Below are 56,737 nucleotides of genomic sequence, written 5' to 3' on the forward strand. Positions count from 1 at the left end.
GCCCCGATGGCCGCAGCAAAACTTAGGAGTTCACCCGTCATGGGTCAGTCAGTTGTCGTGCTCGGTGCCCAGTGGGGCGATGAAGGCAAAGGCAAGATCGTCGATCTGCTCACCGAGGAAATCGGTGCGGTGGTCCGCTTCCAGGGCGGCCACAACGCCGGCCACACGCTTGTCATCAACGGCAAGAAGACCGTCTTGCATCTGATTCCGTCCGGCATCCTGCGCGACGACGCGCTGTGCCTGATCGGCAATGGCGTGGTGATCTCCCCGGCTGCCTTGATCAAGGAAATCAGCGAGCTGGAAGACGCCGGCGTGGAAGTGCGTTCGCGCCTGAAGATCTCTCCGGCTGCGCCGTTGATCATGCCGTACCACATCGCCCTGGATCAGGCGCGCGAGAAGGCGGCCGGCGGCAAGGCCATCGGGACCACCGGTCGCGGTATCGGCCCGGCGTACGAAGACAAGGTGGCGCGTCGCGGCATCCGCATCGCCGACCTGCATTACCCGCCGCAGCTGGAAGAACTGCTGCGCACCGCGCTGGATTACCACAACTTCGTGCTGACCAAGTACCTGGGCGTGGAAGCGGTCGATTTCCAGAAGACCTACGACGAGGCGCTGGCCTTCGGCGAGTACGTGCAGCCGATGAAGTCGGACGTGGCCGGCATCCTGCACGACCTGCGCAAGCAGGGTAAGCGCGTGCTGTTCGAGGGCGCGCAGGGTGCGTTGCTGGACATCGACCACGGCACCTATCCGTACGTCACCAGCTCCAACACCACCGTGGGCGGCGCACTGGCCGGTACCGGCGTTGGCGCCGATGCGATCGACTACGTACTCGGCATTGCCAAGGCGTATGCCACGCGCGTCGGCGGCGGCCCGTTCCCGACCGAACTGGACGATGAAGTGGGCCAGGGCATCCGCGACCGCGGTGCCGAATACGGCGCCTCCACCGGTCGCCCGCGTCGTTGCGGCTGGATGGATATCGTGGCGCTCAAGCGTGCCGTGGCCATCAACGGCATTTCCGGCCTGTGCATCACCAAGCTCGACGTGCTCGACGGCATGGAGAAGCTGAAGATCTGCATCGCCTACGAATATCACGGCAAGCGCACCGAGTACGCGCCGCTGGACGCGCAGGGCTGGGAAGAGTGCACCCCCGTGTATCTGGAGTTCCCGGGCTGGAGCGAGAACACCCACGGCATCACCGTGTGGGATGACCTGCCGCCGGCCGCCCGCGCCTACCTGCGCGCGCTGGAGGAACTGGCCGGCTGCCCCATCTCGATCGTTTCCACCGGCCCGGACCGCGACCACACCATGGTGCTGCAGGACCCGTTCGCCTGATCGGCTGATGCGTGATCGAACCGACGAAAGCCCTGCGAAAGCGGGGCTTTTGTTTGCGCAATGCCATTGCGTTGCCTGGCCACGCGCCCGGCACCTGTCTGACGGCCGCTGGTGAGGTGTTGCTGGCCACCCCCGCCTGATCGATGCGGGGCGGGTTCAGCATGGCCGTGTAGCATGCTCGCGCCAGCCGGATTGCCTTGCCCTGGTTTGATGCATGCGTGCCCTGTCGTTGCCGTGGCTTCTCTTTGACGTGTGTGTCTTCGCGTCTGTCAGGCAGGCGCATGACTTTCGGCCGTGTGTGGTCTTGCGGGCCGGCGCCATGATGCTGGCCGCTGTACGACTTCGTTTACTTCATTACTCTTTTTAGGAATGTCATGCGCCAGATCCTGGTGACTGCTATTGCGCTGGCGCTGGCCAGCACCTGCGCCGTTGCGCCGGCTCACGCTGCTGTGGCTGCACCGGAGGTGGTCAGCGCATCGGCCGCGCAGGTCACCAGCCAGTTGCCGCGCACGGCCAAGCCCACCCACTACGCGGTGGAGATCACCCCGCATGCCGACAAGATGACCTTCGACGGCAAGGTGGCCATCGACATCGTGGTGCTACAAGCCACCGACCGCATCGTGTTGCAGGCGGCCAACCTCAGCTTCGCGCGCAGTACGTTGGCGCAGCGCAAGGGAGGCAAGCCGCAGACGGCCAAGGTCAGCACCGATGAGCAGGCGCAGACCGCCACCTTCGCCTTCGACAAACCGCTGGCACCGGGCAACTACGTGTTGTCCATCGACTACAGCGGTGTGATCAATACCCAGGCCAACGGCCTGTTCGCACTGGATTACGCCACCCCGCAAGGCCAGCGCCGCGCGTTGTTCACCCAGTTCGAAAACTCCGATGCACGCCGCTTCATCCCCTCGTGGGACGAGCCTGATTTCAAGGCCACCTTCGACCTGGCAGTCAATGCGCCGGCCGCGCAGATGGCGGTGAGCAACATGCCGGTTGCCTCGTCCAGCAATGCTGCTGGCGGCATGAAGCGCGTGGCGTTCCAGACCACGCCCAAGATGTCCACGTACCTGTTGTTCCTGAGCGTCGGCGACTTCGAGCGGGCGACGCGCAAGGCCGACAACGGCACCGAGATCGGCGTGATCGCGCAGAAGGGCAAGGTGGGCCAGGCGCAGTTCGCACTGGATTCCGGGCGCGACGTGCTGCATGAATACAACGCCTATTTCGGTATTCCGTATCCGTTGCCGAAGCTGGACAACATCGCCGCACCCGGGCAAAGCCAGTTCTTCAGCGCGATGGAAAACTGGGGGGCGATCTTCACCTTCGAGTACTCGCTGCTGCTCGACCCGGCCACGTCCAACATCAACGACAAGCAGGACGTTTTCACCGTTGCCGCGCACGAGATTGCGCACCAGTGGTTCGGCAACCTGGTGACCATGGCGTGGTGGGACGACCTGTGGCTCAACGAAGGGTTCGCCAACTGGATGGAGGCGCGCACCACGCACAAGCTGCACCCGGAGTGGGATATCGACAACACCGGCGCAGCCTTCAAAAGCCGCGCGGCGATGCAGCGCGATGCGTATGTCACCACCCATCCGGTGGTGCAGCACGTCGCCACGGTGGAGCAGGCCAGCCAGGCATTCGACCAGATCACCTACGACAAGGGCGAAGCGGTGATCGCCATGCTCGAAGACTATGTGGGCGCGGACAACTGGCGCAGCGGCGTGCGCAGCTATCTCAAGCAGCACCAGTACGGCAACGCCGTCACCGATGCGCTGTGGCAGCAGATCGATGCAGTGGCACCGGGCAAGCAGTTCACCCAGGTGGCGCACGACTTCACGCTGCAGCCGGGCGTGCCGTTGATTCAGGTCAGCGCCAGCTGCACGGCCGGCACCTCGACCGTGCAGCTGAAACAAGGCGAATACACTGTCGACCGCCCCGACAAACAGCCATTGCGCTGGCATGTGCCCGTCACGGTGCGCGGCGCCAAAGGCACGCCGGTGCGCGTATTGGTGGATGGCAGCGCGCAGGTGCAGTTACCCGGCTGCGATGCGCCTGTCGTGGTCAATGCCGGGCAGAAGGGCTACTTCCGCACGCTGTATGCACCGGCGCAATTCACCGCGCTCACCAAGGGGTTCGACGCCTTGCCGGTGGTCGATCAGTTGGGTGTGCTGATGGATACCGCTGCGCTGGCACCGGTGGGGCTGCAGCCCGAAGCGGACCTGCTTGAGCTCACCGCCAAGGTGCCGGTCGGTGGCTCGCCGGATCTGTGGAAAGTGGTGTCCGAAACGTATTCCAACATCGATCGCCTGTTCGCGGGCGACCTCAAGGCGCAGGCCAGCTGGCGGCGCTTCGCGCGTGCGCGGCTTGCTCCCGAGTTCGCCACGCTCGGCTGGGACGAGCGCAAGGACGACAGTGCACAGACCAAGCAGCTGCGTGCCAGCCTGCTCAACAGCCTGAGCGCGCTGGACGATGCACAGGTGATTGCCGAAGCGCAGCGTCGTTTCGCTGCGTTCCAGGCCGACCCGGGCACGCTGTCGCCGGAGCTGCGTAGCACTGTGCTGCGTATCGTCGCCCGCCACGCCGACTCCGCCACCTGGGACGCATTGCATGCCATGGCGAAGAAGGAAACTTCCTCGATGCTGCGCGACCAGTCGTATGCGTTGCTCGCCTACGCCGAGGACCCGGGGCTGGCGCAGCGCGCCCTTGAACTTGCACTCACCGACGAGCCTGGCGCCACCACTGGCGCCAGCATGATCGGCGATGTCGCCAGCGAGCACCCGGAGCTGGCATTCGACTTCGCACTGGCCCATCGCACCCAGGTGGACACATTGATCGACTCCACCTCGCGCGCCCGCTACTACCCGCACCTGGCTGCAGGCTCGAACAAGCTGGAGACCATCGACAAGATCAAGGCGTATGCCGACACCTACCTGGCCCCCACTTCGCGCCGCGACGCGGAAACCGCCATCAGCACCATCCAGACGCGCGTGACGTTGCGCGAGCGGCGTGTGCCGCAGATTGCGGCCTGGTTGAAAAAGCGCAAAGTCTGACGCGTTGCGTGGAGCAACAAAAAGCCCGGTAGTTTCCGGGCTTTTTGTTTGGTGCAGGGGCCGCCAGTGCAGGTGAAGCGCATTGGCCAGCAACAGTAGCGAAGGGATCCGGCGGCTGGGTGCCTGAAAAATGCACGCGCGCGTGGTGACTACCGATTTCGGTGTCTAGCGATTCCGCGCGGTGCGGCGTGCTGCATCTTTGTGAGCTGTTTCTGGCTCCGGCGCGCTGGCCGACCGGCTGCGGTTGGCTGCGTGCATCACGTCATGCGCATCGACATATTCTCGCGAACCGGATTGTCCATGTCTTGCTGCTGGCTCTGCGCCAGCGCCTGCTGCCGCTCCACGCTGGCGGTTTCCAGTTGTTGCAGCGACTGCTCAACCGGTGTGCGCACCGCCACATCGGTGGACATGGCAGCACGCAAGTGGGCAGGGTTAAGCACCGACCGGATGACATCATGCGCATTGGTCAATCCATTGCTGGGTTCGTCGCGAACGATAGGCAATGCAGGGTCAACAGGGTATGCAAGCTCAAGCCAGCGATTGCATGTGCAATACGGCGCAAGACATGGGAAGACGATCCATCACGGCCAACAGCATCATGCGTGTGGATCACGATGCTGGCGATGCAACAGCAGCTCGCCCTGCACGTCGACGGAGGGCGCTTGCCGCCATGCGTTGCGCTACATGTCGAGCTGCAGTGGCATCAATCCAAGCGACGACGCGTCACGCCCCGAACGCACCATCGATGGTATGCATCGCGCCGGTTACAAAGCTCGCTTCCGGGCCCGCCAGCCAGGCCACCATGCCGGCCACTTCCTCGGCGCGACCGTGGCGCTTGATCGCCATGAAGCTGTGCATCAGGTCTTTCATCGGCCCGTTTTCCGGATTGGCGTCGGTATCGATCGGGCCCGGTTGCACCACGTTGATGGTGATGCCGCGCGGCCCGAAATCGCGCGCCAGGCCGCGCGCCAGCCCTTGCAGCGCGGATTTGCTCAGCGCGTAAGAGGCCATGCCGGGCAGCGGCATGCGGTCGCCGTTGACCGAGCCGATCACGATGATCCGCCCGCCAGGTGGCATCTGCCGCGCGGCCTCCACGGCGGCGTGGTAGGGCGCGTGCACGTTGATGCGGAACAGCCGGTCCACCGCGTCCGGATCCTGGTCCAGCGCATCGCCGAACAAGGCGATGCCGGAGTTGACTACCAGGACATCCAGCGGCCCACTGCGTCGCACCGTGTCGATGACCGCATCGCGATCGGCGCTGTCTGCCAGCACCGCGGTGCTGCCGGTTTCGCCGGCCAGGCGCTGCGCCGCCTCGGCGGAGCCGGCGTAGGTAAACGCCACCCGCGCGCCGTCGGCCACGAAGCGCCGCACGATGGCGGCCCCAATTCCCCGGCTGCCGCCGAGCACCAACACGGACTTGTCCTTGAACGCTGACATGCACCCACCTCGCTATTAATGTAGCGGGTAATACATAATAAATATCGTCTGCCGTCAAGAGTTTTGTAACAATGACTACAGAAATCTCCCGGTCGCGCGGCCGGCCGCGGGCGTTCGACCCGGATCAAGCGGTGGCCACCGCGCAGCAGCTGTTCCATGCGCGTGGCTACGACGCACTGAGCGTGGCCGACCTCACTGCGGCGCTGGGCATCAACCCGCCCAGTTTCTACGCCGCCTTCGGCAGCAAGGCCGGCCTGTATGCGCGCATCCTCGACCGCTACGCGCAGACCGGTGCCATCCCGCTGCCGCAGATTCTGGACGCCAACCGTCCGCTGGCCGACGCCCTGGCCGACCTACTGGAGCAGGCCGCCCGCTGCTACGCCGCAGACCCCGCCGCCACCGGCTGCCTTGTGCTGGAAGGCACGCGCAGCAACGACGCGCAGGCACGCGAGGCGGCCTGCAGCTTTCATGTCGCCGCCCAGGAGTTGATCCGCTCCCACATCGCCAAGCAGTGCCCGCACGAGGCAGACCGGCTGGCGGATTTCGTCAGCACCACCATGGCCGGCCTGTCCGCCAGTGCCCGGCATGGGCAGAGCCTGGAGCGTTTGCTGGCGAGTGCGCGGTTGGCGGGGGAGGGGATTCGGGTGGCGCTGCGCGGATAGGCAGGGCGCGGGTAGGCAAGGTGCGAGCGGGCAGAGGGCTTTCGATGGCGTGCGCGCACCTGCTCGCTAATCGAGGTGCGCTTGCCGCTACCCAGTACGGTCAATGGGCAGGTGGTACGAGATGGTCGTGACCGGCCGTCGCTCAGGCGAAGTCGTTGTCGGATGATCGGTGCGGTAAATCAAGAATGGACGGGGCAGCGCCTATGGGTCATCCATGCTCTAGGCTGGCTTTAACACAGGCCACTTCAACCTCCTTGTGCAATGCTGGCGATCACATGGAGCCGCACGCAGCGTGTTGGTTGAACGTTCCGAACCATCCGAATTGCTGCTCACCCCCGGACAGTCGCGCTGAGTCCATGCCAGATGGCGTCTTTGCGGGATGCAGCGTCTATTTCGGTCCCGAAATGAGAGTGTCGCTGAACCGTTTTCGTCTGCGATCAGTCACTTGACCGAGCCTGCTCATACGGCCACAGTCCGTGGCGTTCGCCCTCTTCGTTCAAGGATGCCCGTGAAGAAGCTGACGCATTGCATCGTGGCGACCGCGCTGGCGCCCATCATGACGCTTGGGTGTGCACGGCTTTCGATGGAACAGGCAGCCGCAAAACCCTCAAGCGGTGCACACGAAGCATCGTCCTTTCCTCAGTCGCCTGCTGCCACGCCTTCACCTTGGGTGTCCTTCAAACTGGAACGGCAGATGGGCGCCGTCTGCGTGGACCGTACGCAATCACAGGGCTCCTCACCTGCGCCTTTGCTAAGGGACGGGTTTTGCAAAGGCCCGGCACCTGCGCATATGGCGGCTGCATTGCTTGCCCTGCCTGCAGATGCGGTCGATGCCTCGCCGCAAGCGCGCGAAGCGCGCCTGCGCGATGCCGTATACGTGGCCGCGCCCGGATTGGGACGGCGCGCGGATTTCACGGTGGTTGCGGGTGATCTGACAATCCGTTCGTTTGAAAGTGCAGATCCCGACAAAACGGTGTACCTGGTCTGGCCGGTGAAATGTGGCGCGGACGAAGCTGGCCTCGCGTGCCAGGCAGGCAAAGGGCGAAAGGCGTATCGCGTCACCAAGGACGGTATCGCACGCGATGTCAGTGCAACGGTGTTTCCGCCAGCGCCTAGCCTGACTGCAGAAGATGTTGCCCGGCAAAACGACCACGGCGGCTCGGAGCTTTTTCTGTTCGATGACAAGCTGCCCTTGGCGCCGACAATGCGATGGTTGATGGAATTCGATCCTGACCAGCCGCTGGCCACCGATGACCCGAAGCGTGTCGGGTCTTATGCCCATTTTGGTTTTCTTCGTTGGACAGGCGAACGCTTCGAGCTGGTAGAACGAGTCGCTAGAGCGCAGTGGCCGTGTCGCCAGCAGCGCACAGGCGAACCGGCATGTGCGGATTATCCAGATGGTGAGGACCGTTTCATCAGCGAGTGACCACTTCTGCAAGGAGCATCGAAATGGCGAGATCCAACGATTTAGACATCCGTGCGACTGCCGACCAGATTTCTGCGTTGTTCAACGCCAATCGACAGGCCGAGGCGCTGCGCATGCTTGATGAGCGCAGACAAGGCCAGGCAGAGGTCGTGCGTGACGCACTGGATCGCTATATCGGCGCAGCGTCCGCCGGTGCAATCGCCAATCATCAACAAGGGCCGGTCGCCGCTGCGGATGCCAGTGTGCTGCAACGCTTGCAACTAGCCGCGTCAAATCAGCCAGCAATTCCGCCGCAAGCGCAAATGGCTGCCTTGAGCGACGCACAGCGCTATGACGTCTACGCCAGCATCGTACAGGTGCGAGGTAACGAAGCCGCGCACGAGGCACTCTCGCGACCCAACGAGCGCGTGGTATTAGGCCTTCGCCAGGAAAACTCAACGCTTGCGGCCATGCAGGATCGCGCGCATGCCGGAAGCTTGCGGAGCGACGATCCGGCAACCCCTGCCATCAACGAAGCCCAGGGCGGCACGGGCGTCTACAACGACCGCCTGGTCGTACTGTGGAAGGATGCCGATGGCACGCGGCATACGCAGGTCGCCCAACAAGCAAACACCGAGCCGACTGCGCAGTACGATCATCATGCAGGCAACACGGGGCGGCGCCCGCGTGCGGAAGGCGGCATGGAGAACAGGACATTTGCACCGTCGCCAGGCTTTGAAAGCATCACCAGGCCCAGGAAGATCGAAGGCGAGGATGTCAATGCCGATGGCATCAGGGATCTCGGTCGCCTGAGCGAAGGCACCATCGAGATGCGGATGGGGCAGCACCCAAATCCCAGCCGGCCAGGCACCCAAGACAACGCATTACGCCCAAGTCAGGCGGCGGTCGATGCAGGGCGGGGCGGGGTACAGCGGGATAGCAATGCGGACGGCTGGTTTGATCAAGCCGATCTCAACGGTGTGCAAAATCTCAACGACACCTTCAAGATTCATCGCGGTTCCAGCGGCAGTACCGATTCGGCTGGCTGCCAGACAATTCATCCAGCCGAGTACGATGGGTTCATCGCGGCGGTGCAAGGCAACCCAGCGCAGACGCGCTGGCAATACGTGTTGACCAGCACCACACCCGAGCCGGTGCGGGAGCAGCATCAGGACCAAGGGCGAGGGCGTGAAGGGGTACAGCCAGGGCAGGAGGAGCGGGGACATCCTCCAGCCCAGCTGCAGCGGCAGAACGGCGGGCCTGCCGCGCCCGTGCCTGGGAGGCCGCGACAGGCAGACTCAGAAGACGCCCAGCCCGCGCCTCACCCGTTGCATGCACAGGCCAGCACCTTGGTTGGCCAGTTGGACGCCAGCATGGGCCGCGCCAGCGATGCGCACAGCGAGCGGATGAGCGCCAGCCTGGCCCATCTGGCAAAAGAGCACGGGCTCGAGCGCATCGACCACGTAATGCTGAGCAATCAAACATCGCGTGCAGCGGCCGGTGCCACCGTGTTCGTGGTGCAGGGCGAACCCAGCAACCCGGCCCATCTGCGTGCCAGCATGCCCACTGACATGGCAGTCAATACTCCGGTGGAGCACTCGCTGGCAAAGCTGCAAGAGCTCGACGCGCGTACGTTGGCGCAAGCGCAGAGTCAGGGGCAGGAAAGATCGATGGCGCAGGAAGAGGTTGTCAGGCCCCGAAGTATTGGGTGAGGTAGTCAGCTTCCACCCTTCGGGCGTAATCAGTACTCGGGTTCGCTTCTGAAAAACCCGCTTGCAAAAATCAGTCGCTAGACGGATATTCCATATTCCGGAATATGGAATATGGGCGGACCTAGCGGTGGAATTGAAGCCCCAAGATCTGGTGGTGCTGTACAAGCAAGTCGCCCAGGCTGGCCAGGCCTGGACGTATGCATCCCTTGGAGAAGCGCTGGGCATGAGCCCTTCTCAGGTGCATCGCAGCGTCAAGCGCGCGGTGGCATCCGGCTTGGCGCTGGAAAAAGGCCGCGGCGAGTGGGAAACGGTGCGCACCGCGCTGCACGAGTTTGCGGTCCACGGCGTGCGTTACGCCTTTCCTGCCGTCATCGGGCCGCTAAGGCGTGGCATTCCTACGGCCTTCGGCGTGCCCCCACTGTCCATTGCCATTTCCAGCTCCCCAGGGGATGCACCGGTGTGGCCAAGCGCGCAGGGCGCGGCTAAAGGCCCCAGCTTGTCGCCGTTGTCGACCGGTGTGCCCAGCGCTGCGCTGGCCGACCCTGCCTTGCACCAACTGCTGGCGCTGCAGGACGCCCTACGCAGCGGGCGTGCCCGCGAGCGCACGCTGGCAGCGAGCTATCTCAAACAATTGCTGAGGCTTGGCGATGCGCTCTGACGATCCTAATTTGCCGCACCTGCTTGTGATTGCGAATGCATTGGGCGAGCTTTGCGAACACGTAGTCTTCCTCGGCGGAGCAGTTGTTGGCCTGCTGGTGTCGGATCCATTGGCGGAAAGCGTCCGCGCCACCTATGACGTCGATGCGGTGGTCGATCTTGATTGGGCACGATTCCGCGGTATCGAGGCGCGTGTGGAGTCGCAGGGCTTTGCGCGCGAGATGCGCAGCGGTGTCGTCTGCCGCTGGGTACACCAAGCGTCGGGCGTCATCTTCGACCTGATGCCGGTGGATGCCGGCGTGCTTGGCTTCTCCAACCGCTGGTACGCCCATGCTGTAGAGACGGCCCAAGTGGTGGCCTTGAGCGATCGCCTTTCCATCCGCTTGGTGACAGCGACTGCATTCGTGGCGACCAAGCTCGAAGCCTTCGTTACCCGAGGCAACAGCGACTTCCTTTCCAGTCACGACCTGGAGGACGTCCTCAATGTCGTCGATGGCCGGGCCGAGTTGGTGGAAGAGTTTGCCGTGGAGCATGCAGACCTTCGGCAGTGGGTTGCCGACGTGTTTGCGGGGCTAGTGTATAACCCGGCGTTTGTGAACGCGTTGCCGGGATTGGTCGCCGACCCGCAGCGCGCAAGCATCGTGCTTCAGCGTCTACGCACCATTGCATCAGCGTAGCTGCGGCATCGTCGGCTTAGGTCTGCAAAGAAAACCTTGAAGCACCGCCGCCCGCTTGCGATGATGCATCGCAATTGCAACGCACTAGGTCCGCCATGAAATCCGCATCTCTTCCATCGCTACGCGTAGATCCGGCGCTGCGCGTAGCGGCCGAAGCCGTGTTGCAGGAGGGCGAGACGCTGTCCAGCTTCGTCGAGCACTCCGTGCGCGCCCAGGTGCAGCAGCGTCAGCAGCAGGAAGCCTTCATTGCGCGCGGGCTGGCCTCGCGTGACAGCGCCAAGGCATCCAACCAGTACATCGACGCGAAGGATGTGTTGGCCGGGCTGCAGTCCCAACTGGACAAGGCGCGCAAGGGCTGAGCCAGCGTGGGATTTTCCGTCCGCTTCACTCATCAAGCGCGCAACGAGCCCGCGCGCCTTTACGACTGGCTGCTACAGCGTGCCGAAGGCGACTTCACCGTGGCCGAGCGTGCGCTGCAGGCCATCGGCGATGGCGTCACCGTGCTTGAACTGGCGCCGTTGAGCTGCCGCAAGGCGAGGGTGGCGGATCCGTTCTTGCGGGAGCTGGTGATCGGCTTCGGTGCCAGCGGCTACGTGCTGCTGTTCGAGGTTGAGAGCGATCAGGTCGTCACCGTTTTGGCAGTCAGGCATCAGCGTGAAGACGACTATCATTAAGCACGGCGTTAGCGCCAACGTCGCGCCACAGGGGAAGTAGATGGCCAATATCAGCAGGCGCCGCACGGGGGAATTGACCCGTGCGCTGTTCCATATCCTCAAGACCCAGCCGGAGGGCATGCGCGCCGCAGACGCGCTGGCCGCACTGGAAAAGCAGGTCGTGCTCACCGAGTACGAAGCGGGCGACTACGAAACCGGCGGCCGTCGCTTCGAGAAGATCGTGCGCTTCAGCACCGTGGCGCCGGTCAAGGCCGGCTGGTTGGTCAAGGACAAAGGCATCTGGACCCTCACGCCAGAGGGGGAAGCGGCGCTGCACGCCTACCCGGATCCGGAGCAATTCATCCGTGCGGTTGGGCAGCTGTACAAGAAATGGAAGAGTGCCCAGCCCGTTGCCGACGAGGTCGACGATCCCGAAGGCGAACTTACCGAGGAATCGGCCAGCATCACGCTGGAAGAAGCCGAAGAAATGGCATGGGCCGAGATCGAGGCTTACCTTGCTGCGATGCCGCCGTATGACTTCCAGGAACTCGTGGCGTCGCTGCTACGGGCGATGGGCTACCACGTCGCCTGGGTCGCACCACCCGGCAAGGACGGTGGCACCGACATCATTGCCTACAACGACCCACTCGGCACCCGCCCGCCGCGCATCAAGGTGCAGGTCAAGCGCAATGCCAACTCACCGCGGATTGATGTAACAGGCCTGCGCAGCTTTATGGCGGTTCTGGGGGAGGGTGATGTCGGGCTGTACGTCGCGCTGTCCGGCTTCACCAAGGACGCCGACTATGAGGCGCGGCATTCGCATCGTCGCATCAATCTGATTGATGCGCGGAAGTTGGTGGAGCTATGGACCACGCACTATGCACAGCTCAGTGACGCTGCCCGCACACAACTGCCATTGAAGCCGGTTTGGTTCCTTGCTTCAGAAAGCTGACAAAAGCCCTGCGAAGAAAGCTGGTGGTCTCAGTGAGCTGTCTGTAAAAAATCCATCATCTGGCGCCGTCGATCCGCGTTGAGAGGCGAAACTGATGCCAATCTTTCACTCGAATTTAAGCATTACTTAAAGAGACGTTTGATTCATGCCCTTGACCCTCCCCCAGCTGGAACGCCATCTGTTCAAGGCCGCCGACATCCTGCGCGGTAAGATGGATGCGTCCGAATTCAAGGAATACATCTTCGGGATGTTGTTCCTCAAGCGTTGCTCCGATGTGTTCGAGCAGCGCCGCGAGCAGGTCATCGCCGAGCGCAAGCGCGCCGGTGAAAGCGATGCGCAAGCCAACGCTTCTGCCGAAAATCCGCGCTGGTACAAGGTCGAAGGTGCGTTTTGGGTTCCGCGGATTTCGCGCTACCAGACGTTGGTCAACGATGCCCACCAGAACGTGGGCGACGCGCTGAACAAGGCGCTGTCCGGGATCGAAGACACCAACAACAGCCTTGACGGCGTGCTGGAGCACATCGACTTCACCCGCAAGGTTGGCCAGAGCAAGCTCCCCGACATCAAGCTGCGCCAGCTTATCACCCACTTCGCTCTGCATCGCCTGCGCAACGAGGATTTCGAGTTTCCCGACCTGCTGGGTGCGGCCTATGAATACCTGATCGGCGAATTCGCCGACTCCGCCGGCAAGAAAGGCGGCGAGTTCTACACGCCCCGCTCGGTGGTTCGGATGATGGTGCAGCTGCTCAAGCCCGAGCAGCATCACGACATCTATGATCCCTGCAGCGGATCGGGCGGTATGTTGATCCTGTCCAAGGACTACATTGACGAACATGGCGGCGACGGCCGCAAGGCCAATCTGTTCGGGCAGGAGTTCAATGGCACGGTCTGGTCGATCTCCCAAATGAACATGCTGCTGCATGGCATCAGCACCGCCGATCTGCGCAACGAGGATACGCTGGCCGAGCCGCAGCATGTCGCCGGTGGCGAGCTGCAGCGCTTCGACCGCGTGCTGACCAATCCGCCGTTTTCGATCAACTGGGGCACCGCCGACAAGAACACCGATGGCACGCCGGCCTGGGCACCGAAGTTCCCCGAACGCTTCCGCTACGGCCAGGTGCCGCTGGGCGCGAAGAAGGCCGACCTGATGTTCCTGCAGCACATGGTGGCCGTGACCCGGGATGGCGGCATGATCGCCACGGTCATGCCGCATGGCGTGCTGTTCCGCGGCGGCGATGAGGCGCGCATCCGCGCCGGGTTGATTGCCGACGATCTGCTGGAAGCGGTGATCGGCGTGGCACCCAACCTGTTCTACGGCACCGGCATCCCGGCCTGTGTCCTGGTGTTGCGCCAACAGGTGCAGCATGGCGGCAACCGCGTCAGCGGCAAGCCGGCGCAGCGGCAGGGCAAGGTGCTCTTCATCAATGCCGACCGTGAGTATTTCGAGGGGCGGGCACAGAACTACCTGCTGCCCGAACACATCGAAAAGATCGTCACCACGTTCGACGAATTCCGCGCCATCGACGGCTTCTCCGCCATCGTCGACAACGCCACGCTGCTGCAGAACGGCTGCAACCTCAACATCCGCCGGTATGCCGACAACGCCCCGGCGCCGGAACCGCACGACGTGCGCGCGCATCTGGTCGGCGGCGTGCCGAAGGCCGAGGTGCAGGCCAAGGCCGCGCTGTTCGCTGCGCATGGCCTCGACCCGCAGGAGCTATTCGTCGTGCGTGACGCGGCGTATTTCGATTTTGCGCCGATGCTGACCGCCCGCGTCGAGCTCAAGCCCGCCGTCGAAGGCAATCCCGGCCTGCAAGCGAAGGAGGCGGCGCTGCGCGACGTGTTCGAGGCATGGTGGCAGGCCCACGGCACCCGCATCACCGCGCTGGCCGGGCGCCAGAACGATGCCGCTGCGCTGGTCGCGCTACGCCACGAATTGTTGGCCAGCTTCAGCGACGCGCTGGAAGCCGTTGGCCTGCTCGATCCGTTCCAGGTGCGCGGCATCATCGCCGGCTTCTGGGTACAGAGCCGCTACGAATTCCAGACCCTGATGGCGCGCGGCGCCCGCGGCGTCATCGACGCCTGGCGCACCAGCATCGTCACCGCGCTGGAGGACAAGGCCAGCAAGGACAACCCGCTGGACCACAAGCTGGTGCGTTTCCTGATGGCCGAGTTCGTCGAAGCCATCGCCGAACTGGAAGCGAAGAAGGCCGAGCTGGACAGCCAGATCAAGGCGGCCGACCCCAAAGCATCGAAAGACGCCGATGGCGAGGACGGCGATACCGAACCGGCCGATGCGGACGAGAACGAAGATACCTTCGATGAGGCACAGCTCAAGGCCTGGAAGAAAGACCTGGCTGCAGTCAAGAAGCAGCTCAAGGTCCAGAAGGACAGCTTCACGAATGAGCTCGACCGCAAGGTCGATGCGTTGGACGACGCGGCAGCCGCAGCGCTGCTGCTGACCATCCTGCACGACGACATGCGCGCCATTGTCGAGCGCTATGTCGCCGCGCAGCGCAAGGATGTCGTGGCCGCGTTCGAGACGTGGTGGGACAAGTACCGGGTGACGCTGGCGGATATCGAAGGCAAGCGCGATGAGGCGGCGCGAGCGTTGCAAGGGTTCTTGAAGGGGTTGGGGTATGTCTGAGGTCCGTCTTGGTCCGGGAACATTGCCGATTCATCCAGAGGACCTACCCGAGGGTTGGCAGGCGCTGCAACTGAAGAGCTTTTGTGATTTCATCCAAGGCGGACGCAAAGGGCTGACAAAGCAGAACTATCTAAGCAGCGGATTTCCTGCGTTCAGCGCAGCGGGGCAGGACGGGTTTGTTGACGTCCCGGAGTTCCATGACACCGAAGCAGTTATTCTTTCAGCTATCGGCGCCAACTGCGGACGCTGCTTCTTGGCAAGTGGGGACTGGACAACGCTCGCCAATGTGCAAGCAGTGGTGCCGAGCGCCGAGCAGGCGAGCGCCAGATTCTTGCATTACAGAGTTAATCGCGATGACTACTGGCCTCGGTCCGGCTCCGCACAGCCTTTCATCAAGCCTAGCGATATGAAGTTGTGCTGGCTCGCGTTGCCTCCGCTGCCTCAGCAAGAAGTTATTGGGAGTGTCCTGAAGGTCCTCGACACCGCCATCCACGAAACCGAGGCACTGATCGTCAAGCTCAAGGCCGTCAAGCAGGGCCTGCTGCACGACCTGCTGACGCGGGGCATCGACGCCAATGGCGAACTACGCCCGCCTCAGTCCGAGGCCCCTCACCTTTATAAGCTGTCACCAATGGGGTGGATCCCAAATGAGTGGGTTGTTGATTCGGCTGGCAGCATATTGACAGGGATTGATGCAGGCTGGAGTCCGAGTTGTCCCGAGGAACCGCCGAGGGAGGGTGAATGGGGCGTCCTGAAGGTGAGTGCCGTGTCTGGGGGGGCTTATGATGCGCGCCAATCAAAGAGGCTGGCGCCTAATCTGAGGCCGATTTCCTCGATTGAGGTGCGTGTCGGAGATGTTTTACTTGCACGTGCCAATGGGGTGGCTGATTTAGTTGCGAAAACAGTCTTGGTTCGCGATACGCCAACAAAGCTGATGCTGTCGGACAAGATTCTCAGGCTTGTCCCAAACGAAAAATTCGTCAGGTCGGATTACTTGGTGAGAATAATGATGCATGCAGGAACTCGCTCTCAGATTAATGGGATGATGAATGGCAGTAGTGGTCAAAGGAATATTTCGCAGAGTCAAATTCGAAGCATTATTGTGCCTATCCCGCCGATAATTGAGCAGGCTGCGTCAATGGAGCGATTGAACGAGCTGGTGGGCCGCCTGGAGGGTGAGATGAAGATCCTTCAGAAACGGAAATCTTTGAAGCATGCCCTCATGGACGACCTCCTCACCGGCCGCGTCCGCGTCACCCCGCTGCTGGATGCCGCCACCGCATGACCCACACTCTGCCAGCCGCCGAATCGCTGATGGTCGAGTTCAAGAGCGACCGCAGGAAGCTGTCCGACACTGAGCTGGCCGAGGCCGTGGTGTGTCTGGCCAACGCGGACGGTGGCGAGCTGTGGCTGGGCGTAGAAGACGATGGCACCGCGACCGGTCTGCATGCCGATCACCGGCAGTTGGCCGGCTTGCCCGGCCTGGTCGCGGCGCGCACGTCGCCGGCCATCGCGGTGCAGGTGGAGGCGGTCGAGATCGATGGTGTGCCCGTCGCGCGGATCGTGGTGCCCAAGGCCGCCACGGTGGTGGCCACCGCCGGTGGCGTCTACCTGCGCCGCCGGCTGAAGCATGACGGCATGCCTGAGTGCGTGCCGATGCTGCCGCATGAGCGCGACAGCCGGCTCGGCCAGCTGGGGCTGGTCGATGCGTCGGCGCAGCCGGTGGCCGGCGCGCAGTTGTCCGATTTCGACCCCTTGGAGCGTGAGCGCCTGCGCCAGGCCGTGCAGCAGTACGGTGGCGACCGGGTGCTGCTGGAGCTAGACGACGAGGCGCTGGATGGCGCACTGGGCTTCACTGCGCGCCAGTCCGACGGCCGCCGCGTGCCGACGCTGTGCGGCCTGTTGGTGATCGGCCGGGTCGAGGCGCTGCGCCAGCACGTTGCCACGCATGAGTTTGCGTTCCAGGTGCTGGCCGAGCAGGCGGTGCGCTTCAATGAGTTCCGCCGCGTGCCGCTGCTGCAGGCCATCGAGTGGCTGGAAACCAACTTCCGCCCTTACAACCCGGAGGAAGAACTGCAGGTCGGCCTGTTCCGCGTGCCGGTGCCCAAGGTCGATATGGGTGCCTACCGCGAGGCGGTGGCCAATGCGCTGATCCACCGCGATTACCACCGCCTGGGCGCGGTGCATGTGCGGCTGGAGAACGACGCGCTGGTGGTCAGCAACCCCGGCGGCCTGGTCGATGGGGTGACGCTGTACAACCTGCTGACCACCGAGCCGCGCCCACGCAACCGCGCATTGGCCGATGCGATGAAGCGCATCGGTGTGGTGGAGCGCTCGGGGCGCGGGGTCGACACGATCTATCGCGGCCTGCTGCGCTTCGGCCGGCCGGCGCCGGACTACACGCGCACCGACAGCCACAGCGTGGTGGTACGGCTGGATACCGGTGCGGCGGACCTCAACTTCGGCCGGATGGTGGTGGAGCAGGAGCGGCGCAGCAATGGCGAACTGCCGATCGACAGCCTGATCGCGCTGGCCGCGTTGCGCGAGCTCAAGCGTGTGACCGCCGACGAGTTGGCCGCGCGCATCCAGCGAGACCCGGCCAGCGCCAAGCGGACGCTGGAGGCGCTGACCGAGGCCGGCCTGATCGAGGCGCACGGGCAGACCCGCGCGCGCAGCTACACGCTGTCGGCCGCCGTGTATCAGCGCCAGGGCGACAAGGCCGCCTATACCCGGCAAGCCGGCTTCACGAGCCTGCAGAACGCGCAGTTGGTGCTGAACTACGTGCAGCAGCACGGGCAGATCCGCCGTGCCGAGGTGATGGAGCTGTGCCGCTTGGGCGCCGATCAGGCCAAGGCCCTGTTGGGGCAGTTAAAGGAGCAAGGGCGGCTGTCCCAACATGGGACACGCCGTTCGGCCTACTACACCATCGAACCTGAGGACTGACTGGTCGTCGGCAGGCGAACTGGGCGCTTTGGGAAGCTTTGGGGCTCTTTGGGAGTTTTTGGGAGTTTTTGGGAAATATTGGGATGTTCATGGATGCCTGCATCCAGCCAGGGAGACGTTGATGGGTTGGGAGTTGGAAGACGTTGAGAAGCCTTTCGTGGCGCAGCTGCAGGCGGTGGGCTGGGCCCATCTGGCCGGCAGCCTGGACGACCCCGCCGCCACAGAACGGAGCGGCTTCGCCGAGGTCGTTCAGGAAGGCCGGCTGCGCGAGCACCTGCTCGCGCTGAATCCGGGGCCGGACGGCAAGCCCTGGCTGGACGACGCCCGCCTCGCTGACGCAGTGGCTGCGATCACGCGCCTGGGCGCGCACAAGTTGATGGAGGCCAACCAGCAAGCCACCGAGCTGCTGATCAAGGGCCTGACGGTCGACGGGCTGGCCGGCTGGGATGGTGGGCGCGGGCAGACGATCCGCTATATCGATTGGAACACGCCAAGCAACAATCGTTTTACCGTGGTCAGCCAGTACCGCGTGGACTGCCCGCCCGGCTTCAACAGCGCCAAGGCCTTCATCGTGCCTGACCTGGTGTTGCTGGTGAATGGCATCCCGCTGGTGGTGGTGGAGTGCAAGAGTCCGTCCATCCCCGAGCCGTTGAGCGAGGCCGTGGACCAGTTGCGCCGCTACAGCAACCAGCGCAAGGCGGCGCTGGAAGTGGACGAGAACGAGGGCAACGAGGCGCTGTTCGCCACCAACCAGTTGTTGGTGGCCAGCTGCGTGGATGAGGCGCGGGTAGGAAGTATCGGTGCGGGCTTCGAGCACTTCGCGCAGTGGAAGACCGTGGTGGGGCTGGACGGCGCGGGATCGGAGGCAGAGGCGGCGCAACGCTTCGGCAAGCAGGCGCTCAATGCCCAGGAGCGATTGATTGCCGGCCTGCTGGCGCCAGCGAATCTGCTGGATGTGGTGAAGCATTTCCTGCTGTTCATGCAGGTGGGTGGGCAGACCATCAAATCGGTGTGTCGCTATCAGCAGTACCGTGCGGTGAACCGTGCGATCGCAAGGCTCAAGCGCGGCCAGACCCGGCTGCAGCATGGCGAAAGCGATCAGCGTGGCGGCATCATCTGGCATACCCAGGGCTCGGGAAAGTCGCTGACCATGGTGTTTTTGGTGCGCAAGATGCGCGCCGAGCCGGCGCTGCGACGCTTCAAGGTGGTGGTGGTCACCGACCGCAAGGACCTGCAAGGCCAGCTGTCCGTGACCGCCACGCTCACCGGCGAAACCGTTGAGGTGGGCAACAGCACGTCAGATCTGAAAGCCCTGGCGCGGCGCAAGGGGCCGGGATTGGTGTTCGTCACCATCCAGAAGTACCGCGATGGCGACACGGCCAACGATGCGCCGCTGAAGGCCGAGGATCTGCCGGCTGCTGGACACGCGGTCAAGGAGGCGCGGGCGCTGTATGGCAAGGCCGAAGCGGCTGCGGAGCACTTCGAGGTGCTCAACGATGACGAGGCCATCCTGGTGCTGGTGGACGAGGCGCATCGCACCCAGGCCGGCGACCTGCATGCCAACCTGCTGGCCGGATTGCCCAACTGCGCGCGCATCGGTTTTACCGGCACGCCGATCATCATGGGCGAGAAGAAGCGTACACACGAGATCTTCGGCGAGTTCATCGACCGCTACACCATCAAGGAGGCCGAAGCCGATGGGGCGACGGTGCCGGTGCTCTACGAAGGACGTACTGCCAACGGCGCCATCAAAGATGGCGCGAACCTTGATGAACTGTTTGAGGATCTGTTCCGCCAGCACACGCCCGAAGAGCTGGAAGCGATCAAGCAAAAGTACGCCACCAAGGGCCATATTTTCGATGCGCCGGCACTGATTGCCGAGAAGGCACGCGACATCCTCCGCCATTACGTCGCCAACATCCTGCCCAATGGCTATAAGGCCCAGGTGGTGGCCTACAGCCGGCTGGCTGCCACCCGCTATTTCGTCGCCTTGAAAGCCGCGCGCGACGAGCTCTTGCAGGAGGCCAATGCGCTGAGCCCGCAGGACAAGGCGATGGACGATGAGGCCCTGTGCCTGCGGCCGCCGAAGGTGCGGGCGGTGGTTCAGGCGTGGCGCTATCGCGAGGTGCTGGCGCGTATCGAGTTTGCGCCGATCATCTCCGGCAGCAACAACGACGATCCCGGCTGGAAGCACTGGACCGACAGTGCCACTCATGAGTCGCTGATCAAACGCTTCAAGAAGCCGCTGCTGCATGCGGATGCGACCAAAGCGGATCCGCTGGCGTTCCTTGTGGTCAAGTCGATGTTGCTGACGGGATTCGATGCGCCGATTGCCGGTGTGATGTACCTGGACCGGCCCATTCGCGAGGCCGAGTTGCTGCAGGCCATTGCGCGCGTCAATCGTACCGGCTTTGGCAAGCGCCGCGGCATCGTGGTGGATTACTACGGTGTGGCCCAGCATCTGAAGGAAGCGCTGGCTGCCTACGCCGATGAAGATGTGGTTGGCGCATTGGCGAGTTTGAAGGACGAAGTACCGGTGCTGCGCGACCGGTATGCGCGGGTGGTTGATCTGTTCCGCGAGCGGGGCATCGACTCGCTGGCGGACACCGAGGCCTGTGTGGATGCACTCGGTAACGAGAAGCTCAGAGCGGAGTTCGTGGTCAAGCTCAAGGCCTTTCTTGGATCGCTGGACACAGTGTTGCCACGTCCGGAAGGTCTGCCGTTCTCGGCAGATGCCAAGCGCCTGGCCTATATACATGCGCGCGCCCGTAATCGCTACAAGGACACGCCGGTGCTTGGGAAGGACGTGGGCGCCAAGGTGCGCAAGCTGATCGACGACCATGTGATCTCGCTGGGCATCGATCCGAAGATTGCGCCAATTCAGCTGACGGATACCCAGTTCGATGCACATGTGAGCCGGGCCGCGAACGACCGCGCCAAGGCTTCGGAAATGGAGCACGCAGTGCGCTCGCATATCCGCAAGCACGCCGACGAGGACCCGGTGCTGTACCGCAAGCTTTCCGAGCGATTGAACGAGATCCTGCGGACGTTAGGCGAACAATGGAGTGCGGTGGTTGCCCAGCTGCAGGCACTGGTGGACGATGTGCGCAACGGCAGCGTCGGTGCCGCCGATGCGCCAGCAGGTGTGCCGGAGCATTGCGCGCCGTTTCTTCGCACGGTGATGGACATGGTCTGTGCCGGGCGCGAGCCGCCCCCAGCGGAACTGCTCCGGTTGATGGACGTGACCGTGGAGCTGGTCGAGCTGTTGGTGCAGGAGCTGCAGAGCAACCGCAATATCTGGAGCCCGCACAAGCGCGCGGCACAGGAACAGCTCAATGGTTTGCTGTTCGACCGTCTGATGCGGCTGCGTCCCCCGCTGATGGACGAAGCTGCGGCGGGGCTGCTCACCGACAAGCTGATGGAACAGGCGCGTGCCAGCCACGCGCGGTTGATGCAGGTGTGATGCCATGCGAGCACCCATGACAGCCTCCAGTCTGCAGGTGGACGATCTGCTGTTTACGGTGCGACACAGTGCGCGCCGCCGGACGATGGAGATCACCGTCGAGCGTGATGGCGCGTTGGTGCTGTCTGCACCGCCAGACGTGGCAGAGTCCAGGTTACGTGCCTTTGTGCAGGAAAAGCGCTTCTGGATCTACACCCGGTTGGCGGAGAAGGATCGCCTGCAACGCCATGCACCGCGCAAGGAGTTCGTGGGTGGCGAGGGCTTTCTTTACCTGGGGCGGAGCTACCGGCTGAAGATGATGTCCGATCAGACCACGCCGCTGAAGCTGGCCGCCGGGCGTTTCTGCCTGGCGTCGGAGGCCTTGCCCGAGGCCAGGGAGCATTTCATCCGCTGGTATGGGGCGCGTGCCAAAGCCTGGCTGTCCACGCGCATGTTGGAGCATGCTGCCCGGATGGAAGTCGCGCCGGCGGGCGTCAAGGTGCAGGACCTGGGCTACCGCTGGGGTTCGTGTGGCAAGGGCGACTGGTTGTACTTCCATTGGAAGACCATCCTGCTCCCTGCCCGCATCGCCGAGTACGTGCTGGTGCATGAGATGGCGCATCTGCATGAGGCGCATCACACCCCGGCGTTCTGGCTGCGTTTGGAGCGTGCGATGCCGGACTATGCGCAGCGTAAGGCGTGGCTTGCCGAGCATGGGATGGACGTAGAAGGGATTTGAAAGATCTGATTGGTTGCGCCAATTACGCGATTTGGCTGGTCTTGTGGCGGTGCCGCCGAGCTGGTGGATTACACGCGCTCTGGTCGGCTCGCTGCTAAGAGGTCACTGCGTCGATTGCCGGCTAGCCTTGACGCCAAGCCTTGCCAGTAGCACGATCGCCCCACGGAGCCTCGAAACTCCGCACACAGCGGTACCCACCTCCGTCATATCGGTGGGTTTTTTGTGCCTGCATGTTCTGTAGGTGCAACCGACGCGATGCTCTGCGTCGGGAGGGCGGCTAATACAACACCCGCAAGGGGAATACGCCCGCCGGCTGTGTGCGGTTTCGAGCCTCCCGACTTCCCGTCCGTCGCCTTGCGGCGGGCGGGGGCGATTCCATGGAATGAGGAGCAGGCCATGTCGGACGTTGTACGCGATGCGCAGTCACACCCGGGCTACTACCTGCCAGAAAGCGCGCAATACCGCCTGCAGCAGCTGCGCGACCACATGCGCTTTTTGGCGCGCCTTGCGCAGCCGCGCACGCAGGCCGAAGAGCAGGCTAGGCAGCCGGCCATCTGCATGGACGAGTTGGCGTTTTGTCTGGAGCTGCTGGCTGAGCAGGTGGGACGGGTGCTGGACGATGTGGAGTGCGCTGTCGTCGAAGGCACGCATCCGCAGCCATGACGTGTTGTGCCCTCTGGATTTTGTTGCCGTCTGGATCACCGCCGAATGGGCGCATCACCGGCACGGGTATGGCAGCACGCAGCGTGCCGATTGAATGCCCGAGTCAGCGCTCAGGCTGCGTGCGTGTCTGCACAATTGCCTCACTTGTCTTTCAATCCCGCGCTTCTAGGCGCGGTCACTACACCCTACGTGGTCCATCGGCTCGCGCTTGCCTGTAACCGTGGGCGCTGCTGAAAATAATTGTTGCTAAAAAGAAGGCAAGCGCTTCAGTTTTTCGTAGGTGCGGTGCATCCGATCACGGGGCGGGAGCGGCGGTTCGGTGAAAAAGGGGTCGCGGAGCAGTCTCTCTGCCTTGGTGCGCTCGCCGGTTCCGTCGTCCAGCATGCTGTTGAAGAAGCGGACCACAATGCGCTTGTGGTCGGCCGGGAGAGCCTGCAACGCATCCATGAAGGGGAAGGTGTCTGCGGTCTTGGCGCGATTGATCCCGATCATGCCCATGTTGTAGTCGGGGCGCTTGAGCACATGCACCAGCAGTTGCGCCACGCTGTAGACGTCGCGCGCATGCCTGGCAGGTGTGCTCAAGTCGTAAAAGCCCGGTGTACCGCCGCGGTTAGGGTCGCCTTCTTCTGCGCCGAGCCCCATGTCGATCAGCCGGAAGATCTTCATGGGTTGGTCGTACATGACGTTGTTGTGCGAGATATCCTGATGCACGATGCCGGCGTCTTCGCAGCAGGCGATCCCCACCAGTACGTCGGCCATCAGCTGCCGGGCCAGGCCGAGATACTCCATTGCGGTGATGGCGCCTTGCCGCAGCGCGATGCGTGCGCGGCCAATCATGCTGCGTACGCTGATGCCGTCGATTTTTTCCAGCAGGATTCCGAAGGTGTGTTCGATCTGCACCACGCCGTGGGCGCGCACGATATACGGCACTGCATCCACCGACCTGATCATTTGATACTCCTGGAAGATCATGGCTTTGCGCTCAGCGATCCGTTGCTGCAGCGCCGGTGCGTCTGCAGCGGTGGCGGGGTCGCACAGTGTCGGTGGGATCGGCCGTTGCGGGTCGGTGCGCAACAAGGCCTTGAAGATGAAGTCGCGTCCGCAATTTTGCCCGCCCTGCCAAAGATCTTCGGCCAGCCGCACCGCGTAGGTCGAGGCGGATGCGCCGGTGCCGACGGTGGGCATGGCGTCCAGCGTTCCTGCAGTGCCTGCGTGCCCGGTTTCCAGCGTCACGTGGACAAACCCATTGTCTACATCCAGGGCGCCGGGCTTCAACGCCGAGAGCTTCTGGATCAAGTCCGGGCGTTCGGAGCGGCTGGTCAGCGATTTCACCAGGCGCGGGCTCAGCACGACGTGCTGCCGGGCATGACGCGTATCGCTGACCAGCCGCCGTGCGTTGCGCAAGTTCTGGAATGCGTCACTGCTGTCGGCGCCCGCAAGGGCCGACAGGCGCGCCGGCGTCTCCAGCAGACAGGCCCAGGTCGGTGAGCCGGGTTGCGGGCCCAGACGGGGGCTGCGGCCGGTGACAGGCGTCGTTGGCGAGTCGCTACTGGATGAGGACCAGGTGTGCGGTGCCAACGCTGCCTGCAGGCGGGGCACCACGACTTCCAGACGCTTACGTTCGTCGGCAAGTACGCCGGTGATGCTTCTTCTTTTTTCCAGCAGGTTGAGCGGATGGTCTGCGACAGGATGGGGCGGGGTGTGTGGTTCGGGCGCCTGTGCAGTTTCGGGCGCATCGCGCTCTGCGTCTGCGCGCAGCGCCGTGGAAGGGAGAGTGAAGTTGCCGGAGATCTGTTTCATGGTCGAGGACAGTGTGGTCAACGATCAGGGGAGGTGGCTCTGGCGGTTCGCTTGCAACACGCGGCAGCTGGAGTGAGCCGCTGGCACCAGGGGCCACTCAGCGGCGATGCCGGCTGCGTCACTTTGATCATCATTGAGGCAGTGGTGCATGCGGAGGGAGCAATGCACGAAGCAGTGCAGGCGTGGGCGAAGTTGCGCGGGTGCTGCATGTCTTGGCCGCTGGCGCCGCGGGATCGGCGCCGGCTGTGGTGGCCAACGCGCGCGTTCAACACGATCGCCAGCCACCCTGCTGGTTTGCCTGCAGCGATACGTGGCGCGGGCGTGCACCGCTTGCGCACTTTGGCAAGCTCCGTGCCGCTTGTTTCGTGTTCGGCAATGGTTTTTCGGCCGGATGCGTCATGCCCGATCACGCTGGGGAACAATGGCGCGCATCGATAGCGGAGAAGTGACGATGCGGCCTTTAGCATTGACGTCCGTCACGCGCCGAGGCGCCAGGCGCGAGCAGCAAGAGGGTGCGACCGTGGCAGATGCCGGCCCGCCTGCACCGGCCAACGACCCGCATGCCAATACGCAGTTGGCCCAGAGCCTGCCGCGGCGCCCCGTGCGCGAGGCGCGGCTGAGGGCGCCTGGCACGCCGCGTGGCGTCCCCCTCGTCAATCTAGGGCGAACGATGGCCCACGTGGGCGCCGCCGGGGCCGCAGTATGGGGCGGTTTTTCGGCAATCCAGGCGCCTGCAGCGGCGGCCTACGGCTATTTCAACGATGACCTGTATTACAAGAATCTTGCTGTAGTCAGTGGCTACCAGGCAGTGGGAGCGCTGGCTGCATTCCTGGGAATGGGGCTGGCCGACGTGCTGGCCGCGCGCTACGTGGAGGCGCAAACCCGGTGGTACGAAGTGCCGACCAAGGCGCAGCGCGCGAGCGAGTTGGGAGCCACCGAGGCCTGCCTGGATCAGGCGGTCGACATGGTGACCAGATTGGACGCCGACCCTCCTGGGCCTGCCATGGACGAAGGCGAGCGGCTGGCCTTGGCCAGGGATCTGATGCACCTCATGACGGTAGAACGTTCCCGTCTGCCACCAGACCTATGGCGAGCAGCGCGCGGGGCCGGCAACGATGCGTACGGTCTGGTCGCCCGGCTCCTGCAGGCCGCCAGAGGGCGTGCAGCGGAAGAGGCATCCACGTCGTCAGCAGGTTGAGCGCGCCTGCCGGCCAGGTGCCGGGGCGCGGCCCGCAATCGCCGAGCCGGTGCTGCTCGAGGATTACACCGGCGCCGACTTGAGGATGCCCGACAAACTCTCCCGCAGGATCAGCTGCAGATGCATGCGGTTGAGTTCCATGCCGCTGGTCATCACGCTGTGCAGGCCGCCGCACATGGCAGCGACGGCGAAGACGCGGGCCTGGAATTCGTGTTCGCTGCTGGCGGTGTCGGTGTGGCCGCGGAGCAGGCGCTTGAGCAATGCGCTGAGGTGTTCGATCAGCGATGCGCTCTGCCGGCGCATGAAGGCGGCCAGCACCGGGTCGCGCAGGGTGGCCAGGTGCAGCTCCAGGTCGATGCGGGTGCGCTTGATGTTGATTTCCTGCAGCAGCCAGTCTTCGAGCAGGCCGGCGATGAAGTCCACTACGTGCACGTTGGCCGGGCGTTCCACCAGCCACATCTGACGGATGGCGCGCATGTAGTTGCGTTCGAGCAATGCGCGCACCAGCGCGTCCTTGTCTTCGAAGCGCTGCAGCAGGCTGCCGCATGACAGACGGGTGCGTTCGGCGATGAGTTCGAAGCTGGTGGCCGAAAGGCCGATCTCGTCGATGCAGCGTTCGGCGGCATCCAGTACGTCGTCTAGCAGAAGCTCTTCGCGCTGTTTTGCGGTGCGCAGCTGAAGGACGTTGGACATGGGCGAGCGGCGTGGCGGGGGCCTGCAGTATACCGAGCCAGGGTTATGCATCCGTTGGAGCGGCGCTGGTCCGTGCCATGGCGCATGTTCCCTGCGGCATGCACCGTGTGCGGGCTCATGCATGACACCGGTGGCGCGGCGGCGCATGGCCGCACGCATGGTCGACCACCCGTTCACGGCGGCTGTGCGACACGTGGTGCCGACGTGATGCAGGAGACGGGTGTGAGTGAGCACAGTGCGGTTGCAGGGGTGTCGGCGCAGTGGCCGGCGCGCCTGTGGGTGGTGCGGCATGGGCAAAGCGCAGGCAACGTGGCGCGCGATGTGGCCGAGTCCAATGGCGCGACGCTGATCGACCTGGAGCACCGCGATGCGGACGTGCCGCTCTCGGCGCTGGGCGAGCGCCAGGCCGAAGCCTTGGGCGCGTGGATGGCTGGGCTCCCCGAACACGAGCGGCCGACCTTGATCCTGAGTTCGACCTATGTGCGTGCGCGGCAGACCGCCGCCGCGGTTGCGCGTGCGCTCGGCCGGCCGGCCGATGCGGTCAGCGTGGACGAGCGGCTGCGCGAGAAGGAATTCGGCGTGCTCGACCGCTACACCACGTCCGGCATCCTGGCGACGTTTCCGGAGCTGGCCGAGCAGCGCAAGCTGGTGGGCAAGTTCTATTTTCGCCCGCCTGGTGGCGAGAGCTGGTGCGATGTGATCTTTCGGTTGCGCAGCATCGTGGGCGACCTGCAGCGCAACCATGTGGGGGCGCGCGTGCTGATCGTGGGGCACCAAGTGATCGTCAATTGCTTCCGTTACCTGATCGAGCGGATGGACGAGGCCACCATCCTGGCCATCGACCGCGAAGGCGATGTGCCCAATTGTGGCGTCACCGAATATGCGGCCGCGGCCGATGGCCAATCGCTGCGGTTGGTGCGCACCAAGTTCGTACCGCCAGAGCTGGCCGATGAGCCGGTAACCACCGAATCCGACCGCCCGGCCGGAGCGCGCTGATGGCTGCCGCACGCCTTCGCACGCTGAGCGCTGCTGCATTGCGTGCGATGCCGCTGCCATCGCCCGGCGGCGACAAGGAGCAGCGGGGGCGCGTGTTGGTGGTGGGTGGCTCGATGCGCGTGCCCGGTGCGGCACTGCTGGCCGGAGAAGCTGCATTGCGCGCGGGCGCCGGCAAATTGCAGATCGCCACCGCTGCCAGCGTGGCGCCGGCCATGGCCCTGGCGGTGCCCGAGGCATTGGTGCTGGGGCTGGGGCAGAACGGGCAGGGCGAGATCACGCGCGGGCACCGTGCGTTGGATGCGGCGCTGGCAGCCTGCGACGCCGCCGTGATCGGGCCGGGCATGGCGTCCACCACAACGACAATGGCGCTGGTCAGGCTGGCCGCTGCAAAGGCCGTCTGTACCTTGGTGCTGGACGCCGGTGCGTTGTCGCGCAGCTTGCGTGCGCCGCCTGGGCGGCCCTTCGTGCTGACGCCGCATGCGGGGGAGATGGCGACCCTCGCTGGCGACGACAAGGCTGCGGTGGAAGCAGCGCCGGGCGAGTACGCGCTGGCCTTCGCGCGGAAGATGCGCAGCGTGGTGATCGTCAAGGGCGCGGACAGTTTCATCGCCGGGCCGGATGGTGCGTTGTGGGTGCATCGGGGTGGTGTGCCCGGATTAGGCACGTCTGGTTCGGGCGACACCTTGGCCGGCTTGATCGCGGGGTTTGCTGCGCGGGGCAGCGATGCGTTGACCGCCGCGCTGTGGGGTGTATTTGTGCACGCGGTAGCGGGTAAGCAGCTGTCCAGGCGGATTGGCACGGTTGGATTTCTGGCACGCGAGATTCCACAAGAAGTGCCCGGGATTTTGGATCGTTTGTCGCGCAAGTGAGTGAGCCCCTCTCCCTGCGGGAGAGGGGTTGGGGTGAGGGTACGGCTGCTGGGATTGGTGAAGATTGAAGTCTTTTACGTTGTTTTGTTCGCGACGCATTACGCGCGCGGCCGGCACCTTTAAGTGCACACGTACCCTCATCCGGCGCTGCGCGTCACCTTCTCTCCCATGAAGGGGGGCAATGTCCCGACGGGAGAAGGAAGTCTGATGTCACACCGCACTGCGCTTGCGCTCGTTTGTCCTGCAATGCTGCGGCGCGTTGGTCGGTTAGGCTTGCGCGATCTACCTGGGAGGGTGCGCGGTGAAGCGAGCGATGACGTGGTCGGTGGTGGGGATGTTAGGGATGGGGCTGGGCACAGTGAGCAGCGCGAGTGCAGCAGCGACGGCTGTTGCATCCGCAGCGACGCCAACAGCGGTAGATGAGACCTCGCCAGCGGTGAGCAGCACTGGTGCACTGCGCGTCTACACCAGTTCTCAAGGCGCCACGCAGCAGATGCGCGTCAGCACGGCTGCTGCTCCTGCCAACGGGCATCCGCTGACCGAAAAAGAAAACTCCATCTTCGTCAATCCGCAACGGCAATTTCAGGAACTGTTGGGCATCGGCGGCGCGATCACTGATTCCAGCGCAGAGACCTTTGCCAAGCTGCCCAAGCGTGCGCAACGTGCGCTGCTCACGGCGTACTACGATCCGCAGCAGGGCATTGGCTATACGCTGGCGCGTACCACCATCCATAGCTCGGATTTCAGCAGCGGCAGCTACACCTACATCAAGGAGGGCGACGCGGCGCTGAAGAGTTTTTCGGTCAAGCACGATGCCAAGTACCGCATCCCGATGTTGCGCCAGGCGATTGCGGCGGCCGGCGGCAAGCTCACCACGTTTGCCAGCCCATGGAGCGCGCCGGCCTTCATGAAAGACAGCAAAACCATGCTCAAGGGCGGCAAGCTATTGCCCGAGTACGCGCAGGCCTGGGCAAGCTACTACACGCGCTTTATCGCGGCATACGAAAAAGCGGGCATCCCGATCTGGGGCGTCAGCCTGCAGAACGAGCCGATGGCGGTGCAGACCTGGGAGTCGATGCTGTTTTCGGCCGAGGAAGAACGCGACTTTTTGAAGCATCATCTCGGGCCCACCATGGCCAGCGCCGGCTACGGCGATCGCAAGATCATCGTGTGGGACCACAACCGCGACATGATGGTGCACCGCGCGCATGTGATCTTCGACGACCCGGAGGCGGCAAAATATGCGTGGGGCATGGGCTTTCATTGGTATGAAACCTGGGCCGGATTCGAGCCGATGGTGGAGAACGTGGCGGCAGTGGCGCAGGCGTACCCTGACAAGCACTTGCTGTTGACCGAAGCGGCGGTGGAAAAGTTCGACCCGGCCAAGTTGCAGTACTGGCCCAATGGCGAGCGCTACGGCACGGCCATCATCAACGACCTCAATCATGGCGCAGTGGGCTGGACGGACTGGAACATTCTGCTCGACCAACACGGTGGGCCGAACCACGTGGGCAACTATTGCTTTGCGCCGGTGCATGCCGATACGCGCACGGGCGAGGTGATCTACACGCCGAGCTATTGGTACATCGGCCACTTTTCCAAATTCATCCGGCCGGGTGCACGACGGGTCAGCGCAGCCAGCAGCCGTAGCAATCTGGCAACCACCGCGTTTCTCAACACCGATGGCAGCCTGGCCATGGTGGTCATGAATGCCAGCGACGCTGCGATTGCTTACAACCTGTATGTGGGCGAGGCATCCAGCACGTTGGAGATTCCGGCGCATGCGATCCAGACCGTGGTACTGGCGCAGTAAACGAATCGACGCACTTGGTTGAGCTGCGTTCTGGCGCAGCTGCATCCACCGAGCGTGCTCCTTCTGCCGATGGGAGAAGGAGTTTGCGGCGATAACAGCCTGGTGAAGGCGACAGATGCTGCGCTTCGCTTATTCGCCATCCACGGCCAGCGCCGCGTGGATCAGCGCAAGGTGGCTCAAGCCTTGCGGGACGTTGCCCAGCGCGGCGCCCGTGCTCGTGTCCAGCATCTGCGGCATCAGCGCGACATCGTTGCCCAGCTGTTCCAGCAACTGTTCGAACAAGCGCTTGGCTTCAGCACGCTCGCCGAGCAGGCCATAGGCTTCCACCAGCCAGAACGAGCAGGCAATAAATGCGCCTTCGCGTTGTTGCATGCCGCTGTAGCGGTGCAGCAATGCGTCGCTGCCAAGTTCTGAGGCAATGGCATCGCGGGTGGCGATCATGCGCTGGCGGCGCGGCCCGCCCAGCCCAAAGCGCGAGGCCAACAGCAGGCTTGCGTCCAGGTCGTCGGTGCCCGCGTAGAAGGTGTAAGCCTGCTTGGCGTCGGACCAGCAGTGCATGTCGATCCACTCGAGAATCCGCGCCTGTTCGCGTTCCCAGCGTGGCAGCATCGCGGTGGAGAGATGGCCGGCCTTGGCCAGCTCGCTGGCGCGGCGTAGCGCCAGCCAGCATTCCACTTTGGACATGGTGTAATGCTCGGCGGTTTCCAGTTCCCAGAAGCCGGCGTCCTTGCGCATCCAGGTGTTGGCGCATTCGTTGCCGAGCTCGAACAACTGGCGTGCGGTTTCTTGGTCCAGGATGTGCCCGGCATCAAGAAAGCGCGCGGCCATTTCGAAGATATCGCCGTACAGGCACAGCTGCAGCTGGTTGTTGGCGGTGTTGCCAACGCGCACCGGGCGCGTATTGCAATAACCGGGAATGTCGATCTCGCGTTCGTCCGGCACCAACGCGCCATCCAGGGTGTAGCAGGGGCGCACGCCAGGCCGATGCTGGCGGATGGTGCGCATCAACCAGCTAAACGCGGCCTTGGCATCGGCCAATGCGCCCACGCGCAGGAAGGCCTTGGTGGTGTAGGCGGCATCGCGGACCCAGGCATAGCGATAATCCCAATTGCCATTTGCGCCAATTTGCTCCGGCAATGACGTGGTGACCGCAGCGGCGATGGCGCCGGTAGGTGAAAACCACAGGAACTTGAGCGCCAGCGCAGAGCGCACGACCGCATCGTGGTAACTATTGGCGTAAGACAGGTTGCCGCTCCACTCGCGCCACTCCTGGTCGCTGCGCTCGATGCGCCCACCGATGTCTTCCAGCGCGGGCACCGGTAGCGCATCTTCTTCGGCGGCCAGCAACGCAACGACCTGTGTGTCGCCTGCGCGGATCGCCAGCGTGGCGTGCACGCCGCGGTCGTCGCAGTGCACCAGCTGCGCTGCCTCCGTGTCGTAGCGCAGCATGGTCATGAGCGGGCCGACGTGATGCACACGGCCGTTCGGCGTCTCGCTTTGCCAGGGAGTGGCTTCTCCGGCACGTGTACCGGGGCGGTAGATCAGGTCGAAGACAACGCGGCCTTCGAGACCTTCGATGCGTCGCGCAAGTTCCGACCACGGCAGCCGGCCGGCTTCGCCGCTGTTGAGCGACTCGGTCAGACGTGCGCTGCCGGTTGCGGTGCTGAAGGTCGTTTCGAGAATATTGCTGCCATCGCGGTATCGGCGCTGTACCTGCTGCAGCTGTTGCGGCGTGAGGGCAAAATAGCCGCCTTCGCCTGCATCCAACAGGCGATCGAACAACGGCGGCGAGTCCATCTTCGGCACGCACCACCAATCGATGCTGCCATCGGCACCGCATAACGCCACCGAGCGCCCGTCGCCAATCGCCGCATAAGCGGCGATTGGCAAGGTGCCGGTGGCATCACGCTGAAACTCGGCGCCGGGACGGCTCAAGACAACAGCAGGCCACCGGTGGCACCGAACACTTCGCCGGTGACGTAGCTCGATTCCTGCGATGCCAGAATCACATACAGCGGCGCCATTTCTACCGGCTGGCCGGCGCGCTTGAGCGGCGTCTCCGAGCCGAAATCGGGAATCTTTTCCGGCGGCTGACCACCGCTGGGCTGCAGCGGCGTCCACACCGGTCCGGGCGCGACTGCGTTGACGCGGATCCCCTTCTCGGCAACTTGCTGCGCCAGGCCCTTGGTGAAGTTGACGATGGCCGCCTTGGTGGAGGCGTAGTCGAGCAGCGTCGGCGAGGGCTGGTACGACTGGATCGAGCCGGTGTTGATGATGGATGCGCCCGGCGGCAAATGCGGGATGGCGGCCTTGCACAGCCAGAACATCGCATAGACGTTGGTCTTGTAGGTGGCGTCGAACTGCTCGGTCGTGATGTCTGCGATGTCTTTCACGGCGGTCTGTTTGCCCGCGATATTGACCAGGACATCCAGCCCGCCGAGCTCTTTCACTGCACGGTCCACCAGTTCGGTGCAAAACGCCTCGTTCTTGAGGTCACCCGGAACGCTGATGGCTTTGCGCCCTTCTGCCTGGATCAGCTGCACCACTTCGGCTGCGTCCTGTTCTTCTTCAGGCAGGTAATTGAGCAGGATATCCGCACCTTCGCGTGCAAAGGCAATGGCGGTGGCGCGCCCGATGCCGGAGTCTGCGCCGGTGATCAGGGCCTTGCGGCCTTGCAGACGACCAAAGCCCTTGTAGCTGTGCTCGCCATGGTCTGCCTTGGGCTGCAGTTCGTGGATGGTGCCCGGAGCCTGCTGGGTTTGGTGCGGAAATTGCGGCTGCGGGAACTGGGTCAACGGGTTCTGCATTTCGTACTGATTCTTGCTGCCGGACATGCACACTCTCCTGCATTGGGGGAAGGGCAGGCACGCAGTCGTCGTGCGTACCGATGACGGGGAGTGTGGAAAGCGAGGCGATGCGTATCAGTGAACAAAAGTTGTGCATCATGTGAATGCGTGACGGCGGTGCACGCCGTGCGATCACCTCGGCTTTGAAAACGTCGCATTCAGAAACCGGCGGCAGACAAGCGCGTGCGTCATGCAGGAATTGACGGCGCTGGCACTGCTGGCGACATGGTAGCGGTGGTGGAACGCGCTGCGTGCGGCTTGCGCATGCGGATCTGCTACCGAGTCAGAAAGCGAGTGCCACTGCCGATGCCGCTAACGAAACCTAGCGAGCGTCAGCTCGGGGCCGCGCAGACACCGCATCTGCTGCGGGTTGCATCGCTACAGGATCATCCGGCCGCTACCTTGCAATTGCGTTGGATCATTGCAGCTGCGCCGACATCGAATACGGCCGCTGCGCTGGGTCGGTGGCCCATTGCTGATTCGGTGTCGCCTGCATCCGGAAACGCAGTTCACCGCCGGTCTGGATTTCCTCGTGCGTAACGTAAGCGCGAGTCAGTGGTGTGCCATTGAGCGTGGCGCTACCGACGTAGCTGCGTGCATCGCTCAAGCCCTCGGCGATGATCGCGAAACGTTTGCCATTGGGCAGGTTGAGCGTGGCGCGCGGCAGGAACGGGCGGCCGATGATGTACTGGTTGCTGCCGGGCGCCACCGGGTAGAAACCCAGCGTGGTGAACACGTACCAGGCCGACATCTGGCCGAGGTCATCGTTGCCGGCCAGGCCCTCGGGCCCTGCGTGATACTGGCTGCGCATGATCTGGGTCAGGCGCGCCTGCGTGCGCCACGGTTGGCCTGCGTACGCATACAGATAGGCAACGTGGTGGCTGGGTTCGTTGCCGTGCGCGTACCAGCCGATCAGGCCGGTGATGTCTTCCATGTGCTCAAAGATCTTCGGGTCCACCTTGGCATCGAACACCGCATCCAGCCGGGCAAGCAATGTGTCGTCGCCGCCATGCGCGGCAGCCAGCCCGGCCACGTCCTGCGGCACGTACCAGGAGTATTGCCACGCATTGCCTTCGGTGTAGTCGCTGCCGTAGCCGCTGGCAGATGGGTCGAACGGCTCGCGGAAGGTGCCGGCGCGGGTGCGCGCGCGCATGTAGCCGGTGGCCGGGTCGAAGGCGTGCTTCCAGTTGCCGGCGCGCTTGCTGAATTCTGCCGCGATGGCGGGCTTGCCGAGCTTGTCGGCCATGCGCGCGATGGTCCAGTCGTCGAAGGCATATTCCAGCGTCTTGGATGCGGCTTCGCCTTCTTCGTCGATGGGCACGTAGCCCAGCTCACGGTATTGCGCAATGCCATCGTAAGGGCCGTAGTTGGCGCTGGCGACCATGGCCTGCAAGGCTTCCTCTGCATCGAAGCCGCCGATGCCTTTCATGTACGCGTCGGCAATCACCGGGACGGCGTGGTAGCCGATCATGCACCAGGTTTCCAGGCCGTGGAATGCCCATACCGGCAGGATGCCGTAGGCGCTTTGGCGACGCGAGGCGAGCAGCGAATTGACCACGTCGCTGCTGCGTTGTGCCGGCTGCACCAGGGTGAGCAGCGGATGCAGGGCGCGGTAGGTGTCCCACAGCGAGAAGGTGGAATAGTTGGTCCAGCCAGTTGCTTGATGCACCGCATTGTCTGGCCCGCGGTAGCGGCCGTCGCTGTCCATGAACAGCGTTGGCCCCAGCAGGGTGTGATACAGCGCGGTGTAGAGCTGGGTGCGCTGTTGCGTGGTGCCTTGTGCATCGATCGCCGACAGCGCCTGCGTCCATTGCGCGCGTGCATCGGCGCGTACGCGATCGAAATCGAAGCCGGGCATTTCGGCATCGAGGTTGGCGATGGCACCGGCCTCGCTGACTGGCGAGAGCGCCACCTTCACCACCAGCGGCGTGCCGTCGTTGGTGACATCGAATACGCCGACCAGTTGCCGGCCTTCAATCTGCGCGCGCTGTGCAGGATTCTTTTCGCCCGGCGGTGGGAACCCCTTGTAGGGGATGTCCTGTTCGGTGTCGTGGAGTTGCGTGGCAGTGAGCGGGCGCGAGAAGCGCATGGCGAAATACAGCTGCCGGCCGGGCGCCCAACCGCGCGTTTCGCGAAAGCCGGTCACCGTGCCATCGCTGCGCACCCGCAGCCGCGACCACTGCACCTTGCCGGGGTAGTCGTACAGGCTGGTGCGCAGGTCGACCAGCACATGCGCCGGCGTACCTTTCGGAAATTGGTAGCGGTGCACGCCCACACGCGCGCTGGCAGTGAGTTCGGCGCGGATGTTGCGGTCCTTCAGGGTCACTGCGTAATAGCCGGGCTGCGCCTGTTCGCTGGTGTGGTCGAACTGCGCGGTATAGCCGCTGCCCGGCTTGCTGGCATCGCCGCGTTCCAACTTGATGGCGCCAGCTTGCGGCATCAGCAGGATGTCGCCCAGATCCGAATGCCCGGAACCGGAAAAATGCGTGTGCGAGAACCCGACGATGGTGGTGTCGCTGTGCCGGTAGCCGGCCGCCCAGCCGTAGGCGTCCTTGCGCGGCTTGATTTGCGTATCCGGGCTCAGCTGCACCATACCGAATGGCACCGTGGCGCCAGGATAGGTATGGCCTTCGCCGCCGGTGCCGATGAACGGGTCTACCGCGTCGAAGGCAGTTGCAGGCGTGCGCGGCGCGGCGTTGCCGAAAACTGCGACGACAGCGGCAAGCACTGCCAGCCAACGGGCCCGACGCGGGGCGATCAAGCGAGGCGACATGCAGATGCTCCAGGCGGATGCAGCGCCGGACCGTAGCACAGCTGCGTGGGCGCGCTACACCCTGGAGCCGCCAACAAAAGCCATTGCGTAGCCGCCAGGCGGGCGCGGCCGGTGCCCGGAATCGGCATGTACCACGCGGACACTGCGGTGATGAGCGCGCCGTCCGCGCCCACCCGACGGCTGCGCGCTACGTTTGTTAGCCGCTCTTGGAGGGTGCGATGGCCCTCGCGGCCATGGTTGGGTTCGCTGATCACTCACGGCGTCACGATGTGTGCCGATCGGCATGCACGGCGGCGCACGCGCTTGCTGCGGTGGTGTCGCATTGAGGCTGGTCTACTTTCCCGCGTTGCCGCAGCGTCTGGAAATCGCCGGCAAACGCGCAATTGTCGGCACGGCATTGCAGACTTCAGCGACTCACTTGCGTCGTAAAGCCAGCACTGCCAAACCCGTGACTGCTGCAGCGGCCGCACCGATCAACATCTTGTCGCGCGCAGAGCGTGCCCGCAACGCGGGGCGCCGCCGGTAGCCACCGTCGATGCCGCCGGCAATGCCGGGCGCTGCGAACACATTGCCGCTGGATCGCGCCACCTGTGGTGCCTGCGCAAAATACCGCTTGAAGATACGGTACATGGCGCGCGCCAGGGTCTGCGGTGCCAGCGCATGACCCAGGCGCATCGCATGGACGGCGGTGCCCAACACCACCGTGTTGCGTGGCCGGTCCAGCAGGCGCACGACAGCTGCCGCGACGGTGCGGGTGTCCAGCATCAACGGCGGCCCGCTGATGCGCCGGCCCACGTAATTGGCACCATGGGTCAGGCCTGGCGTGTCGACGAAATACGGGTACACATCGCACACGTGGATATGCGGGTAGTCGCTCAACTCGGCGCGTAACGCTTCGGAAAAGCCGCGCTGGCCGAATTTGCTGGCGCCGTACGCCGCTGCAAACGGCGTGGATGCAAAGCCGCCCGAAGAGATCATATTGACGAAGATGCCGTGGCCTTGTTCGACGAAGATGGGGATGGCGGCATGGGCGTCGTGCATGCGACCGAGCAGATTGGCGTGGATGACGGCCGCGCTTGCTTCCATCGGTACCTCGTGGAATTTGCCGACCGTGCCCACCCCGACATTGCCGAACCACAGGTCGATGCGGCCCAGAAAACTCTGCGCGCTGGTGGCCAGTGCCTTGACCTGTTCGGCCTGTTTGACGTCGGTGGGCACCACCAAGACTTCGGCACCGCGCGCACGGCAGCGTTCGGCAACCGCATTGAGGGCTTCTTCGCCGCGTGCAGCCAACACCAGGCGCGCGCCTCGTTCGGCGAATGCTTCTGCAGTGGCTTGGCCGATGCCGCTGGACGCGCCGGAAATCACCACGTGGGCAGGAGGGGTGCGATGCATGCGATGTCTCCACAAAAACGAGCAGGCATGCTTGATCGTCGTGCGTGAACACGGTGCGGCGCTTTGCGTACCGTAGCGTGAAGCTGAACTGGTCGGGCTGGCGCCACGCGTGATGACAGCGTGGCGCTGAAATCGGCGGCAGGCGCCCGCATATCGCGCTGATGGATCTGTTCAACGCTCCCATCGCACCGCTGCAGGTGCTGCACGACCAGCAAGGCGGCGTGCGCTATTGGCCGCAGCTGTTGCCGCCCGCACTTGCGCAGGAGGCGTTCGACGCATTGCGCGATGGTGCCGATTGGCGCAGCCAGCGCCGCGAAATGTACGAGCGGGTCGTGGACGTACCGCGCTTGCTGGCCTCGTATCGGTTGGATGATGCATGGCCTGCGGGATTGCCGCTGCAGCGCTTGCTCGATGCGGTGCAGGCGGTGCTCCCGGCGCCATACAACGCGGTAGGTTTGAATCTGTACCGCGATGGGCGCGACAGCGTGGCAATGCATCACGACGCATTGCACACGCTGGTGGCACCGCACCCGATTGCGCTGCTGTCGCTGGGTGCACCGCGCCGGATGCAACTGCGCGCCAAGGACGGCAGCACGCGGGCGGTTGCGCTGGAGCTGGCGCCGGGGAGCCTGCTGGCGATGAGCCACGCCTCGCAACACACGCACGCGCACGGCATTGCCAAGACCGCGCGCGCGGTGGGCGAGCGCATCAGTGTGGTGTTTCGCGTGCGCCCGGCCCAGCGTATGGCGGCCGAGCAACATGGGCCACACTGGGAGCCTGTGCGATCGTAAGGCACAGGCTTGGGCTCGATTGATTGGCAGCTTGCAAACCGCCTGTGCTGCTGCCAGGGACGCACGGCCGTTGCTTCGTGCCGGATGCACCGCACTGCGTTTGCCATGTGCGGTTCGCCCCCGGCCTGAGGACTGCTCGCTAGGTTATTTTCGTGCTGGATGTCCCGCATGCTGGGCGTATGCGGTCTTTACAGCAGCTGCGTGCGCCTGACCGGCAGCAGCGCTCGCTCGCCTACGCGTGCCTGGCGTCTGCGCGCTGTCGTGGCCATCAGTGACCATTTCGGGTGATTGCCATTGCCATCACCACTGCCCATGCTTGCATGTGATCCCCTAGCCGCGTCGCCCCTGCATGTCTTTGGACCAGACCCGCCACCATCAGATGTTTCCCGAGCTGGACGCGGGCCAGTTGTCGATCACCCGGCGCTTTGCCAGCGGGCCGGCGCAACGGTTCGACGCGGGCGACCCGGTGTTCGAGGTCGGCGATGCCCATGCACCGGTGTGGGTGGTGCTGGAGGGCGCCATCGAAGTGGTGCGCCGCGACGGACTGGGCAACGAAAAGCCGATCACCCGGCACACGCCCGGCCAGTTCACCGGCGAGGTGAGTCAGCTGGCCGGGCGCGCGTCGCTGGCGGCTGGACGTGCCGGGCCGGACGGCTGCCTGGCGCTGCCATTCGATACTGCGCATCTGCGCGCGCTGATGATCAGTTCGGCCGAAGTGGGCGAAGTGGTGATGCGTGCCTTGATCCTGCGCCGCGTTGGGCTGATCGAGGGCGATGCGTCGGGTTCGGTGCTGATCGGCGAGCCTGACGATCCGCATCTGACCCGTTTGCAGGGCTTTTTGACCCGCAACGGCTACCCCAACACGGTGATGGATGTCTCCGACGACGAAGGCCGCGCGTTGGTGGAGCGCCTGGGTATCCAGGAGCACGACCTACCGGTGATGGTGTGCCCGAGCGGGCGCGTGCTGCGCCAGCCCAGCGATGCCGAAGCTGCGCATTGCCTGGGCATGACGCCGGACATCGACCCGGACAAACGCTACGACGTGGCGATTGTCGGCGCCGGCCCTGCCGGCCTGGCGACGGCGGTGTATGCCGCATCCGAAGGCTTGTCGGTGCTGGTACTGGACCAACGCGCCATCGGCGGGCAGGCGGGTGCCTCGGCGCGTATCGAAAATTATCTTGGCTTTCCCACCGGCATTTCCGGGCAGGCGCTGGCCGGGCGCGCCTACAACCAGGCGCTGAAATTCGGCGCGGAACTGGCGATTCCGATCGAAGCGGCCACGTTGGAATGCGGCCGCGACGATGGCGCGCTGAAGCTGGATCTTGCCGATGGCAAGCAGTTGCTGGCCAGCACGGTGGTAATCGCCTCCGGCGCGCGTTACCGGCGCCCGGAGATCGAGGGCCTGGATCGCTTCGAAGGCCACGGTGTCTCGTACTGGGCCTCGCCGGTGGAGGCGCGCCTGTGCGAAGGCGGCGTGGTGGCGCTGGTGGGCGGCGGCAATTCTGCAGGGCAGGCGGTGGCGTTCCTGGCGCCGCGGGTCAAGGAACTGCACCTGATCATTCGGGGCGATGGGCTGGAGAGCTCGATGTCGCAATACCTCATCGAGCGCATCGCCGCGTTGCCGAACGTGCAGCTGCACACCGGCACCGAAGTGGCCGCGCTGGAAGGCGACCCCGAGCGCGGCCTGCAGGCCGCGGTGTTGCGCACCCGCAAGGACGGTGCAACCGCGCGCGTGGCGTTACGGCACCTGTTCCTGTTCGTCGGGGCAGATCCCAACACCGGTTGGCTGCAGGACTGCGTGGACACCGACAAACGCGGCTTTGTCATGACCGGCACCGCGCGTGGCGACGGCGTACCGGCGTGCCTGCCGCTGGAAACCAATCGCCCTGGCGTGTTCGCCATCGGCGACGTGCGTGCGGGTTCGGTCAAGCGCGTGGCGGCCGCAGTGGGCGAGGGCGCCGCCGTGGTCGCGCAGATCCATCAGTACCTCGCCCATCAGGCCAACCCGGTGCCGGTCTCCGAACTTGCCAGCGCCACCCAGGAGTCGACCAGCGCATGAGCCGGCACTGCCGCCATACTGATCAAATCCATGCAGTCACTCCCAGTGCGCGTGGCTGCGAGGAGTGCCTGGCCATCGACGGCGTCTGGGTGCATCTGCGCCTGTGCCGCAGCTGCGGCCATGTCGGGTGTTGCGACGATTCGCCCCACCGCCACGCCACCGCGCATCACCACGCCACCGGCCACCCCATCATCGAAGGCTACGACCCGCCTGAAGGCTGGGGCTGGTGCTATGTGGACGAAGTGGAAGTGGAGCTGCCGGATCAGACGCCGCAGCTGGGGCCGATTCCGCGGTATGTGTGAGCGGCGCCGCGTGGTGTTCGGCGGTCGCTGCTGGCTTGCGAGGCGGCCGGGAATCGGGAATCGGGAGTCGGGATTAGGGAATCGTAAGAGCGGCTTCCGCACGTTTCATTGCCGCTGTGTTCGGATGTTGTGGGTCTGTTACGGCGAGTGGCGCCTGCTGCTAGGTGCGCTGAGTTGCTTAGTTCATACGCACAAGCGTGAGCTTACTGCGGCCAATGCACCTTCGGCAGCTCGCCGATCTGCGGTCTGGCGAACAGATACCCTTGCTGCAGGTGGATGCCCAGGTCGCGCAGGGCGCGGTATTGATCGGGTTGTTCGATGCCTTCGGCAATGACGGCGATGCCGAGTTCTTCGCACATGCGCGTCACGTGGCGCACGATGGCCTGGCGGCTGCGGTCGGTGTCGATCCCGCGGACCAGGGCGATGTCCAGCTTGAGCAGATCCGGCTGGAACTCGGCCAGCAGGCCGAGCCCGGCGTAGCCGGCGCCGAAGTCGTCGATGGCCGTTTTCATGCCGCGCGCCTGATAGGTGCGCAGGATGCCGAGCAGATGCGCCGGATCGGTGAGATGTTCCTGTTCGCTGACCTCGAAGATGATGGCGTCGAGCGGCCAACCGTATTGCGCAGTGGCCGACAGCGTGGCGCGCAGGCAATGCTCGGGGTTATAGACCGCGTTGGGCATGAAGTTGATCGACAGCAGCGCCGGCAAGCCAATCTGCACAGCGCATTCGATGGCCTTGATGCGGCAGGCCTGGTCGAATGCGTAGCGATTGCGCTCATCCACTGCGGCCAGGATGCTGCCGGCCGACTCGCCGTTGATGCCGCGCACCAGCGCCTCGCCTGCGTAGATGCTGCGGGTGGACACGTCCACGATGGGCTGGAAGGCCATGGTGATCGCGGTGGGGAAGTCCTGGCCGTCGCGGCAGGCATTGCAGACAGGAAGCGTGGTCATGGCGTCAGGTCATCGAACAGCGTAGGTGCAGCCTAGACCTATCGGCCGCAATCGCGTGGGATTGAGCCTGAATCGCTCATGGCAGCATCCTCACCTGTCGGCAGTCGGGCTCGGCGATACTAGGCGCATCGCTCGCATCGGATGCCCCATGACCGCTCTCACCGAACGCTACGCCCTGGCCGTGGACTACGCGCGCATCGCTCACGCCGGGCAGGTGCGCAAGGGCACGCAGGTGCCCTACCTGAGTCATTTGCTGGGCGTCTCGACGCTGGTGCTGGAATGCGGCGGCGATGAGGAACAAGCCATCGCCGGCCTGCTGCACGATGTGGTGGAAGACTGCGGTGGCGGGCACGAGGCCTCGATCCGTGCGCAGTTCGGCGATGCGGTGGCCGATATCGTGATGGCTTGCACCGATGCCACTGCCGAAGACAAGGCCGAGGTGGACAACAGCGAGCGCGCACGCAAACGCGATTGGCGCGAGCGCAAGCAGGCCTATCTTGCGCACCTGCGCAAGACGCCCGAGCGCGCGCTGTTGGTGTCCGGCTGCGACAAGCTCTATAACGCGCGCAGCATCGTGCAGGACCTGGAAAATCCTGCCGTCGGTCAGGGCATCTTCGATGTGTTCACTGCCGGGCGCGAAGGCACGCTGTGGTATTACGCCGCGCTGGAAGAGGTCTTCCGTACACGCAATGCCGCTACCGCGCGGTGGTTCAGTGGCGTGGTGACGCGCATGCATACCCTGGCCGACACCGGTGAGCAGGTGACGCCGGCACATGCGCTGGGCTGAGCGCCGCTGGGAGACGGCGGTACGTCCGGCAGCGGCAGGTACGACGCGCAGATGTGTTGCTGGGCCCTGTCCGACCTCCATCTGACGAATGCGTCCCGTGCCTCGTCAGCCACCGCATGCGCCCTGCAGCGCCTGGCACCTTGGGTGTTGCCTGCGCTCGATCACCATCGCTGACACCGGCTGCATGGCGCGCACGCTAGGCTGGCGTCTTGTCGATCTCTGGTTTCGGTAGTCATGTCAAACGCGACGTCTTCCACTGGCCTGGTGCGCGTGCGCGGCGCGCGCGAGCACAATCTCAAGAACGTGGATGTGGATATCCCCCGCGATGCGCTGGTGGTGTTCACCGGCGTTTCCGGCTCGGGAAAGTCGTCGTTGGCGTTCGGCACCATCTTTGCCGAGGCGCAGCGGCGCTATCTGGATTCGATCTCGCCGTATGCGCGGCGGCTGATCGACCAGGTAGGCGTGCCGGAGGTGGATTCCATCGATGGCCTGCCACCGGCAGTGGCCTTGCAGCAGGCGCGCGGCGCGCCCAGTGCACGCTCGTCGGTGGGCAGCGTCACCACCATCTCCAACTCATTGCGCATGCTGTATTCGCGTGCCGGCCAGTACCCGCCGGGGCAGGAGATCATCTACGCCGACGGTTTTTCGCCGAACACGCCTGCGGGGGCATGCCCGACCTGTCACGGCCTGGGGCGCATCTATGACGCCACCGAAGCGACCATGGTGCTGGACCGCAGCCTGAGCATTCGCGAGCGTGCGGTCGCCGCCTGGCCGGGCGCATGGCATGGGCAGAACCAGCGCGACATCCTCACCACGCTGGGCATCGATGTGGATGTGCCATGGCACACGCTGCCGAAGAAGACCCGCGACTGGATTTTGTTCACCGACGAACAGCCGGTGGTGCCGGTATACGCCGGTTACGACCTGGCCGAGGTCAAACGCGCGCTCAAGCGCAAGGAAGAGCCCAGCTACATGGGCACCTTTACCAGTGCGCGGCGTTATGTGCTGCACACCTTTGCCACCACCCAGAGCGCGCAGATGAAAAAGCGCGTGGCGCAGTATTTGCTCAGCACGCAATGCCCACAGTGCGATGGCAAACGCCTGCGCCGCGAGGCCTTGTCGGTCACCTTTGCCGGGCTGGATATCGGGGAGCTGTCGCGGCGCCCGCTGGACGAGGTGGCCGAGCTGCTGCGCCCCGCCGCCGAAGCCGCCCCATCCAAAGGTACGCGTAAAGATGCGCGCCAACATCCGGAACAAGCGATCGCCGCGCAACGCATCGCCGCGGATCTGCGCGCGCGTATCGCCGTCGTACAGGCGCTGGGTCTGGGCTACCTCAGCCTGGAGCGCAGCACGCCCACCTTGTCGCCGGGCGAGTTGCAACGGCTGCGGCTGGCCACGCAGATCCGCTCGCAGTTGTTCGGCGTGGTGTACGTGATGGACGAACCATCGGCAGGCTTGCATCCCGCCGATGCGCAGGCGCTGCTGGGTGCGTTGGATCAACTCAAGGCGGCCGGAAATTCGGTCTTCGTGGTCGAACACGAAGTGGGCGTGATCCGCCATGCAGACTGGATCGTGGATGTCGGCCCGGCAGCCGGCGTGCAGGGCGGGCAAGTGCTCTACAGCGGGCCGCCCGCGGGATTGGAGCAGGTGCAGGCCTCTTCCACACGGCGCTATCTGTTCGGCACGCCGCCGCAGGTGCATCGCCAGGCGCGCGCGGCACGCGGTTGGTTGCAGCTGCGCGGCATCACCCGCAACAACGTCCGCGCGCTGGATGTGGACCTGCCGTTAGGTGTGTTCACTACCGTGACCGGTGTGTCCGGCTCGGGCAAATCGTCGTTGGTGAGTCAGGCGCTGGTGGAACTGCTGGCCGCCCATCTGGGGCAGGCGCAGGCAGAGGACGAAGAAGCACTGGATCCACTGGAGCGCGGCACGCAGGTGCCGTCGGAGGGTGCGATTGTTGCCGGGCTGGATCAGGTGCGCCGCCTGGTGCGCGTGGATCAAAAACCCATCGGCCGTACCCCGCGCTCCAATCTGGCTACCTACACCGGCCTGTTCGACCCGGTGCGCAAGCTGTTTGCGGCCACGCCCGCCGCACGCCGGCGCCGTTACGACCCAGGGCAGTTCTCCTTCAACGTCGCCAAGGGCCGCTGTGCCACCTGCGAGGGCGAAGGCTCGGTGTATGTGGAATTGCTGTTCATGCCCAGCGTCTACGCACCGTGTCCCACCTGCCACGGCGCGCGCTATAACGCCAAGACGTTGGAGATCGCGCTACGCGGTCGCAACATCGCGCAGGTGCTGGAAATGACGGTGGATCAGGCAGCCATCTTCTTTGCCGACGATGCCAGCGTGTTGCGCCCGTTGCAGGTGTTGCGCGAAGTGGGGCTGGGCTATCTGCGTCTTGGCCAGCCGGCCACCGAACTATCCGGTGGCGAAGCGCAGCGCATCAAGCTGGCGACCGAACTGCAACGCGCCCAAAGGCGCGACACCGTCTACGTGCTGGACGAGCCCACCACCGGCCTGCATCCGTCCGACGTGGATACCTTGATGGCCCAGTTGCAAGGGCTGGTCGATGCAGGCAACACCGTGATCGTGGTCGAACACGATATGCGCGTGGCCGCCAGCAGCGACTGGGTGCTGGATATGGGGCCGGGCGCGGGCGGTGCGGGCGGCAAGGTCGTGGTGGCCGGAGCGCCGGATGTCGTGGCGCGCCATCGTGGGAGCCGCACCGCACCGTTTCTGGCGCAGGTGTTGCGCGGACAATAGGCCAACAGTTTGGCAAGCCCGCGCCGCATCGTACGAAGTGCCATGCCTGCGATCCCCCGTCAGCCTACGGACGAAGCTAACGGATGATGCCGGAAAGCTGTGATGCGTTGCGGGATGTCTCTGGCATCGCGGTCGACTTGCCGCTGCCTGCCCAGGCTGATCACCCACATGCCTGCCTGTCGATCACGACCGCTTGTGCAGGTGCGTACGAGCGGTATCGACACATAAGGCAGAGGACGCTGCGCATGACAGGGTTGCGAGTGGCATGCGCCGCATTTGCCGCGCTATCGCACGGCCATGCGTCTGACCGACATGGCAGCAGGCCCAATGCATCGCTGCATTGGGCCCGACTGTTGGGATCACTTCACTACCCTTGGCGCCAATCATTGACTGCAAGCGCAACGTGCACTGCAGGTCAGTCCGCCATCACCTTGTCCGGCGTCATCGGCGTGCTGCGGATGCGCTTGCCGGTGGCGTGGAAGATGGCGTTGCAGATCGCCGCAGACACGCCGACCAGGCCGATCTCGCCCACGCCCTTCGCACCCAGGCTGCTGACGACGCGGTCGTCTTCGTCGGCGAAGATCACGTCGATGTCGTGAATGTCGGCGTTGGCGGAGACGTGATACAGCGCCAGGTCGTGATTCATGAAGCGGCCGAAGCGATGGTCCGATTGGGTGTGCTCGTGCAGCGCCTGGCCGATGCCCCAGACCACGCCCCCCACAATCTGGCTGCGTGCGGTGATCGGATTGAGGATGCGCCCGGCGGCAACGGCGCTGACCACGCGGGTGACCCGCACCGTGCCCAGTTCTTCGTCCACCCGGACCTCCACAAACACCGCGCCGTGCGTGGCACGGGTGTATTTGCGTTGCTTGAGCACGTTCGGCAGCAGGAGGAACTTATCTTCGATCTGCTCCAGCCCTGCAGTGCGCAGCAGGTCGGTCAAGGCGATGGTGCTGCCGGCATCGGCCCGCAATGCCAGCTTGCCGTCGGCAAAAACCACATCGTCAGGTTTGGCCTTGGCAAAGCGCGAGTCCGGCAGGGCCTGGGCCAGGCGCAATAGACGCCCGCGCAGCTTTGCGCACACGCCATCCACTGCCGAGCCCACCGTGGTGACGTGCGAGGAGCCACCTTCGATCGGCGCAACCGGCAAAGTGGAGTCGCCAAGTTGAAACGTCACCTGCTCCAGGGGCAGGCCCAGCGCTTCGGCAGCGATCATCGCCATCACCGTATAGGTGCCGGTGCCGATGTCGCTGGCTGCGCTGCTGACCACCAAACGGCCGTCGGCATGCAGCGCCGCATGTGCGCGCGCGAACATCTGCATCGCATCCCACTGCCCGGTGGCCATGCCCCAGCCCACCCACTCGCTGCCTTCCTTGCGCGCGCGCGGCTGCAGGGGGCGTTGCGCCCAACCGAAGCGCTCAGCCCCTTGCTCGTAACACTGGCGCAGCGCCTTGGTGGAGTAGGGCTTGTCGTCGGCCGGATTGACCTCGGCGTAGTTCTTCAGGCGCAGTGCCAACGGATCGATGCCGACCTCATAGGCCAACTCGTCCATCGCCACTTCCAGCGCATGCACACCATGCGCGGCGCCGGGCGCACGCATGTCGATGGGGCTGTATTGGTCCAGACTCACCAGCTTGTAGCCCAGGTGCACGTTGTCGCAGGCGTACAACTGACCGCTCCAGTTGACCACCACCTCGACGTAGTCTTCGATGCGCGAGGTTTCGGCGATGGCTTCATGCCAGACCGAGCGCAAGGTGCCGTCGCGATCTGCGCCGAGCTTGAGCCGCTGCAGCGTTTCCGGGCGGTGGCCGAAGGTGAACATCTGTTGCCGCGTCAGCACCACGCGCACCGAGCGATCCAGCAGGATCGACGCCATCACCGCCAGCGGCAACTGATACTGCGGGCGCAGCCCGGAGCCGAACGCGCCGCCCACGTACGGGTTGCGCACGGTCACCTTGCGCTTGCTCAGCCCGAACACGTGCGACACGTACCAGCGGCTGTTCTGCGAACCTTGGGTTTTGTCGTAAATGGTGAAATGGCCGTCGGCGTCGCGGATGACGGTGGAAGCGAACAATTCCATCGGGTTGTGGTGCTCGACGCCGCTGTAGTAGTCGGCCTGTACCTGGCACGCGGCATTGTCGAATGCGCTCTGCGGATCGCCCTTGTCCTTGGGTGGCGGCGAAAATCCGGCCTTCAACGGCTTGGGCGCGTGTGCACGGTCCAGGTTGGTCATCAGGTTGGTGTCGTGCGGGTCCTGCAACAGCTCCACTTCCACCAGATGCGCGGCATGGCGCGCTGCTTCGAAGGTCTCGGCAACCACCAGCGCGATGGGCTGGCCGCTGTACAAGATCTTGTTGTCGTACAACGGACGGAAGGGCGAGCCGGCCGGCGCCGTCATGTCCTTGTAGAACAGGTCCATGCCGCGCATGTGCGGGCGGTTTTCATGGGTGACGATCTCCAGCACGCCGGGGACTGCGCGTGCTGCATCCAGATGGAAGGCAACGATCTCACCCTTGGCAATGCTGCTGTTGACCACCACGCCATAGGCCAGGTCCGGCACCGGCCATTCGGCTGCATAACGCGCCTGGCCGGTGACTTTTGCGCGTCCGTCGATGCGCGTGACGCCGGTGCCGGTGGGGCGATAGCCGGTGCCGCTGTCGGCAACCGGCGGGGTCAGCGCGCTGTCGGACAGGTCGGGGATGCGTGCGTTCATGGCGATTCCTCCAGCGCACTGGTGCGCCCGCGGTTGTCGAGGGTGCCCTCGCGCGCAACGCTCAATGCGCGCACGATGGCGCGGCGTGCCAGCGGCAGCTTGAAGGCATTCTCGCCCTGCGGTTGCGCACCCTGCAGCAGCGCATCGGCCAGGCGGCCGAAGGTGTCGGCAGTGGCCGGCTGGCCGACCAGCGGTGCCTCTGCATCGGCATTGCGCCAGGGTTTGTGGGCCACGCCGCCCAGTGCCACACGCACTTCGCGAATGCTGCCGTCGTCGGCCAGATCCAGGGCCGCTGCCACCGACACCAGCGCGAACGCATAGGAGAGGCGCTCGCGGATCTTGAGGTAGGCACTATGCGCAACGAAGCGCTGCGCATCGGGCAGATCGATATGCACGATCAATTCGTCCGGCGCCAAGGTGCTATCCAGTTCCGGGTGATCGCCAGGCAGACGGTGGAACTGCGCGAGCGGAATGTCGCGCTCGCCATTGGCGCCCTGCACGTGCACCACGGCATCCAGCGCGGCCAATGCCACGCACATATCCGATGGATGCGTGGCGATGCAATGCGCGCTGGTGCCGAGAATGGCGTTGTATTTGGTCAGCCCGCCAATGGCCGAGCAGCCGGTGCCCGGGTCGCGTTTGTTGCACGGGGTGGCATGGTCGTAGAAATACATGCAGCGCGTGCGCTGCAGCAGGTTGCCGCCATTGCTGGCCATGTTGCGAATCTGCGGCGAAGCGCCGGCCAGAATCGCCGCGCTCAGCAAGGGGTAACGCGTTTCCACCTCCGGGTGATATGCAGTGTCGGCATTGCGCGCCAACGCACCCAGGCGCAGGCCGCCGTCGGGTTGGGTGCTGATGCTGTCCAGCGGCAGCCGATTGATGTCGATCAAACTGCTGGGGCGCATCAGCTGCAGTTTCATCAAATCGGTCAGATTGGTGCCGCCGGCGATGAAGCGTACCGGTGCCTCGGAGGGCACCGGCTGCGTGTCGCCGCTGCGCACTGCAATGGCGCCAAGCGCCGCATCGACGGTGTCCGGGCGTGTGTAGGTGAGCGGAATCATGCCGGCACCGTCCCGGGCGTCCACGGAGTGGCCGCGCTGTCGCTGCTGTCGCTGGGCTTGCCCATCACCTCCATCACGGCATCGGTGATCTGCGGATAGGCACCGCAACGGCAGATATTGCCGCTCATCAGTTCACGTACCTGGTCGCGGTCGTGCGCCTTGCCTTCGTTGATCAAGCCCACGGCCGAGCACAGCTGCCCCGGAGTGCAGTAACCGCACTGAAATGCGTCGTTGGCGATGAAGGCGCGTTGCAGCGGATGCAGTGTGTCGCCATCGGCCAGCCCTTCGACGGTGGTGATGTCGGCGCCGTCCTGCATGACGGCCAGGGTCAGGCAGCTGTTGATGCGGCGGCCATCGACCAGCACCGTGCAAGCGCCGCATTGGCCATGGTCGCAACCTTTCTTGGTGCCGGTGAGGTCGAGGCGGTCGCGCAGCAGGTCGAGCAGGCTCACCCAGGCTTCGAGCTGCAAGTGATACGGCTGAGCGTTGATGCGCAGGTTGACCGGGTAGGTCGGCGCACTGGTGGTGGCAGTGGCCGGCGCCGTGTCATGGGCAGTGGCGGGTGTGGCAGTCATGCGAACCCCGTGGCGATGGCTGAGGAGAAGGACCACCACCTTGACGGCGCTGTGGTCAACGCAAAGTGACCACGGCTGCGATTGGCACCGATACGACGCGGCGTACGCGCATTCAGGAGCGGCATCGTGATCGCTGCACGCTCGTGCCTGCATGGCGCGAGCGTGCAGGCGGGCACTGTGTGGAGTGTCACGCGGTGCGCTGAATGTGTCAGCTTTGCGCATGCGTCGTGGTGCTGGTGTCCCAGCTGTTGCGACGTGCCGCCATTATCCTGGCGGCATGAAGACGAGGTGGCAGCAATGAGCCGGCGTGGTGGTAGTGCGGATCTTCCCTTGCATGGAGGCCGCGTTCCGCGTTGGTTGGGTGAGCGGATGACGCGGCTTGGCGCAGTGATGTGCGAGGCGATCGTGCACAGCTATGGGCGCGATGAATTGTTGCGGCGGCTTGCGCACCCGTTCTGGTTTCAGTCGTTCGGTGCGGTCATGGGCATGGACTGGCATTCGTCCGGCATTACCACCAGCGTGATCGGCGCGCTCAAGCGTGGGTTGACGCCACTGTCCGGCGAACTGGGCATTCATGTCTGTGGCGGGCGCGGCCGGCATTCGCGTGCCACGCCTTCGGAGTTGCTGGCCGTGGGCGATGCGGTCGGGTTGGACGGCGCCGCATTGGCACAGGCCAGCCGCCTGGTCGCCAAGGTGAACAGCGCTGCCGTGCAGGACGGTTTCGATCTGTATCTGCACGGCTTCATCGTCAGCGACGATGGCCGCTGGGTGGTGGTGCAGCAAGGCATGCATGGGCAGCGCAAGCAGGCACGCCGGTATCACTGGCTCTCCGAAGGCCTGAGCAGTTTTGTGGATGCGCCGCATGCTGCCATCGATGGCGCGCATCAAGGCAACATCGTCAATCTCGCCGACCACCGCGCCGCTGCCTCGCGCGATGCGCAGGTGGAACTGCTGCGCAGCACCGCGCCGGACCGGCTGGCACAGCAGTGGCAACGGATTGCGGGTGTGGAGGCGCCTGCGGCGCAAGGTCCGCTCACCGGCGATCTGTTCGCCGTGCACGCCTGGGACCCGGCACAACAACCGCATCTGTGCATGCCCGACCATCATGACGTGCGCAGCGAAAACGTGATCACACGACGGCTGCACGCCAGCTTGGCCGCCGCTGCCGAAGCGGGGCCGCGCGATTTCACCGCGCTGCTGCAAGTGCCCGGCGTGGGTGCGCGCACCTTGCGCTCGCTGGCGATGGTGGCCGAAGTGATGCACGGCACGCCATGCCGTTTCAGCGACCCGGCACGCTTTTCGCTTGCGCATGGCGGCAAGGACCGGCAACCGTTCCCGGTGCCCACACGCGTGCTCGATCACACCATCGGCGTACTCAAGCAAGCTATGCAGCAGGCCAGACTGGGCAACGACGAACGCTTGCAGGCGATTGCGCGGCTTGACGCGCAGGCGCGTCGACTCGAAGCCAGCGCGCAAGGGCCGACGGTGGACGACTACATCGCGCAGGAACGTCGCGATTCGCATCGCTATGGCGGGCGTGGCGTGTTCGGGTGGGAACCGGCGCCGGAGGATGCGCGCGCGGTGCAGCCGACCCAAGCGCATGCAGGTCGCCGATGAGCGTGCGCGCGCCTGGCAGCACGCCAGTGGCCATCGACGGACGTTGCTTCACCTATGTGTTCCCATGCCAGTGGGAAGACCATTGCAAGATCGGTTTCTCGCGCGATCCGCTGGGGCGCATCGGTAGCCTGCATCCGCGCTGGTTCGATTTTTTCGATCTGGAGCACGGGCTGCTGGTGGAAACCGAGCGCGAGCGCGATGCGCGCGATCTCGAACTGCAACTGCGGCGCCCGCTGCTTGCGCACAACGCACCGCCACCGATGGCGATCCGCGCAGTGGCCGGTGGGCATACCGAATGGTTTCGGGGCGTGGGCGAGGCATTGCAACGTGCAGTCGCGCAACTGCAGCAGGGCGGGTATCGCGTGTTCGTGTTGCGCGACTGGCTGCAGGCGGCGATGGCCCAGCGTATCGATCGCCTCTACGACTGGGCCGCGGTGCAGTTGAGTGCGGACGAACTGGATGGCCTGGTCGGCCCCACGCCAGCACAACGTGCGCTGCGCGATGTACTCGATGGTTACCGCGCATTGGATCTTCCCGTGCAGGCACATGTGCCCGAACATATTTGGGCCTGGTATTGCCGCAACGGCTGAGCATGTTGCCAGCACCTTGACGTGCGTCGCCTCAGCATCGCCTCAACCCTGAGGAGTGCCTTATGCAGATTGCACAACTGACATTGACCGACGCGTTCAAGGTGCTGTTTTCGGTGCGCCAGGTGCAAGCTGCCGAAATGGCGATTGCACCGGGCCAGGGCGAGGGCGGGCCAGACAATCGCCACCGTGGTGCCGATCAATGGCTGTACGTGGTGGACGGCACCGGCGAGGCGGTGATCGAGGGGCAGACGCATGCACTGCAGGCCGGTAGCCTGATCGCCATCGAGCGCGGTGAAACCCATGAGATCCGCAATACCGGGAGCACACCGTTGAAGACGGTCAATTTCTATCACCCGCCTGCCTACGATGCCCAAGGCGAACCCTTGCCAGCCGGTGAGGGGGCGTGATCGCTGGCGGTTTCGCATGTCGTTGAGTGGATCGGTCACGGCGCGGGTGCATGACCTGGAAAAAGCGGCAGGCAGGCTTCAACGCCAGGTGAGCACCGCGCCCACTGCGCATTGACGCGGCGCTTGTTACATCGAGTTGCCATCCACAACAGGGGAAGTGCCATGCCACAGGCCAAGACACGCCGCGCTGCTGCCAAGGACAAGCGCGAAGGAAAATCGGCCAGCACCCAGGCCGGCGAATATGTCAAAGAAGAAATCGACCAAGTGCGCGACGGCGCGCATGGTGTGAAAAGTACCAAGCAGGCCATTGCGATCGGCTTGTCCAAGGCGCGCCGCGATGGCGTGGACGTTGCCCCGCGCAGTTCCGCGTCCAAGGCCACCAAGAAAAAAGCCGCGCAGGACAAGGCAGCGGCAGCCTCCAAAAAGCCGGTGTCGCCTACGCGCTCGGCCGGTGCCAAGAAAGCCCTCAAGACCGCCAGCAAGGGCACTGCCGCCAAGAAGACAGTAGGCAAAAAGGCATTGTCCAAACAGACCACGGGTGCCGCAAAAAAGCGCACTGCCAGCGACCGTTCGACGGCAGCAAAGAAGGCGGCCAAGACCAAGGGCCCGGCAGTACGCAAGGCCGCTGCAAAGAAAGCGGCGGCGACACGGAAGCTTGCCGAGTAAGAGCATCTGTGCCATGCAGCGACGTCAGTGCTGACTGGTTGCGGCGTGTGGATCCAAGACTGCGCATGCAATGCCAGACAAGCGCGTCGCGTGCCACAGGCCTGTTTTCAGCCGTAGTGGCCCTGCGGTTCGTGTACATGCGTGTCCGCGCGCAAACGCACGCGAGGTCGCAGCCATTGCGCAAACGTCGCTTCGCTCCACGCGCCATCGGCTAGGCCCATCATGGCAACGTATTTCTCTTCCTGCGAAGCGATGAGTTCGGCGCCGTTGAGTAGCAAAAAAACCCGATAACACACATGGGCAGTCCGTTTGTTGCCATCTACGAACGGATGATTGCGCGCGAACCCGTAGGCCAGGCTGGCCGTCAGCTCTACAAGATCGGGTGGAGGATCGCCGTAGGAAAACAGTTGCTGCGGGCGTGCCAGTGCCGAGGCCAAGAGTGCCTCGTCGCGCACTCCGCTTGCGCCGCCGTGCTCGCTCAATTGACGTTCGTGGATCGCCAATGCAAGTGCGTGCGTGATCCAGACCAGCATGCGCGTGTTCACTTGGCCAGCTTGTTCAGCACTTGGCGATCCTCGCGCATCACCTGCTCGGCCACATCCATCTGCGCGGCCAACGTCGGGTCGAATGCGGTCAGCCTGATGCCGTCGGGCGTTTCCAGTGCATAGAGTTCGTCGCCCTTTCCAAGCCGCAGGCGGGCCAGCAGTTCCTTGGGCAGGATGATGCCGGCGGAATTGCCGATGGCGGTGATCTTGAGTTTCATGGCGGCATCTCGCGTTATTACGAAAGTTATAACCTTGTCGTCAGCCAGTCGCAAGTGGCGTGCTGAACCGGCTCAGCACGCCAGTCTCGCCTGCTGCGATCGATGGGTGTACAAATGTACACCTTGTCCCGTCCTGCTGCCTCGCCCCGATGCCATCGCTTCCCCCCCAACGTGCCGCCGTGCTGGCGTTCCTGCAGGAGCAGGCCCTGGCGGGCGTCTCGCCCAGTCTGGCCGAGATCGCGCAGGCCTTCGGGTTTGCCTCGCGCAATGCTGCACAAAAGCACGTGCAGGCGCTGGCCGACGCCGGATTGATCGAGCTGCTGCCCAATCAGAAACGTGGCATCCGTGTACCGGGAGGCGCCGGTCGCGATGCATTGCTGGCCTTGCCGGTGCTGGGGCGAGTGGCAGCAGGTCTGCCGATCGGTGCGGATATCGGCCTGGAGCGTCAGCTCTGGCTGGACCGCGCGCTGTTTTCGCTGCGCCCGGATTACCTGCTGCAGGTGCAGGGCGATTCGATGATCGATGACGGCATTCTGGATGGCGACCTGGTGGGCGTGCATCGCAGCAACGAGGCGCGCGACGGGCAAATCGTGGTGGCGCGGGTGGATGGCGAAATCACCATCAAGCGCCTGGAGCGCGGCGCCGAACGGATCCGCCTGCTGCCGCGCAATCGCGCGCATGCGCCGATCGTGGTGGCGGCCGATGCCGACTTCGCGATCGAAGGGCTGTACTGCGGCCTGATCCGGCAGGGCTGACATGAGCCAGGAGCCGGCGCGCATCAGACAGGACGGCAATGCGGCCGTGGCACTGCCGTTGGACGCCCTGCTGGCCGCGCGCACGGTCTGGCGTGCAGGCCAGGGCACGGCCACCGCCAATGGCGGTGAATCCACCGGGCATGTGGCATTGGATGCATTGCTTCCCGATGGCGGCTGGCCGCGGCGTGCCTTGACCGAATTGTTGTTGCCTGCGCATGGCATCGGCGAGATCGCCTTGTTGCTGCCCACGCTGGCACGCATGACCGCCAGCAGCAGCCGGGTGGTATTGGTGGCACCGCCGTTCATTCCCTACGCGCCGGCCTGGCAGGCGGGCGGGGTGGTGCTGGAGCATCTGGAAGTGGTGCAGGCCGAGCCGCGCGAAGCGTTATGGGCGTTCGAACAATGCCTGCGCAGCGGCGCATGCGCTGCGGTACTGGGCTGGCCGCAGACCGGCGATGCGCGTGCGCTGCGCCGGTTGCAGGTGGCGGCCGATAGCGGCAATTGCTGCGCGTTCGCACTGCGCGACCGCCGTCATGCGGTGAATGCATCGCCGGCGGCCTTGCGGCTGGAATTCCTGCCCGAGCGCGATGCCTGGCAGGTGCGCAAATGCCGGGGCGGGCAGGTGCCGTCGCAGCCGTTGCGGCTGGCGCATTGAGGCGCGCGCATGTTGTGGGCCTGCATATTGCTGCCGCAGCTGGCGCTGGACGCCGTCCTTCGGCGTCTGGAAGAACCGCAGGCGCCACTGGCGCTGGTGGAAGGCCCGGCGCAGCTGCGCAGCCTGCATTCGGTCAATGCTGCCGCTGGCGCAGCTGGGTTGAAGGCCGGCATGCGGCTATCGGCGGCGCATGCCTTGATGACGCAGGTACGCACCATCGATTACGACGCGCAAAACGAAGCGCGCACGCAGCGGTTTCTTGCGGCCTGGGCGTATCGGCATAGTTCGCTGGTCAGCCAGCAGTGGTCGCGCGCCATCGTGCTGGAAGCCGGTGCCAGCTTTCGCCTGTTCGGCCCCTGGCCGCGCTTCGAGCGTCGCCTGCGCGATGAGCTGCAGGCCTTGGGCTTCCAGCACCGGCTTGCGCTGGCGCCCACGCCGCGCGCCGCACGCGTGCTGGCTGGGCTGCGCGACGGCATGGTGGTGACGCAATTGCCGGCCCTGCACAGCACGCTCGACAAGGTGCCTGTACGCCGCGCTGCATTGCCTGACGATGCCGGCGAGCGCCTGCAGCACATGGGCGTGCGCACGCTCGCGGCGGTGCGCGGCCTGCCGCGTGACGGGTTGCGCCGGCGGTTTGGTGCGGGCCTGCTCGATCATCTGGATCGCCTCTACGGGCAGGTCGACGACCCACTGGAGTGCTACGCGCCGCCAGACCACTTCGACCACCGCGTGGAGCTGGGCTATGAGGTGGAAACGCATCTAGCGCTGCTGTTTCCGTTGCGCCGGCTGATCGGCGACCTGTGCACGTATCTGTCCATTCGCGATGGCGGCGTGCAGCGGTTTTTATTGCGCCTGGAGCATGAAGAAGGCGCGACCGATGTGGAGATCGGTCTGCTCACGCCGGAACGCGCACCCACCTTGCTGTTCGAGCTGGCCCGCAATCGGCTGGAGCGGGTGGAGATTCCGCGGCCGGTGGTGGCGATGCGCTTGCTGGCACGGCAGCTGCCACCGTTCGTACCGGCCATGCGCGACCTGTTCGATCAGCGCGCGCAGCAATCGGTGGAGTGGCCGCAACTGCGCGAGCGCCTGCGTGCACGGCTTGGCGATGACGCGGTCTATCGCGTGTTGCCGGCCGACGACCCGCGCCCGGAGCGCGCGTGGCGTCGCGCCATCGGCGATGCGGTGCGCGAAGCTGCTGCGCCGCCGCGTCCGCCGCGCCCCACCTGGTTGCTGCCGCAGCCGGTGCCGCTGCACGACCCGCACCTGCGCATCGTGTCCGGCCCGGAACGGCTGGAAAGCGGTTGGTGGGACGACGATGAAGCCCGTCGCGATTACTACGTGGTGGAGACTGCGCGCGGCCGGCGTGGTTGGGCCTTCGCCGCGCCCGGTCGGGTGGACGGCTGGATGCTGCATGGATGGTTCGCGTGAGCGCGCGTATGTTCGCGCGGTATCGGAGCAGGTACCGGCTGTCTGGTGGTTGCGGCTGGGGCGCACGTGGCCGATGCCAGGGCTGCAGGCAAGAGCAGCAGCATCTGCAACGGCGCGATCTGCTACGCATTGCAAAAACCGTCTGGCGCAGCGCGCTGTTGAAGGCAGCCGTCCATGAGCTGGGATGACGCCATCGATGGCGTAGACCGCGACACGCCCGGCGGGCGCATGCCGCGCGCCTGGAATGTGGCCGCACGGTTGCGCGCGGCCAACGACGACATCAGCCATGCGCACGTTGCCGATGGCTTGCCCGCCTATGCCGAGCTGCACTGCCTGTCGGACTTCTCGTTCCTGCGTGGCGCCTCCAGCGCCGAACAGCTGTTCGTGCGCGCACAACACTGCGGCTACAGCGCCTTGGCCATCACCGACGAATGCTCGCTGGCCGGCATCGTGCGTGGCCTGGAAGCGTCGCGCGCCACCGGGGTGCGGTTGATTGTCGGCAGC

General features: G+C 64.6%; 48 protein-coding genes and 1 other RNA gene (1 of these 49 running past the window's edge). 34 read left to right on the forward strand and 15 right to left on the reverse strand.

The features are described from left to right. Positions 1–39 precede the first annotated feature (39 nt). Positions 40–1,332, forward strand: a complete 1,293-nt coding sequence (locus tag ACCQ07_RS05940) for an adenylosuccinate synthase (protein ID WP_005913957.1) — start codon at positions 40–42, stop codon at positions 1,330–1,332. Positions 1,333–1,706: 374 nt separating this feature from the next. Beyond that, positions 1,707–4,379, forward strand: a complete 2,673-nt coding sequence (locus tag ACCQ07_RS05945; protein WP_372363890.1) for a M1 family metallopeptidase — start codon at positions 1,707–1,709, stop codon at positions 4,377–4,379. 257 nt (positions 4,380–4,636) lie between these two features. On the opposite strand, the gene ACCQ07_RS05950 is transcribed toward ACCQ07_RS05945, so the two are convergent. Both ACCQ07_RS05950 and bdcA read right to left on the reverse strand, forming a co-directional pair. Then, positions 4,637–4,789 (reverse strand): hypothetical protein, encoded by a 153-nt coding sequence (locus tag ACCQ07_RS05950; RefSeq protein WP_046934752.1) that lies wholly within the window; start codon positions 4,787–4,789, stop codon positions 4,637–4,639. A 313-nt stretch (positions 4,790–5,102) separates the two neighbouring features. Beyond that, positions 5,103–5,816, reverse strand: a complete 714-nt coding sequence (gene bdcA / locus ACCQ07_RS05955) for an SDR family oxidoreductase (RefSeq protein ID WP_014089566.1) — start codon at positions 5,814–5,816, stop codon at positions 5,103–5,105. 71 nt (positions 5,817–5,887) lie between these two features. On the opposite strand from bdcA, the gene ACCQ07_RS05960 reads away from it, so the two are divergent. Then, positions 5,888–6,478: a TetR/AcrR family transcriptional regulator gene (locus tag ACCQ07_RS05960; protein WP_372363891.1), complete on the forward strand. Its 591-nt coding sequence runs from the start codon at positions 5,888–5,890 to the stop codon at positions 6,476–6,478. A gap of 790 nt (positions 6,479–7,268) precedes the next feature. Then, positions 7,269–7,904, forward strand: a complete 636-nt coding sequence (locus ACCQ07_RS05965) for a hypothetical protein (RefSeq protein WP_218195779.1) — start codon at positions 7,269–7,271, stop codon at positions 7,902–7,904. Positions 7,905–7,945: 41 nt separating this feature from the next. On the opposite strand, the gene ACCQ07_RS05970 is transcribed toward ACCQ07_RS05965, so the two are convergent. Beyond that, positions 7,946–8,164 carry a hypothetical protein gene (locus ACCQ07_RS05970; RefSeq protein ID WP_102256910.1) on the reverse strand — a complete coding sequence of 73 codons (219 nt, stop codon included), beginning with the start codon at positions 8,162–8,164 and terminating at the stop codon, positions 7,946–7,948. Between the two features lie 1,092 nt (positions 8,165–9,256). On the opposite strand from ACCQ07_RS05970, the gene ACCQ07_RS05975 reads away from it, so the two are divergent. The 12 genes from ACCQ07_RS05975 (at position 9,257) to ACCQ07_RS06030 (ending at position 22,968) form a co-directional block, all read left to right on the forward strand. Then, positions 9,257–9,595, forward strand: a complete 339-nt coding sequence (locus ACCQ07_RS05975; protein ID WP_372364122.1) for an XVIPCD domain-containing protein — start codon at positions 9,257–9,259, stop codon at positions 9,593–9,595. 127 nt (positions 9,596–9,722) lie between these two features. Then, positions 9,723–10,253 (forward strand): hypothetical protein, encoded by a 531-nt coding sequence (locus ACCQ07_RS05980; protein WP_082339449.1) that lies wholly within the window; start codon positions 9,723–9,725, stop codon positions 10,251–10,253. Then, positions 10,243–10,929: a hypothetical protein gene (locus tag ACCQ07_RS05985; protein WP_372356392.1), complete on the forward strand. Its 687-nt coding sequence runs from the start codon at positions 10,243–10,245 to the stop codon at positions 10,927–10,929. The genes ACCQ07_RS05980 and ACCQ07_RS05985 overlap by 11 nt, the downstream gene beginning before the upstream one ends. A 95-nt stretch (positions 10,930–11,024) precedes the next feature. Beyond that, positions 11,025–11,288 (forward strand): YlcI/YnfO family protein, encoded by a 264-nt coding sequence (locus tag ACCQ07_RS05990; RefSeq protein ID WP_372356391.1) that lies wholly within the window; start codon positions 11,025–11,027, stop codon positions 11,286–11,288. A 6-nt stretch (positions 11,289–11,294) separates the two neighbouring features. Beyond that, entirely contained in the window at positions 11,295–11,603 is a 309-nt protein-coding gene (locus ACCQ07_RS05995) for a type II toxin-antitoxin system RelE/ParE family toxin (RefSeq protein ID WP_219196352.1), read from the forward strand. Positions 11,604–11,643: 40 nt separating this feature from the next. Beyond that, a complete protein-coding gene (locus ACCQ07_RS06000) occupies positions 11,644–12,534 on the forward strand; it encodes a restriction endonuclease (protein ID WP_372363892.1) in 891 nt (296 codons plus the stop codon). A 145-nt stretch (positions 12,535–12,679) separates the two neighbouring features. Next, entirely contained in the window at positions 12,680–15,181 is a 2,502-nt protein-coding gene (locus ACCQ07_RS06005) for a type I restriction-modification system subunit M (RefSeq protein WP_372363893.1), read from the forward strand. Beyond that, on the forward strand, positions 15,174–16,466 hold the full coding sequence (locus ACCQ07_RS06010) for a restriction endonuclease subunit S (RefSeq protein ID WP_372363894.1): 1,293 nt from the start codon (positions 15,174–15,176) through the stop codon (positions 16,464–16,466). The genes ACCQ07_RS06005 and ACCQ07_RS06010 overlap by 8 nt, the downstream gene beginning before the upstream one ends. Then, positions 16,463–18,124 carry an ATP-binding protein gene (locus ACCQ07_RS06015; protein WP_218195432.1) on the forward strand — a complete coding sequence of 554 codons (1,662 nt, stop codon included), beginning with the start codon at positions 16,463–16,465 and terminating at the stop codon, positions 18,122–18,124. The genes ACCQ07_RS06010 and ACCQ07_RS06015 overlap by 4 nt, the downstream gene beginning before the upstream one ends. Before the next feature lie 121 nt (positions 18,125–18,245). Then, positions 18,246–21,587 (forward strand): type I restriction endonuclease subunit R, encoded by a 3,342-nt coding sequence (locus tag ACCQ07_RS06020; protein WP_372363895.1) that lies wholly within the window; start codon positions 18,246–18,248, stop codon positions 21,585–21,587. Between the two features lie 16 nt (positions 21,588–21,603). Further along, positions 21,604–22,305 (forward strand): M48 family metallopeptidase, encoded by a 702-nt coding sequence (locus ACCQ07_RS06025; protein ID WP_031421495.1) that lies wholly within the window; start codon positions 21,604–21,606, stop codon positions 22,303–22,305. A 396-nt stretch (positions 22,306–22,701) separates the two neighbouring features. After that, the gene (locus ACCQ07_RS06030) at positions 22,702–22,968 is read left to right on the forward strand and encodes an XAC0095 family protein (protein WP_218507985.1); all 267 of its coding nucleotides are present in this window, start codon (positions 22,702–22,704) and stop codon (positions 22,966–22,968) included. Positions 22,969–23,214: 246 nt separating this feature from the next. Here the strand turns inward: ACCQ07_RS06030 and xopAU are convergent, their stop codons facing one another. Continuing rightward, positions 23,215–24,789, reverse strand: a complete 1,575-nt coding sequence (xopAU, locus tag ACCQ07_RS06035; protein WP_372363896.1) for a XopAU family type III secretion system effector serine/threonine kinase — start codon at positions 24,787–24,789, stop codon at positions 23,215–23,217. Between the two features lie 400 nt (positions 24,790–25,189). Between xopAU and xopAV the strand changes: the two genes are divergently transcribed. Further along, positions 25,190–25,966, forward strand: a complete 777-nt coding sequence (gene xopAV / locus ACCQ07_RS06040; protein WP_372363897.1) for a type III secretion system effector XopAV — start codon at positions 25,190–25,192, stop codon at positions 25,964–25,966. A 63-nt stretch (positions 25,967–26,029) separates the two neighbouring features. Here the strand turns inward: xopAV and ACCQ07_RS06045 are convergent, their stop codons facing one another. Further along, entirely contained in the window at positions 26,030–26,659 is a 630-nt protein-coding gene (locus tag ACCQ07_RS06045) for a TetR/AcrR family transcriptional regulator (protein WP_008574141.1), read from the reverse strand. Between the two features lie 207 nt (positions 26,660–26,866). Here ACCQ07_RS06045 and ACCQ07_RS06050 point away from each other — a divergent pair, with 207 nt between their 5' ends. The 3 genes from ACCQ07_RS06050 (at position 26,867) to ACCQ07_RS06060 (ending at position 30,337) form a co-directional block, all read left to right on the forward strand. Beyond that, a complete protein-coding gene (locus tag ACCQ07_RS06050) occupies positions 26,867–27,655 on the forward strand; it encodes a histidine phosphatase family protein (RefSeq protein WP_218534141.1) in 789 nt (262 codons plus the stop codon). Then, positions 27,655–28,524, forward strand: coding sequence for an NAD(P)H-hydrate dehydratase (locus ACCQ07_RS06055; protein WP_372363898.1), 870 nt, complete (start codon positions 27,655–27,657; stop codon positions 28,522–28,524). Before ACCQ07_RS06050 ends, ACCQ07_RS06055 begins: the two co-directional genes overlap by 1 nt. Positions 28,525–28,858: 334 nt before the next feature. Continuing rightward, positions 28,859–30,337, forward strand: a complete 1,479-nt coding sequence (locus tag ACCQ07_RS06060; protein WP_372364123.1) for a glycoside hydrolase family 30 protein — start codon at positions 28,859–28,861, stop codon at positions 30,335–30,337. Between the two features lie 129 nt (positions 30,338–30,466). On the opposite strand, the gene ACCQ07_RS06065 is transcribed toward ACCQ07_RS06060, so the two are convergent. The 3 genes from ACCQ07_RS06065 to ACCQ07_RS06075 form a co-directional block, all read right to left on the reverse strand. Beyond that, a complete protein-coding gene (locus ACCQ07_RS06065) occupies positions 30,467–32,272 on the reverse strand; it encodes a glycoside hydrolase family 15 protein (RefSeq protein WP_372363899.1) in 1,806 nt (601 codons plus the stop codon). Continuing rightward, a complete protein-coding gene (locus ACCQ07_RS06070) occupies positions 32,269–33,171 on the reverse strand; it encodes an SDR family oxidoreductase (RefSeq protein ID WP_014089587.1) in 903 nt (300 codons plus the stop codon). The genes ACCQ07_RS06065 and ACCQ07_RS06070 overlap by 4 nt, the downstream gene beginning before the upstream one ends. Positions 33,172–33,601: 430 nt before the next feature. Then, positions 33,602–35,956, reverse strand: coding sequence for a GH92 family glycosyl hydrolase (locus ACCQ07_RS06075; RefSeq protein ID WP_372363900.1), 2,355 nt, complete (start codon positions 35,954–35,956; stop codon positions 33,602–33,604). Positions 35,957–36,082: 126 nt separating this feature from the next. On the opposite strand from ACCQ07_RS06075, the gene ACCQ07_RS06080 reads away from it, so the two are divergent. Beyond that, a non-coding RNA gene (locus tag ACCQ07_RS06080) (sX9 sRNA) lies at positions 36,083–36,158 on the forward strand. A 212-nt stretch (positions 36,159–36,370) separates the two neighbouring features. Here ACCQ07_RS06080 and ACCQ07_RS06085 read toward each other — a convergent pair. Beyond that, positions 36,371–37,351: an SDR family oxidoreductase gene (locus ACCQ07_RS06085; RefSeq protein WP_136733018.1), complete on the reverse strand. Its 981-nt coding sequence runs from the start codon at positions 37,349–37,351 to the stop codon at positions 36,371–36,373. Positions 37,352–37,512: 161 nt separating this feature from the next. Here ACCQ07_RS06085 and ACCQ07_RS06090 point away from each other — a divergent pair, with 161 nt between their 5' ends. The 3 genes from ACCQ07_RS06090 (at position 37,513) to ACCQ07_RS06100 (ending at position 40,503) form a co-directional block, all read left to right on the forward strand. Beyond that, positions 37,513–38,142, forward strand: a complete 630-nt coding sequence (locus ACCQ07_RS06090; RefSeq protein ID WP_372363901.1) for an alpha-ketoglutarate-dependent dioxygenase AlkB — start codon at positions 37,513–37,515, stop codon at positions 38,140–38,142. Between the two features lie 349 nt (positions 38,143–38,491). Further along, positions 38,492–40,201, forward strand: coding sequence for an FAD-dependent oxidoreductase (locus tag ACCQ07_RS06095; protein WP_031421519.1), 1,710 nt, complete (start codon positions 38,492–38,494; stop codon positions 40,199–40,201). Next, positions 40,198–40,503: a UBP-type zinc finger domain-containing protein gene (locus tag ACCQ07_RS06100; protein ID WP_372353761.1), complete on the forward strand. Its 306-nt coding sequence runs from the start codon at positions 40,198–40,200 to the stop codon at positions 40,501–40,503. Before ACCQ07_RS06095 ends, ACCQ07_RS06100 begins: the two co-directional genes overlap by 4 nt. Positions 40,504–40,706: 203 nt before the next feature. Here ACCQ07_RS06100 and ACCQ07_RS06105 read toward each other — a convergent pair whose 3' ends face one another. After that, the gene (locus ACCQ07_RS06105) at positions 40,707–41,453 is read right to left on the reverse strand and encodes an EAL domain-containing protein (protein ID WP_057680990.1); all 747 of its coding nucleotides are present in this window, start codon (positions 41,451–41,453) and stop codon (positions 40,707–40,709) included. 148 nt (positions 41,454–41,601) lie between these two features. Here ACCQ07_RS06105 and ACCQ07_RS06110 point away from each other — a divergent pair, with 148 nt between their 5' ends. Next, positions 41,602–42,240, forward strand: coding sequence for an HD domain-containing protein (locus ACCQ07_RS06110; RefSeq protein WP_277574270.1), 639 nt, complete (start codon positions 41,602–41,604; stop codon positions 42,238–42,240). Between the two features lie 234 nt (positions 42,241–42,474). After that, positions 42,475–45,003, forward strand: coding sequence for an excinuclease ABC subunit UvrA (locus tag ACCQ07_RS06115; RefSeq protein WP_338338717.1), 2,529 nt, complete (start codon positions 42,475–42,477; stop codon positions 45,001–45,003). 415 nt (positions 45,004–45,418) lie between these two features. Here the strand turns inward: ACCQ07_RS06115 and ACCQ07_RS06120 are convergent, their stop codons facing one another. Genes ACCQ07_RS06120 through ACCQ07_RS06130 form a run of 3 tightly spaced genes read right to left on the reverse strand, consistent with a single transcriptional unit; the run spans position 45,419 to position 49,352 of the window. After that, entirely contained in the window at positions 45,419–47,716 is a 2,298-nt protein-coding gene (locus ACCQ07_RS06120; RefSeq protein ID WP_372363902.1) for a xanthine dehydrogenase family protein molybdopterin-binding subunit, read from the reverse strand. Then, the gene (locus ACCQ07_RS06125; protein WP_008574115.1) at positions 47,713–48,801 is read right to left on the reverse strand and encodes an FAD binding domain-containing protein; all 1,089 of its coding nucleotides are present in this window, start codon (positions 48,799–48,801) and stop codon (positions 47,713–47,715) included. The genes ACCQ07_RS06120 and ACCQ07_RS06125 overlap by 4 nt, the downstream gene beginning before the upstream one ends. Beyond that, positions 48,774–49,352 (reverse strand): (2Fe-2S)-binding protein, encoded by a 579-nt coding sequence (locus tag ACCQ07_RS06130; RefSeq protein ID WP_005916366.1) that lies wholly within the window; start codon positions 49,350–49,352, stop codon positions 48,774–48,776. Before ACCQ07_RS06130 ends, ACCQ07_RS06125 begins: the two co-directional genes overlap by 28 nt. A 297-nt stretch (positions 49,353–49,649) precedes the next feature. Between ACCQ07_RS06130 and ACCQ07_RS06135 the strand changes: the two genes are divergently transcribed. The 4 genes from ACCQ07_RS06135 (at position 49,650) to ACCQ07_RS06150 (ending at position 52,632) form a co-directional block, all read left to right on the forward strand. Next, the gene (locus tag ACCQ07_RS06135; RefSeq protein ID WP_372363903.1) at positions 49,650–50,969 is read left to right on the forward strand and encodes a DUF763 domain-containing protein; all 1,320 of its coding nucleotides are present in this window, start codon (positions 49,650–49,652) and stop codon (positions 50,967–50,969) included. Further along, positions 50,966–51,559 carry a GIY-YIG nuclease family protein gene (locus tag ACCQ07_RS06140; protein WP_008574111.1) on the forward strand — a complete coding sequence of 198 codons (594 nt, stop codon included), beginning with the start codon at positions 50,966–50,968 and terminating at the stop codon, positions 51,557–51,559. The genes ACCQ07_RS06135 and ACCQ07_RS06140 overlap by 4 nt, the downstream gene beginning before the upstream one ends. A 62-nt stretch (positions 51,560–51,621) precedes the next feature. Beyond that, the gene (locus tag ACCQ07_RS06145; RefSeq protein WP_008574109.1) at positions 51,622–51,966 is read left to right on the forward strand and encodes a cupin domain-containing protein; all 345 of its coding nucleotides are present in this window, start codon (positions 51,622–51,624) and stop codon (positions 51,964–51,966) included. 162 nt (positions 51,967–52,128) lie between these two features. Beyond that, positions 52,129–52,632: a DUF6496 domain-containing protein gene (locus ACCQ07_RS06150; protein ID WP_071118372.1), complete on the forward strand. Its 504-nt coding sequence runs from the start codon at positions 52,129–52,131 to the stop codon at positions 52,630–52,632. Between the two features lie 107 nt (positions 52,633–52,739). Here the strand turns inward: ACCQ07_RS06150 and ACCQ07_RS06155 are convergent, their stop codons facing one another. Beyond that, complete coding sequence (locus ACCQ07_RS06155; RefSeq protein WP_011346700.1) at positions 52,740–53,165, reverse strand: type II toxin-antitoxin system death-on-curing family toxin; 426 nt, start codon at positions 53,163–53,165, stop codon at positions 52,740–52,742. An 8-nt stretch (positions 53,166–53,173) separates the two neighbouring features. After that, positions 53,174–53,395, reverse strand: coding sequence for an AbrB/MazE/SpoVT family DNA-binding domain-containing protein (locus ACCQ07_RS06160; RefSeq protein ID WP_008574105.1), 222 nt, complete (start codon positions 53,393–53,395; stop codon positions 53,174–53,176). A 149-nt stretch (positions 53,396–53,544) separates the two neighbouring features. On the opposite strand from ACCQ07_RS06160, the gene lexA reads away from it, so the two are divergent. The 4 genes from lexA to ACCQ07_RS06180 all read left to right on the forward strand — a co-directional run. After that, positions 53,545–54,150, forward strand: a complete 606-nt coding sequence (gene lexA, locus ACCQ07_RS06165) for a transcriptional repressor LexA (RefSeq protein WP_031421534.1) — start codon at positions 53,545–53,547, stop codon at positions 54,148–54,150. Between the two features lies 1 nt (position 54,151). Next, positions 54,152–54,805 (forward strand): translesion DNA synthesis-associated protein ImuA, encoded by a 654-nt coding sequence (gene imuA / locus ACCQ07_RS06170; RefSeq protein WP_011346702.1) that lies wholly within the window; start codon positions 54,152–54,154, stop codon positions 54,803–54,805. A 9-nt stretch (positions 54,806–54,814) separates the two neighbouring features. Then, positions 54,815–56,233, forward strand: a complete 1,419-nt coding sequence (locus ACCQ07_RS06175) for a Y-family DNA polymerase (protein WP_218489170.1) — start codon at positions 54,815–54,817, stop codon at positions 56,231–56,233. Between the two features lie 174 nt (positions 56,234–56,407). Beyond that, a protein-coding gene (locus ACCQ07_RS06180; RefSeq protein ID WP_372363904.1) for an error-prone DNA polymerase crosses the window boundary here: on the forward strand, positions 56,408–56,737 show its beginning. 2,919 nt of this gene lie beyond the right edge of the window; the window shows 330 of its 3,249 coding nt (coding positions 1–330); it begins with the start codon at positions 56,408–56,410; the stop codon falls past the right edge of the window.

The organism is Xanthomonas sp. NCPPB 3583, assembly GCF_041475715.2.
Lineage (GTDB): Bacteria > Pseudomonadota > Gammaproteobacteria > Xanthomonadales > Xanthomonadaceae > Xanthomonas > Xanthomonas euvesicatoria.

What these genes read in the sequence shown, in the direction of transcription:
- ACCQ07_RS05940 (WP_005913957.1), top strand. Translation starts at nt 40, where the DNA reads ATGGGTCAGTCAGTTGTCGTGCTCGGTGCCCAGTGGGGCGATGAAGGC.
- ACCQ07_RS05945 (WP_372363890.1), top strand. Translation starts at nt 1,707, where the DNA reads ATGCGCCAGATCCTGGTGACTGCTATTGCGCTGGCGCTGGCCAGCACC.
- ACCQ07_RS05950 (WP_046934752.1), bottom strand. Translation starts at nt 4,789, where the DNA reads ATGTCCACCGATGTGGCGGTGCGCACACCGGTTGAGCAGTCGCTGCAA.
- bdcA (WP_014089566.1), bottom strand. Translation starts at nt 5,816, where the DNA reads ATGTCAGCGTTCAAGGACAAGTCCGTGTTGGTGCTCGGCGGCAGCCGG.
- ACCQ07_RS05960 (WP_372363891.1), top strand. Translation starts at nt 5,888, where the DNA reads ATGACTACAGAAATCTCCCGGTCGCGCGGCCGGCCGCGGGCGTTCGAC.
- ACCQ07_RS05965 (WP_218195779.1), top strand. Translation starts at nt 7,269, where the DNA reads ATGGCGGCTGCATTGCTTGCCCTGCCTGCAGATGCGGTCGATGCCTCG.
- ACCQ07_RS05975 (WP_372364122.1), top strand. Translation starts at nt 9,257, where the DNA reads ATGGGCCGCGCCAGCGATGCGCACAGCGAGCGGATGAGCGCCAGCCTG.
- ACCQ07_RS05985 (WP_372356392.1), top strand. Translation starts at nt 10,243, where the DNA reads ATGCGCTCTGACGATCCTAATTTGCCGCACCTGCTTGTGATTGCGAAT.
- ACCQ07_RS05990 (WP_372356391.1), top strand. Translation starts at nt 11,025, where the DNA reads ATGAAATCCGCATCTCTTCCATCGCTACGCGTAGATCCGGCGCTGCGC.
- ACCQ07_RS06000 (WP_372363892.1), top strand. Translation starts at nt 11,644, where the DNA reads ATGGCCAATATCAGCAGGCGCCGCACGGGGGAATTGACCCGTGCGCTG.
- ACCQ07_RS06005 (WP_372363893.1), top strand. Translation starts at nt 12,680, where the DNA reads ATGCCCTTGACCCTCCCCCAGCTGGAACGCCATCTGTTCAAGGCCGCC.
- ACCQ07_RS06010 (WP_372363894.1), top strand. Translation starts at nt 15,174, where the DNA reads ATGTCTGAGGTCCGTCTTGGTCCGGGAACATTGCCGATTCATCCAGAG.
- ACCQ07_RS06015 (WP_218195432.1), top strand. Translation starts at nt 16,463, where the DNA reads ATGACCCACACTCTGCCAGCCGCCGAATCGCTGATGGTCGAGTTCAAG.
- ACCQ07_RS06020 (WP_372363895.1), top strand. Translation starts at nt 18,246, where the DNA reads ATGGGTTGGGAGTTGGAAGACGTTGAGAAGCCTTTCGTGGCGCAGCTG.
- ACCQ07_RS06025 (WP_031421495.1), top strand. Translation starts at nt 21,604, where the DNA reads ATGACAGCCTCCAGTCTGCAGGTGGACGATCTGCTGTTTACGGTGCGA.
- ACCQ07_RS06030 (WP_218507985.1), top strand. Translation starts at nt 22,702, where the DNA reads ATGTCGGACGTTGTACGCGATGCGCAGTCACACCCGGGCTACTACCTG.
- xopAV (WP_372363897.1), top strand. Translation starts at nt 25,190, where the DNA reads ATGGCGCGCATCGATAGCGGAGAAGTGACGATGCGGCCTTTAGCATTG.
- ACCQ07_RS06045 (WP_008574141.1), bottom strand. Translation starts at nt 26,659, where the DNA reads ATGTCCAACGTCCTTCAGCTGCGCACCGCAAAACAGCGCGAAGAGCTT.
- ACCQ07_RS06050 (WP_218534141.1), top strand. Translation starts at nt 26,867, where the DNA reads ATGCAGGAGACGGGTGTGAGTGAGCACAGTGCGGTTGCAGGGGTGTCG.
- ACCQ07_RS06055 (WP_372363898.1), top strand. Translation starts at nt 27,655, where the DNA reads ATGGCTGCCGCACGCCTTCGCACGCTGAGCGCTGCTGCATTGCGTGCG.
- ACCQ07_RS06060 (WP_372364123.1), top strand. Translation starts at nt 28,859, where the DNA reads ATGTTAGGGATGGGGCTGGGCACAGTGAGCAGCGCGAGTGCAGCAGCG.
- ACCQ07_RS06070 (WP_014089587.1), bottom strand. Translation starts at nt 33,171, where the DNA reads ATGTCCGGCAGCAAGAATCAGTACGAAATGCAGAACCCGTTGACCCAG.
- ACCQ07_RS06075 (WP_372363900.1), bottom strand. Translation starts at nt 35,956, where the DNA reads ATGTCGCCTCGCTTGATCGCCCCGCGTCGGGCCCGTTGGCTGGCAGTG.
- ACCQ07_RS06085 (WP_136733018.1), bottom strand. Translation starts at nt 37,351, where the DNA reads ATGCATCGCACCCCTCCTGCCCACGTGGTGATTTCCGGCGCGTCCAGC.
- ACCQ07_RS06090 (WP_372363901.1), top strand. Translation starts at nt 37,513, where the DNA reads ATGGATCTGTTCAACGCTCCCATCGCACCGCTGCAGGTGCTGCACGAC.
- ACCQ07_RS06095 (WP_031421519.1), top strand. Translation starts at nt 38,492, where the DNA reads ATGTCTTTGGACCAGACCCGCCACCATCAGATGTTTCCCGAGCTGGAC.
- ACCQ07_RS06100 (WP_372353761.1), top strand. Translation starts at nt 40,198, where the DNA reads ATGAGCCGGCACTGCCGCCATACTGATCAAATCCATGCAGTCACTCCC.
- ACCQ07_RS06105 (WP_057680990.1), bottom strand. Translation starts at nt 41,453, where the DNA reads ATGACCACGCTTCCTGTCTGCAATGCCTGCCGCGACGGCCAGGACTTC.
- ACCQ07_RS06110 (WP_277574270.1), top strand. Translation starts at nt 41,602, where the DNA reads ATGACCGCTCTCACCGAACGCTACGCCCTGGCCGTGGACTACGCGCGC.
- ACCQ07_RS06115 (WP_338338717.1), top strand. Translation starts at nt 42,475, where the DNA reads ATGTCAAACGCGACGTCTTCCACTGGCCTGGTGCGCGTGCGCGGCGCG.
- ACCQ07_RS06120 (WP_372363902.1), bottom strand. Translation starts at nt 47,716, where the DNA reads ATGAACGCACGCATCCCCGACCTGTCCGACAGCGCGCTGACCCCGCCG.
- ACCQ07_RS06130 (WP_005916366.1), bottom strand. Translation starts at nt 49,352, where the DNA reads ATGACTGCCACACCCGCCACTGCCCATGACACGGCGCCGGCCACTGCC.
- ACCQ07_RS06135 (WP_372363903.1), top strand. Translation starts at nt 49,650, where the DNA reads ATGAGCCGGCGTGGTGGTAGTGCGGATCTTCCCTTGCATGGAGGCCGC.
- ACCQ07_RS06140 (WP_008574111.1), top strand. Translation starts at nt 50,966, where the DNA reads ATGAGCGTGCGCGCGCCTGGCAGCACGCCAGTGGCCATCGACGGACGT.
- ACCQ07_RS06145 (WP_008574109.1), top strand. Translation starts at nt 51,622, where the DNA reads ATGCAGATTGCACAACTGACATTGACCGACGCGTTCAAGGTGCTGTTT.
- ACCQ07_RS06150 (WP_071118372.1), top strand. Translation starts at nt 52,129, where the DNA reads ATGCCACAGGCCAAGACACGCCGCGCTGCTGCCAAGGACAAGCGCGAA.
- ACCQ07_RS06155 (WP_011346700.1), bottom strand. Translation starts at nt 53,165, where the DNA reads ATGCTGGTCTGGATCACGCACGCACTTGCATTGGCGATCCACGAACGT.
- ACCQ07_RS06160 (WP_008574105.1), bottom strand. Translation starts at nt 53,395, where the DNA reads ATGAAACTCAAGATCACCGCCATCGGCAATTCCGCCGGCATCATCCTG.
- lexA (WP_031421534.1), top strand. Translation starts at nt 53,545, where the DNA reads ATGCCATCGCTTCCCCCCCAACGTGCCGCCGTGCTGGCGTTCCTGCAG.
- imuA (WP_011346702.1), top strand. Translation starts at nt 54,152, where the DNA reads ATGAGCCAGGAGCCGGCGCGCATCAGACAGGACGGCAATGCGGCCGTG.
- ACCQ07_RS06175 (WP_218489170.1), top strand. Translation starts at nt 54,815, where the DNA reads ATGTTGTGGGCCTGCATATTGCTGCCGCAGCTGGCGCTGGACGCCGTC.